Below are 52,252 nucleotides of genomic sequence, written 5' to 3' on the forward strand. Positions count from 1 at the left end.
CATTTCCCAAATAAGCAATAGAAACGGTTTCTTTTTTGGCTTTCGCCAAAGCGACTCTGGCAACCAGCTCATCTGTTGAGGTCACGACTTCATTTATCCATCCTTGTTCATGGCGAATTTTAGTAATCTTCGGATTTACTTCAGCACAGACCGTAATACAGCCTGCAATATTTCCTGCTTTTGGCTGTGCACCCGACATACCGCCAAGACCGGAAGTTACAAATAAACTGCCTTCCGGATTTAGTTTTATTTTTCTAAAACCATTCAAAACCGTGATTGTAGTTCCGTGTACAATTCCCTGTGGGCCAATGTACATATAACTTCCTGCTGTCATTTGCCCGTATTGCGAAACGCCCAGAGCGTTCATTTTTTCCCAATCATCAGGTTTTGAATAATTCGGGATTACCATTCCGTTGGTAACCACAACTCTCGGCGCTTCTTTATGTGAAGGGAATAATCCCATCGGATGCCCTGAGTACATGGTCAAAGTTTGCTCATCTGTCATTTCAGACAAATACTGCATCGTCAGTAAATATTGTGCCCAATTCTGAAAAACAGCTCCGTTTCCGCCATACGTAATCAATTCATGCGGATGCTGAGCCACAGCATAATCCAAATTGTTCTGAATCATATGCATAATCGCTTTTGCCTGCAAAGATTTTCCCGGATATTCGTCAATTGGTCTCGCATGCATTCTGTAATCAGGACGAAGACGATACATGTAAATACGTCCGTAGGTTTCTAATTCTTCTGAAAATTCAGGAATTAATTCGGCGTGATGTTTTGGATCAAAATAACGTAAAGCATTTTTCAGCGCCAGTTTTTTTTCTTCTGCTGAAAGAATTTCTTTTCGTTTCGGAGCATGATTAATTGCTGGGTCGTACGTTGCCTTTGGAGGTAAGATATTTGGAATTCCTTGTTGTATTTGTTCCTTGAAAGTCATTTTTTTGATTTTTGGATGTTAGATTTTTAGACTTCTTAGATTTTCTGAAGTTAAAATCAAACAGCTGTTTTAATTAGGTTAGTGCAATTTTAAATTTGTCGTAAAGAATTATCTAATTCTTAAATTGACACATTTTCTAATTAAAAAAACTAGGGATAACGGATATCCGACCTGTGATAGGATTTGTGGATTGTAATCCTAAATTTTCTTGAGTGAATATCCATTTTAGATTATTAGACTTCTTAGATTGTTAGATTTCGAAAAATGGAACAATCTCTTTTTATTTGACTCAGGGATTGCTGGTTTTTAGACAATAAAAAGATCTAAGATCTAAGAAGTCTAATAATCTAACAATCTATTTCCTTATTTCTCCCGTTCGTTTATCAAAACCATACGGACAATGACGACAGCCGCTTTTGCAGCAGTAACCACGTTTTAAGTGATGTTTTTCAGTAAAGCATTTGTAACCTTCGGGAGTATAATAAAAATCTTCGCCTTCTATTAATTTATTTTCATTACTTTGCTCTTTCATAAATCTGTTTTTCGTCAAATTTGGATTTTATTAAAATCAAAAACATCGATTAATTATGATTTTAATGAAATCAAACAATTCTACAAGTACAAATTTATAAATTTTACAGCCAATGTTTGTGATTGTTGTTAAATATTTAATTCCGAAAGGATATAGCGGAATGGCTGTATTTCCTTTTATTTTGGTAAAATATGATTTCAATAAAACAAACGGAGTTTTTCTAAATCACGAAAAAATACATTTGCGACAGCAGCTTGAAATGTTAGTTGTTCCATTTTTTATTTGGTATATTTTGGAATATCTAATTCGGTTGATTCAGTATAAAAACAAAGATTTAGCCTACCGAAACATCAGTTTTGAAAGAGAAGCGTACAGTAATGAAATCGATTTAAGTTATCTGAAAAGAAGATCTTTTTTTAAGTTTCTGCATTACATCAAATTAAAATGAATCCAGTTTTCAATCAACCTGTAAATATTCAGTTTAAAAACGATATTTCTTTGACAATAAAGCGTGAAGACCTGATTCATCCTTTTGTTTCCGGGAATAAATTCAGAAAGCTGAAATACAATTTGCCTCAGGCGAAAGCGGAAAACAAACAAACGTTGTTAACTTTTGGAGGTGCTTTTTCCAATCATATTGCTGCTGTAGCATTTGCAGGAAAAGAGCAGGGTTTTAAAACAATCGGAATCATTCGCGGTGAGGAACTTTTGGGTAAAATTGAAGAAAATCCAACGCTTAAATTCGCTCAGGAAAACGGAATGCAATTTGAATTTGTTTCGAGGGAAGAGTATCGTTTAAAAAACGAAGAATCATACATTAAAAATTTAAAAGAGAAATTCGGCGATTTTTATTTAGTTCCCGAAGGCGGTACAAACGAAATGGCGGTAAAAGGCTGTGAGGAGATTTTGACAGATGGAGATGCTGTTTTTAATTACGTTTGCTGCGCTGTCGGAACAGGCGGTACAATTTCCGGATTAATTAATAGTGCCTTAGCAAATCAGAAAATTTTGGGATTTCCGGCGTTAAAAGGTGACTTTTTACAAGATGAAATTCGTATTTTTGCAAAAAAAGATAACTGGAATTTAATTTCTGACTATCATTTTGGAGGTTATGGCAAGATAAATTTAGAATTAATTGAATTTATTAATGCTTTTTTTGAAGAAAATAAAGTGCCCTTAGATCCAATTTATACAGGAAAGATGGTTTTTGGCGTTATAGATTTAATCCATAAAAATTATTTTCCTGCAGATTCAAAAATTTTACTCATTCACACCGGCGGATTACAGGGAATTAAGGGAATGAATTTAAGATTGAAGCAGAAAAAATTACCAATACTCAAAATTGATGTTTAAAAAAATAATTGCACTTTTCGTAATCTCAGTATTGGCAAGCTGTTCTTCCAGCAAACCCACTATCGCAACAACTAAAAAGCAGGCGGCGGTTCAGAAACCCAGAACAGCTTCGGCTAAAAAAGGAGTTACTTCCAGACCAACTGCAAAATACCCTTCTAGAAATAATACAACCGAAGTAATTCAATCTACTTCAAAAACCGTTGTTACCAGCGATTTAATCAATAATTATGTGTTGCAGTACAAAGATATTGCCATGGGAAATATGAAAGCGTACGGAATTCCTGCGAGTATTATTCTGGCGCAGGGAATTTTAGAATCCGGGGCAGGAAGAGGCGATTTGGCTGTAACGGCGAATAACCATTTCGGAATTAAATGTCATAAAGACTGGCTTGGTGAAAGTGTTCGTCACGATGATGATTCGGCTCAGGAATGTTTTAGAAAATACAAGGAGTCAGCAGAATCCTATCGTGATCATGCTTTATTTTTGGTTGGAAAAAACCGATATGCAGTCTTATTTACCTATGAAAAAGACGATTATAAAGCCTGGTCAAAAGGGTTAAGGGCTTGTGGCTATGCAACAGATCCAAATTATCCGGATAAATTGATCAGTTATATTGAGCGTTACAATCTGCATCAGTACGATTGTCAGGTTACTGGAAAAAATTATACAGCAATTAATAATTCGGCACCAATAAGAAGTTCTTCAGGTACAGTTTCAAATTCAAACGATCCTAATTTATACGAAGTTCAAAAAGGAGATACTTTGTATTCGATTTCAAAAAAATTCAACATCCTGGTTGATGATTTAAAACAAAAAAATAATCTTTCAGATAATACGCTTTCAGTTGGACAAAGATTGAAAGTGAAATAATAATTATTAGTTGTTAATTGTAAATTATTAATGAATAAGAAAATTTCAATCTGTACTCTTATTTTAGCATTAACTTTAAGTGCTAGACTCTTCTGTGGAGTTTATATTCATGATGAATTTGCAGAGAGTCATTTCTTCATAAAACACAAACCGACTTGGAAATGGGAATTTTATTCTCCTCAGGGAATGTCAGACTTAAAATTTGAAGACCTTTCAAAAGAAAAACAAATCGAACAAAATATTTTAATGAATATATAAAAGATAAAGAGCTTAGTTTGTGATTTAAAATCTAATAATCTAAGAAGTCTAAAGATCTAATAATCTAAAAAAAAAATGATTTATAAAAGAAGTAGTCAGCTTTTTGCTGAAGCAGAAAAAGTAATTCCGGGAGGCGTAAATTCACCGGTAAGAGCATTTAAAGCAGTTGGAGGAACTCCGATTTTTGTAAAAAGTGCCAAAGGTGCTTATTTGTATGATGAAGATGGAAATAAATTAATAGATTATATCAATTCCTGGGGGCCAATGGTTTTAGGTCATGCCTATCAACCGGTTGTAGATGCGGTAATCGAAAAAGCAAAGCTAGGAACTTCATTTGGAATGCCGACAGAACTGGAAACCGAAATTGCAGCTTTGGCTGTTTCGATGGTTCCGAATATCGATAAAATTCGTTTTGTGAATTCTGGAACAGAAGCTTGTATGAGCGCTATTCGTCTGGCTCGCGGGTTTACAAAAAGAGATAAAATTGTAAAATTCGCAGGATGTTATCACGGACATTCTGATTCTTTTTTGATTCAGGCGGGAAGTGGAGCTGTAACTTTTGGTTCTCCAAACAGCCCTGGAGTTACAGAAGGAACTGCAAAAGATACGTTATTGGCAAAATACAATGATTTAGAGAATGTAAAAACGTTAATTGAAGCTAATAAAGGCGAAATTGCAGTAATTATCATCGAAGCAGTTGCCGGAAACATGGGTTGTATTCCACCTCAAAAAGGTTTCCTGGAAGGGTTAAGAGAATTATGTACAGCAAATGGAATCTTATTGATTTTTGATGAGGTAATGACAGGTTTCCGTTTAGCTCGCGGAGGAGTTCAGGAATTGTATAATATCAATGCTGATATTGTGACTTTCGGAAAAGTAATCGGTGGTGGATTACCGGTTGGTGCTTTTGCTGCCCGTGAAGAAATTATGAATCATTTAGCCCCCCTTGGTCCGGTGTATCAGGCTGGAACATTATCCGGAAATCCTTTGGCAATGGCTGCAGGATTAGCAATGTTACAAGCTTTAAATAATGATGCTGAAATATTTACACGTTTAGAAGAAAAGACGGCTTATTTAGAAGCAGGAATCAATAGGGTTTTAAAAGCGAATAATGTTGTTTTTACTATCAATAGAGTAGGTTCTATGATTTCGGTACATTTTGACGCAAATCCGGTAACCGATTTTCAAACGGCTGCAAAAGGAGATAACGAAACCTTCAGAAAATTCTTCCACGGTTTATTACAGGAAGGGGTTTATATTGCTCCTTCGGCATACGAAACATGGTTTATTACGGATGCTTTAACTTATGAAGATTTAGATTTTACGATTAATGCGATTGATAAGGTTTCGAAAACATTTTAGTAATTTATTATAAAATATAAAAAAAGCTTCAGGTTGATTCCTGAAGCTTTTTGAATTATTTTTTATCCTTTTTGTGTTCTTTCATTTTGTCTTTGTGCTCTTTTTGAATTGCAGTCCATTTTTTATACTGATCTGCATTTAGAATTGATTTCATTTTAGCATCATAAGCTTTATGATCTTCTTCCATCTGTTTTTTCATGGCAGTTTTTTCGGCATCAGTTGGTTGTTTGTCGCCTCTGCTTTTTTTCAGCATTGCCATTTTTGTACTTTTGTCAGATAAAAGTTCGCTGATTTGTTTTTGCTGATTAACACTTAAGTTTAAATCAGTTGATAGTTTTAGCAAATGTGCCGCATCGCGCTCCTGCTGACTTTTAAAATCACCTCTATGATGATCTTTTCCTTTGTGACCTTTATGGTCTTTTTTCAGAGCTGTCCATTTTGCATATTGATCAGCATTTAGTATTGCTTTTACTTTTGCATCTGTAGCTTCTTTTTCGGCTTTCATTTCTTTTTTAAAAGCTTGTCTTTCTTCAGTAGTAGGTTTTGTTTTCTTGTCTTTTTTTGCATCTTTAAATTTTTCTGCTTTAGCTCTTTTTTCTGCTAAAAGCTGTTTGAACTGTTCTTGTTGTTTTTTATCCAAACTTAATTCAGAAGTTAATTTTTGTAAATGCTTCTCACTACGTTGCTCCGGAGTTAACTTTTCTTTTTGGTCATGTGCCGTTTTCTGATTGGTTTCTTGTGCAAAACTTACTATTCCTACGAACAATAAAGCTGCGATAAATAATTTTTTCATAAGTCATTTTTTTTAGGTTTATAGGAATTAGACATTATCTTGTTTGTTAAGTTTAAGGCACTCAGCAGGTTTATCTTTTATTTAACAGAAACTACTAAGGAAAGTATAAATGGTTACGAAATGAAAAAGAGACCCGAAAGTCCCTTTTTTATAATAAATTTAATCGTTATTTCCTCTGTATTCTCTCATTCTGTCTCTCGCCTTATCTTTATTTTCTTCCTGATTTTTTTTCCATTTGGTGTATTGGTCGGCAGTTAATATCCCTTTCATTTTAGCATCATTTGCATCTGCTTCAGCTGTCATTTCTTTTCTCAGGGTTTCTCTCTGTTCAGGGGTTAGTTTTATACCTTTCTCTCTTTGCTCTTTTCTGGCTTCTCTTAGTTTTTCAGTTTTAGCACTTCTTTCTGCAATCAGTTGTTTTACCTGTTCTTGCTGTTTTGCGTCTAAAGTCAGATCTGTAGTTAATTTTTTCAGTTGTCTTTCATTTCGCTGTTCAGGTGTTAATCGCTCTCTTTGCTCACGGGCTGGTCTTTGATCCATATCACCACCATCTCCATCTTGTGCGAAACTTGTTATTCCAACGAATAGTAAAGCCGCAATAAGTAATTTTTTCATGATTTGTTTTTTATTGGTTTATGGATATAAGACAAAGAATAAAATAAAAGGTTTAATTATTTAACACAATTTTATTTTTTTATTTATTTGTAAGCTGCTCATGTTGCCTTTTTGTGGGTGTATTGGTTTTTTTGTGAATAATATAATAATTTCTACAGATGCCTGATTTTCTTCAAATATGATTTTAAATGCTTTAATAAAATAATTGTAATTGTCGTTTAATCCCTCAGTATTTATTTTAAAAGAAGAAAAATTCCATTTCGTTAGATTTTTTTTATCTAAAATGAATCTGAATTTTATAAGGATCAAATAAAAAATGATAAAGATCATACTTTGCTGTAAAAGAACTGTTTATCTTTATGATGAGATTAAATTTTTAAAATTTATGAGCAATTTATCACAATCACACCGAATATTATTTTTAAACACACTTGCTTTTGCAGTTTGTTTTGCCTGTTGGACTTTAAACGGGGTATTGGTTACTTTTTTAACTGATCAGAAAATATTCGACTGGAATGTAGTTCAGATAGGCTGGCTCTTAGGAATACCTGTACTTACTGGTTCACTTATGCGATTGCCAATGGGAATATTAACTGATAAATTTGGAGGTAGGATAGTATATTCCGCATTGCTTATTTTGGCTTCGATTCCTTTATTTTTATTGCCATTTGCGACTAATTTCTGGATGTTTGCCTTGTTGAGTTTCTTATTCGGAATGGTGGGGACCAGTTTTGCTGTCGGAGTAGCTTATACTTCGCTTTGGTATCCAAAAGAATGGCAGGGACGTGCCCTTGGTATCTTCGGAATGGGGACTGCAGGGGCTTCTATTACACCATTTATAGCACCTAGTCTATTGAAAAACTTTTCAGAATCTGATCCTGTAAATGGCTGGAAATATCTGCCAGTAATTTATGGCTCAGCTTTATTGATTATGGGAGTTGTCTTTATTCTTTTTTCAAAAGCAAAAAAAATAGATGCAAAACCAAAATCGGTAGCAGAACTTTTACAGCCGCTTAAAGAAGTGCGTGTGTGGCGTTTTGGAACCTATTATTTTTTACTGTTTGGTTCTTTTGTTTCCTTCTCTCAATGGTTGCTGCCTAATTTTATGAATGTGTATCATACGAGTTTAATTTTGGGAGGTTTGTTTACCACTTGTTTTAGTTTGCCTGCAGGTGTTATTCGTGCCTTTGGCGGATTTTTATCGGATAAATTTGGTGCCCGAAAAGTAATGTATTGGGTACTCAGCTCTTCAGTAGCATTAAGTTTCCTGCTATTGTTTCCTAAAATGGATATCACAACGTCAGGAAGTGGTTTATTGGCTGGGAATGCTGGAACAGTAACAGAAGTGTCTCCATCAAAAGTGGTTATCGGAAAAAAAGAATATCCGATAATTCAAAAAGATCTTAAGGCAAAGCACAGTAATTATTTGCCGTCTAAAACAAGCTGGCAGGAAATCGTGGTTGCCGAAAATCAAAAAGTACAGAAAAAAGAACTGATTGCCGACGGAATTACCCAAATTCATTTTGAGGCAAATATGTGGATCTATTTGATTTTGGTCATTCTGATAGGTTCCTGTTGGGGAATTGGCTCAGCTGCAGTTTACAAACATATTCCGGAATATTTCCCTACTCAGGTAGGTGTAATCGGAGGAATGGTAGGAATGATTGGCGGTTTAGGAGGTTTTATAGGTCCAATCGTTTTTGGATACCTGCTTTCATTTACCGGCTTCTGGACGAGTTCATGGCTTTTTATTTTTGCATTATCGATCATTTGCCTGATTTGGATGCATAATGTAATTGTAAAAATGACCAGAGAGAAATTACCTGAATTTGCAAAAGACATAGACCGAAAAGAATAAACTACGTATTTTATTATAAGTAGAAATTGAGCAATTTCGTTGCTTCTTGATTTTAAACATTCTAAATTAGAGACATTATAACATTTTTAAGCATTATTGTGTTTGAAAAATATACTTATGTATTTTTACTTAGTTTCTCTTTGTTTAATTTTACCCCCTAAGAAAATGGCTCTTTTAAATCTAAAAAAATAGAGGATATAATATAAGTGCGTATTTAATACGATCAGGATGAAAAACAGAACTTTTAATACTAAAGCATTACTCATTGCCACAATACTTTCAATATTTATGATCGTATTGGTTTTCTATGGGTCAAGAAAATTGCAGAATTTTGATGCAGCACTAATTACCTATCTCTTCGGGACTGTGTTTGCTTTTTTTGGGATTGTGTATCGCTATACCGTTTGGCTGCAGCGGCCTCCAACATGGATTTATTTTAAAAGAGGAATTACCTTCTTATTTACAGGAAAAGTATTCTCTCATTTTTGGTTTGCATCGAAAGAAACTATAGAAAATATTGCTTTTCAGAAGTTTATTTATCCAAGAGGAAAATACCGCTGGATGGCGCATTTTATGATTGCAATAGGATGTACTTCGGCTTTTTTAATCACAATTCCGCTTACGTTTGGCTGGATTCATTTTACGATGGCTCCAAATAGTATTTCTGTTTATGAGGCGCATTTTTTTGGTTTCAAAGTGATGGATTTTGAACTGGGTTCTATCATGGCATTCCTGACATTTCATGCACTGAACTGGTCTTCTTATCTGGTAATTTTTGGATCCTTATATTATTTAAGAAGACGATTAACCAATCCCGGATTAATCGCTACCCAGACTTTTGAAGGTGATTTGCTGCCGCTTATTTTATTGATTGCTATTTCGGTTACAGGATTAGGGCTGACTTATTCCTATCAGTTTATGAAAGGTTTTGCTTTTGACTTTTTGGCGGTACTCCATGCTGTTACGGTAATTATGTTTTTGATCTGGATTCCGTTCGGGAAGTTTTTTCACATTATTCAGCGGCCGGCACAAATTGGTGCACATATCTACAATAAGGAAGGAAGAAAGAAAGGAATGGCAGTTTGTCCGCACACAGGAGAAGAGTTCGCTACAAAACTGCACATTGACGATCTTAAAATAGTGACCAAAGAATTAGGTTTTGATTTTTCGATGGAAGACGGAAGTTCACACCTTGATTTAAGTCCCGAAGGAAAAAGATCCCGATTGGCCCAGGCACACTTGAGAGCAAGACAGGCTGGCGGAAATTTATTTGGATAATTTTTAAAAGAAAAATATAAAACATGGCAAAGTTACCTGTTTCAGAAGAAAATATAGTTGCACTGTTTGGGCCGCATAAAAATTATAGTCCAAAGGAAGGTTATGAAGGAAGAGACGAACCCGATGAACTGGTTAAAACCCATTGCTGCTTTTGCGGAATGCAGTGTGGAATCCAATTATCTGTAAAAGATAATAAAGTAGTAGGATTTGAACCATGGATGGAATTTCCTTTCAACGAGGGCAGACTTTGTCCAAAAGGAGTTCAGCGATATTTACAAAACAATCATCCCGACAGACTTTTGAGTCCGTTAAAAAGAGTAGAAGGTCAGGGATTTGTACCCACTTCCTGGGATGATGCGATGGAGAAAACGGTTTCAGAAATAAAACGCATTCAGGAAACCTATGGCAACGATGCTTTCTCGATGCTTTCGGGAGTTTCATTAACCAATGAAAAAAGTTATCTGGTGGGGAAATTTGCCAGAGTCGCTTTAAAAACAAAAAATCTGGATTATAACGGCCGTTTGTGTATGGTAAGTGCAGGAGCCGGAAATAAAAAAGCATTTGGACTGGACAGAGGTTCTAATAATTATTCTGATCTTGAATATGCTGAGGTAATTATTGTGGCGGGAGCCAATATCAGCGAAACATTTCCAACCTTAACCCATTGGATCTGGAAAGCAAGGGACAGAGGTGCAAAACTGATTGTAATTGATCCAAGAATAATTCCGCTGGCAAGAACGGCAGACATTCATTTGGATGTACGTCCGGGAACTGATTCGGCGTTGTATGGTGCCATGTTAAAATATTTGGCAGACCACGATATGCTGGATCATGATTTTATAGATAATCATACTTCGGGTTTTCAGGAAACTTTAGACGCTGTAAAAGATAACACACTGGAATGGGCGGAAGAAGTTACCGGAATCAAAAAAGAAAAAATACAACAAGCCGCTGAATTATGGGGTAAAGCCAATACAAGTTTTCTATTACATGCAAGAGGAATCGAACATCATTCAAAAGGAGTAGATAATGTTTTGGGCTGTATCAATTTGGTTTTGGCAACTGGAAGAATTGGAAAACCATATTGTGGTTATGCAACGATTACGGGACAAGGAAACGGACAAGGAGGAAGAGAGCACGGTCATAAGTGCGATCAATTACCTGGAAACAGGGACATCGAAAATCCGGAACACCGTAAATATATTTCAGAAGTTTGGGGAATTAATGAGAAAGATTTACCCGGAAAAGGTTTATCCGCTTATGAAATTATCGAAGCCATTCACAGAGGAGAAATAAAAGGTTTATTATCCATTTGTTTTAATCCATTGGTTTCGTTGCCAAACAGTAATTACGTCCGTGAAGCTTTAGAAAAATTAGAATTTTATGTTTGTATTGATTTCTTTTTAAACGAAACAGCCCGTCATGCCGATATTGTTTTAGCAGGTTCTTTGCAGGAAGAAGAAGAAGGCACAACGACTTCTGCTGAAGGAAGGGTTATTCGTATTCGTCAGGCAGTTACGCCTCCGGGTGATGCCAGAACAGACACTTCTATTATTTTGGAAATAGCCAAACGTTTGGGAGTGAAAGACAAATTTACGTATGAAAACAGTGAAGCGATTTTTAATGAATTGCGTGTTGCATCAAAAGGAGGAACAGCCGACTACTACGGAATAACCTATAAAAGAGTGGAAGATGAAATGGGTGTTTTTTGGCCTTGTCCAACAATAGGACATCCGGGAACACCGCGTTTGTGGGAAGACAGAAAGTTTAAAACACCCGATGGGAAAGCACATTTTAATCCCGCCCCATATAAGCTTCCGGGTGAAGTTACTGATGAGCATTATCCGGTAATTTTAACAACGGGTCGTGTGGTTTCTCAATATTTGAGTGGAACACAAACCCGTAGAATCGGAAAGTTAGTAGATCAGTTTCCGGAGCCTTTGTTAGAAATTCATCCTAATATGGCTAAACTATACGGTATTAAGCAAAGGGAATTAGTACGGGTTTCAACCAGAAGGGGAGAAGGTATTTTTCCGGCTAATATTGTAGAGACTATAAGGGAAGATACCGTATTTATTCCATACCATTGGTCAGGAAAAAAATCAGCAAATCAATTGACCCCTGGAACTTTGGATCCAATTTCAAAAATACCGGAATTTAAAGTTTGTGCCTGTCATTTGGAACCGCTTAATGAAATAGCGCCTCCAGCAAGTGAATCAAAAGCATATGCCAGTATTTAATCTATAAAAAACGAATTAAATGAATTATACCAGTTTTAATACAAACGAAGAATTTTTTGTAGACATGCAACGCTGTATTGGCTGTAAAGCTTGTGAATTGGCCTGTGCTGAATGCGAGACTAATGGTCAGGAATCAATGATACACGTTAATTATGTAGATCGTGCTGCTACCGTACAAACAACGGTTCAGGTGTGTATGCATTGCGAAGACCCTGTTTGTGCAAATGTCTGTCCGGCAGATGCAATATCCCAGGACGAATTCGGAATCGTGCATACAGCCAATACCGAAAGATGTATCGGGTGTTCGAATTGTGTGATGGCCTGTCCTTTTGGTGTGCCTAAAAAAGAAGAAAATTACGATCTGATGATGAAGTGTACCATGTGTTACGACAGAACCAGCGTAGGCAAAAAACCAATGTGTGCTACCGTTTGCCCAAGTGGAGCTTTGTTTTATGGTACAAGAGATGAAATTCAGGAAATGCGTCCTAACAGTACTCCTGTAAACAGTTTCATCTTTGGGAAAGAAACAGTGAATACTAAGGTGAACATTATGATGCCTAAAGGAAGTACTGAACTAATAATTTATTAAAGAATACACCCATGTCTAAAGAGGATAATTTAAATAAGAACTGGAAAAAAGATTTTCCTATTGAAAAACAGCTGGCAACAAGTGTAAGCCGACGAGATTTCGCAAAATTTCTTACTTTAGTTTCCGGAGGATTAATGGTAGGCAGTGGTTTAGTTGCTGCCAAAGCTTATATTTATCCAAAAGAAGAACTTGATGGAGAACATTTTGTATGTAAAAAACACGAAGTCCCGGTAGGAGGAACCCGTGCTTTTGTAATCGAAGGAAGTACAATTCCGTATATATTAATTCATTTGGAAAATGGTGAATTTATGGCTTATGAGCAAAAATGTACCCATCTTTCCTGCTCTGTTTTTTACAAACCTGGAACCGGAATAATTCATTGCCCATGCCATGAAGGTTCTTTTGATGCCAAAACTGGTGACGTTTTAGCAGGACCTCCGCCAAGAGCTTTGCCGAAATTGGATGTTTTTTTTAAAGATGATGCTGTTTATGTTAAGGCAGCAAAGGAAGATAAACTAGTATAAAACATTAAAATAAATCAGTATGAGTAATTTTAGAAGAAGTCAGAATCAATCCAATCCTAATAAACTGAATGCTATTCTTTCATCATTAATTTGTATCTTAATCCTCAATGTCAGTATTCAGATTTGGCTGTTATATGCGTCGCTGAACAATGCTTTAGATAACAATAAAGAAATTCTTATTCCTGCATTTGTTGCTTCTTTAATATTGTTTTTGATAGGCTTTAGCTGGCTTTATTATTTGCCTAAAGGAAATTTTAAAAAATGATCCCTAATAAATCAAAATTTTAAAACAATTAATGATGAGCTTAAATTCTATTTACAACCAAAAAAAGATTGCTTTTTTTTCTACCCAGCCGTATGATAAAACTTTCTTCAATAAATACAACGATGAATTTAGCTATCAATTGGATTATTTTGAAACCCAGCTGAATCCGCAAACGGTAATTCTGATCGAGAATGCAACAATTGTCTGTGTTTTTGTAAATGACATTGTCAATGAAGAAGTCATCAGACAACTGGCAGAAAAAAACGTAAAAATTATTGCGTTGCGTTGTGCAGGGTTTAACAACGTCGATTTAGAAGCGGCTAAAAAATACAATCTAAAAGTTTGCCGTGTTCCTGCTTATTCGCCTCAGGCAGTTGCCGAACATGCTATGGCCATGATTTTAACCTTAAATAGAAAAACACACAAAGCCTACAATCGCGTTCGAGAACAAAATTTCGCCTTAAACGGTTTACTAGGTTTTGACTTATTCGGAAAAACAATCGGAATCATCGGAACCGGAAATATCGGGAAAGCTTTTGCTAAAATTGCTTTAGGTTTTGGCTGTAAAGTATTGGCGTATGATATTGTAGAAAATGATGAAATGATCAAAGACGGAGTCTCTTTTGTAACCTTAGAAAAGATTTTCAAAACGAGTGATATCATTTCGCTGCATTGTCCGCTGAACGATCAAACAAAGCATGTGATCAATAAAGATTCCATTGCTTTGATGAAAGAACATGTCATGATTATCAACACCAGCCGAGGAGGACTAATTGAAACGGCTTGTGTAATTGAAGGTTTGAAACAAGGAAAGATTGGCTATCTAGGGATCGATGTTTACGAACAGGAAGAAAAACTGTTTTTCAAAGATTTATCAGAAGATATTATTCAAGACGATGCGATCCAGCGTTTAATGAGTTTTCCAAATGTTTTGGTTACAGCACATCAGGCATTTTTTACCAATGAAGCTTTAACACAGATCGCTTTGGTCACTTTCAATAATATAAAATCATTGTTGACAGATAATGATATTAAAAATAAAGGGGCGTTATTAGTTTAAAATTTAAATACATTTTCAGACCCGACAAGTTTTAAAAGCCTGTCGGGTTTATTTTTGTCGAATATTTTTTGTAATTTAAGTCATAATATGAATTTAAAAAGCAGAATTATGAAACGTATAATTTTAATTCTAATCGGAATTTCAACATTATATTCCTGTCAAAACAAAGACCATAAAAAAAATATCATTAAAACGATTGTTCAGGATACCTTATCAAAAACAATTGGCGGTACAGCAGATGTAAGTGATGCTCCTCCCAAAGATGATAAAGCAGTCGAATTGATTCGGAAGCAATTGCATGTTTTATTAAAAAAAGATCTTCCGACACTAACAAAAGAAGAACGCTATTTCTACTACGAAGCTTTCGATTTAAATAACGATCAGAAAAACGAATATTTTGTAGGCTTCTCAAATTCCTATTTCTGCGGAAGCGGAGGTTGTTCAGGATATATTTTAAATAATGACGGAAGCCTAATTAATAGATTCTCAGTTACTGATTTTCCAATTTATGTCACTATAACACCAACTGAAAAGTTTTATGATTTAATCATGGAAAGCAGCGGAAAGCTTCATCATATAAAATTCAGCAATGGAAAATATCCTTCAAATCCTTCAGTTCAGCACGAACATAAAGGAAAGGTTCCGAAAGAGAGCTCTAAGATTTTAGATATTCAGGGGAAGAAATTGGAGAGGTATTCGTTTTAATATTAATAATATACCCGACAAGTTTTAAAAAAATAGGTCGGGTTATTTATTTCTGTAATATTTTAGAAATTGTTTTTGGATTTCTGCGATTATCCCAAAATGCTATTACAATTAATTCACGTGAAGTTGTTTTATAAAAAATATTATAGTGTCCTAATGTTGAAACCCGGATATCAGGAAAACTTGTTGTAATGTATATTTCAGGATTATTCACTAAAAATTGGACTCTTTCGGAAATTTCAGCAAGTAGTTTTTTCGAATAAGTTGCAGATTTATTTCTTTCCTTCCAATAAAGTAATATTTTTCTTCGTTGAACAACAGCGGTTTTAGTCCAAACTATTTTGACAGCCATTCCAAATCTTCTTTGTCTAAATCCTCATGAGAAATAACTCTGCCATATTTGATATCTTCTTCACTTTCCTTTAGCATATCCAATTCATATTGTTCGAATTTATAAACTTCCGAAGTATCTGCATTTTTCAGAATGCTTCTAATTTTTTCAAGTAAACTTACGTCCTCAATATTTTTGAGTTTGTCAAATATTTCTAGTTTAATTTCTAAAGTGTTCATGAGTGTAATTTTAAATAATTTAAACTTACGTAAAGTTAATAAAAAACCCGACAGATTTTTAAAATCTGTCGGGTTTGAAATATTATAAAATCCAATTTTGGAATATTCTTATTTTGAATTTACCCCACCAATTCCACAAACTTAAACTCACCTTCCACAGCAACTTTAGTCAAACCGTGTTTAGATAAATTTTTCATAGATGCATCCCATTTTTTACCGCTTAAATTTGCCGTAATCTTTAATTGCTGAAGATCCATTTTATTATCATTTCCTTTCAATAAATCAACGATAAATTTCTCTTCATCAGAAAGTTCAACTGTCTGTTTTTTCTCCGGACGCATTTGGGGGAACAATAAAACTTCCTGAATAGAAGCATTGTTTGTCAAATACATAATCAAACGGTCCATTCCAATTCCCATTCCTGATGTTGGAGGCATACCGTATTCAAGCGCTCTTAAGAAATCCTCGTCGATAATTCCGTTTGCCTCATCATCACCTTTTTCAGAAAGACGCATTTGGTCTTCAAAACGCTCACGCTGATCAATTGGGTCATTCAATTCAGAATACGCATTTGCGATTTCTTTACCACAAACCATTAATTCAAAACGCTCAGTCAAATCTGGATTATCGCGGTGCTCTTTACAAAGCGGTGACATTTCCTTTGGATAATCAGTAATAAAAGTGGGCTGAATATAATTTCCTTCGCATTTAGCTCCAAAAATCTCATCAATCAATTTTCCTTTACCCATGGTGTTGTCAACCTCGATTCCCATTCCGCGTGCAGCTTCAAACAATTCCTGTTCTGTTTTTCCAGAGATATCAAAACCGGTAAAATGTTTGATAGAATCCGTCATCGTAACGCGTGCATAAGGCGCTTTAAAGTTGATGGTGTGCTCGCCAAAAGTAACTTCGCTGGTTCCATTCACAGCAACGGCACAATGCTCTAATAAACCTTCAGCAAATTCCATCATCCAGTTGTAGTCTTTATAAGCTACATATATTTCCATTGCGGTAAATTCAGGATTATGCGTTCTGTCCATTCCTTCGTTACGGAAGTTTTTAGAGAACTCATAAACACCTTCAAATCCACCAACAATTAATCTTTTTAAATACAATTCATTCGCAATACGCATGTAAAGCGGAATATCAAGCGAATTATGATGTGTAATAAAAGGTCTTGCCGAAGCACCACCCGCGATAGGTTGTAAAACAGGAGTCTCCACTTCAAGATAACCCGCATCGTTAAAATAACCACGCATAGCAGTAAACAACTTGGTGCGTTTCAGAAAAGTCTCTTTAACATGCTGGTTTACCGTTAAATCTACATAACGCATTCTGTAACGCAATTCGGCGTCGTTAAAAGCATCGTGTACATTTCCTTCCTCGTCCACTTTTGGTAAAGGCAACGGACGCAATGTTTTACTCAAAAAAGTAAAACCAGTTGCACGAATACATTTTGCACCAACCTGAGTCGTAAACAATTCACCTTCAATACCAATAAAATCTCCTAAATCGGTTAATTTTTTAAAAACCTGATTGTACAAAGTTTTATCGTCACCTTCACACAAAACATCACGATTCACGTACAATTGAATACGCCCCTCGCTATCCTGTAATTCAGCAAAACAAGCTTTACCCTGATCACGAACACTCATCAAACGTCCGGCAACGATTACCTTCTTACCTTCTTCAAACGACTCCTTTATTTGCTTTGAAGTATGATTTACAGGAAAAAGATTAGCAGGATAAGGATTGATTCCTAAGTTGCGTAAGTTTTGAAGTTTCTCTCTTCGGATGATTTCTTGTTCAGATAAGGCCATTATATACTGTTTTTTAAGTGTGCAAAGATAGTTTTTAAGTCTTAAAGTTGCAAAATCATAAAGTCTAAAGTTTTAGAATACAATAATGTTTTTTTTCAGGAGCAGAAAAATCAGGTTTTTCAAGACGTTCTGTCCCGCTATTCGCTCCAATCTTTTACTTTTTAAAGAACAAAAGCAAAAGGATTTCCGCTGTTATCGGGGCTAGATGAGAAATCTTGTTTTATAAGAACTATTATTTTTACTGTGACAATAAAAAACGATAATAAAATCTTAGCACCTTTAGAGCTTAGAATTTCAAAATCTTCAAAAATAAAATAGACTTCGTATCTTTGATAAAAATTACGTTTACATGAAATTATATAAGCTACTGAGTTTTTCTTTTTTACTTGCAACCTTAACAAGCTGCACTTTCACAGAAAACATCACAATCAACGATAACGGAACCGGCAAATTTTCTGTAGATCTTGATGGCTCTTCCATGATGGCAATGGCCGGAGACCAGCTGGGCCAGCAAATGGGAGCCGATGCAAAAAAAGATATGGATTCTACTTTTACATTCAAACAATTATTTGAAGAGAAGAAAGACAGTATCGCCAAACTTTCTCCGGAAATGCAGAAAGAACTTAAAAAAATAGAAAATTTTGTTGTTCATACCAAAATGAGTTCTGAAAAGAAAGAGTTTTTAATGACACTTTCAACAGATTTTAAAAAGGTCAACGAAATGCAGGATATTTTGCAAACTATCAGCACGCTTCAAAAGTTAGAAGGAGGTACAGGCATGAACCCTCTTGGCAGTAATTTTGGAGATAACAAAAGCAAATTAAACTACACTTACGACGGAAAGAAATTTACCCGTAAGGCAATAATAGACAAACAAAAAATTACTGAAAAAGCTAATGATTCGGCTGCGGATATGTCAAAAATGATTTTTGCATCGTCTAATTATGTTGTGAAATATCATTTCCCTAAAAAAATAAAAAAAGTTTCAAATCCGAATGCTTTATTCAGTGAGGACAGAAAAACAATCACAATTCAGTACCCTTTCACGGATTATATGGAGAATCCCGACAAACTTAACTTTGATGTTGAGTTTGAAAAATAAACAAAATGAATAAAAAAATCCAACTTCAGGATCTGGGAAAAAGAGACTACAAATCGACCTGGGAATATCAGGAAGAAATTTTCAAAGATATAGTCGATTTAAAAATCAAAAACAGAAGAGAGGAACTTGATCTGCCAACTCCAAATTATTTATTGTTTGTTGAGCATCCGCATGTGTATACTTTAGGAAAAAGCGGCGATCTCGAAAACTTGTTATTAAACGAAAAACAGCTCGAAGCAAAAGGAGCGACTTTTTATAAAATCAATCGTGGCGGAGATATTACCTATCACGGTCCCGGACAAATTGTGGGTTATCCGATTCTGGATTTAGAAAACTTCTTTACCGATATTCATAAGTATTTACGTTTTCTTGAAGAATCCATTATTCTGACTTTAAAAGAATATGGATTAGAATGTGGCCGAAGCGATGGTGAAACCGGTGTCTGGCTTGGGGTTGGAACTCCGTTTGCCCGTAAAATCTGTGCAATGGGCGTACGTGCTTCACGCTGGGTAACGATGCACGGATTTGCCTTAAACGTAAATGTTAATTTAGGTTATTTTGATAATATTATTCCGTGTGGCATCCGCGGGAAAGCTGTTACTTCTCTAAATGTAGAATTGGGAGTTGAAAAAGTGGATGAAGAAGAAGTAAAATCCAAAATTATAAAACACTTAACTCAGTTGTTTGAGGCTGAATTTGTGTAAACTTTTCAAAAGTATTTCTGTATGGAAAATGAAAAGAAAAAATCATTTTTAAATCATTTAAACCTTCCGGAAAAGGAACTGCAGGAATTATTAAATATTTCAGAGTATAAAAAAATTCATAAAGGAAATTATTTTATCAATGAAGGTCAGGTTCCGCGTAAAATGGCTTTCCTTATTAAAGGATTATTTCGATATGTTTACACTCACGAAAACGGAAACGAATTCACAAAAAATATTATAGCCGAAAAGAATTTTATCAGTTCTTACTCGGCTATGATTTATAATACACCTTCTTATTTTTCTGTTGAAGCGCTGGAAGATGCCGAAATACTTGAAATCGATTATGCGGATTGGTTAGACATAAAAGAAAAGAATCCGTTTTGGAATGCATTTTTAGTCCAGGTTCTCGAAAAAGCGTTTTACATTAAAGAAAAACGCGAAAGGGAATTACTCCTTTTGGACGCAGAAAAACGATACGAAATCTTTTCAGCCGAATTTCCAAACATTGAAAATCGTGTTTCACAACAAATCATAGCTTCTTATTTAGGAATTCAGCCCGAATCACTCAGCAGGCTCAAAAGAAAACGCAAGACTTAACATAGGTCAATGTAAGCCTTCAGGCGGTAAACTATTTTTGATTCATAATTATAAAAAACGAATTATGGAAATCTTAAATAGTACTGTTATCATTACCGGCGGAAGTTCAGGTATTGGATTCGAAATGTGCAGACAGCTTATTGAAAAAGGCAATAAAGTAATTACCTGTTCTCGTTCTCTGGAGAAACTTTCTGTCGCACAAAAACAATTACCCGATTTAATTATTTACCAGTGCGATATCGCTCAGAAACCTGAATGTGAAACTTTTGTTGAATGGATTATTCAAAATCATCCACACGTCAATGTTTTAATTAACAATGCTGCTATTGTATCCCAAACTAATTTTGTTGAAGACCCTTTTATTCTGAAAAAAATAAAGGAAGAAATGGCTACAAATCTTCTTGCACCGATTCGGCTGATAAAACTTTTTTACCCGGTTTTAATTAAAAACAGTAATTCTAAAATTATAAATATTACAACAGGACTGGTTTATGTTCCAAGAACAATTTACACCTTTTATAATGCTTCAAAAGCAGCATTGCATTCTTTTACGCAGGTTTTGCGTGAGCAGTTAAAAAACGAGAACATTAAAGTTATAGAAGTATTATTTCCGGCTGTTAATACGCCATGGCACCATGGAAATCCCCCCAAGATTGCCATTTCGCCCGAAAAAGCAGTTACAGAAATGTTAAAAGGAATTACCCGAAACAAAACTGAAATAAGGGTTTCGAAAGTGAAGTTCCTCTATTTTATTTACAGATTAGCTCCCAAATTTGCTTTCAAAAAAATAAATAATGTAAGCTGAGATAGTATTTGTTTTTGTTGGATGTGAAGATAGAAATCGAACTGATGAAAAATCATCATCAAAAACAATTCTAAAATAGATGGCGAAAATTATAAAAGTATTGTAATTCTTTTCTGTATTTGTGCTAAATTTGAGTGAATACTTAATGTACAAGCTTTATTAATCTAATCTGTCTGACTTATGAGAAAAATTTACTTCATCTGTATTCTTTTTATATGTAATGGCCTTCTGGCTCAAAAGAAGGATAAATTATACCCGGTTACGGTTTATGAAAAAGCCTGGCAGGAGAAAAATAGCGATGCAAGATTAAAACTGATCAAAACAATCTGGCTTGACGACAGTACTTTTGAAGATCCTTCTGCTTCAATAAAAGGTATTGCTGCATTTAATAATGTGATCAATGAATTTTATAAAAAATTTCCGGATGCGAAATTAACTTCGGGAGCAAAAGTTGTAAAAGACAATTACGTAACCTGGGAATGGAAAATTCAGGATTCTAAAAATAAGCTCATAATGGGCGGTCGTGATTTCGCCAGATTAAATGGAAAAGGTCAGGTAAGTAAGATTATTGGTTTTTGGGATAAAGATGCAACTTTGTCTGAAGCTGATGTTTTGAAAAATCTGGAAGTTGAGAATTTTAAAATTGTAGCTCAATATTACGAATGCCTTTTTAAAACCAGAGATTTTAATACCATGGCGACTTTGATTGAAGACGGCGCAATTTACAATCAGGCTGAAGGACTTCCATACGGCGGAACATATAAAGGTTTTAATGAATGGACTAAAATGTTTGCAAAATCAACTGAATTTTTCGAATTGGAAATAGAAAAGGAGCCTGTATATTTTAGTGATGCTTCTAAAAATGAAGTTGTTATTTATTTTACCATAAAATGCAAAGCAAAAAAATCAGGTAAAACACTTTCAATGCCAATCTCTGAACATTTTGATTTAAAAGATGGAAAAATTACGGATATCAGACCATTTTATTTTGATACCAAACAATTTGCTGAATTTTTAAAAAGCAAAAAATAATGAAAATAGTTTTTAAATTTTAGCGAATAATTAGAATTCATAGGCTAAAAATCTTCATCATTAAATTTAACTAAATACTCATTGTCAGGTACTTTTGTATTGATGTAAATTGCATATTTTTGTTTAATAAGAATTTTTGGAACAATTTTTTTTAATAGTTTCAGTTATATGTTTTTAAATACTAAAAACAAGTTTCTAAAGTCTTAAGCGATGCAAAGCGTAATTACAGATTTATCCCGATTAATTGATTGTAACGAAAACGAAAGTATAGCTTTTAAAAATATACTAAGGTTAAAAACAATTAAAAAAAACGAACACCTTTTGGTAGAAGGTGATTTTTGTAATTTCGGTTTTTTCATTGCTGAAGGCTGTATTCGTTATTATTATTTGGTTGACGGGGTAGAGTCTACCGGTAATTTTTTCTTCGAAAATGACTGGTATGCTGACTTTGAAAGTTTTTTATATGGAAAGCCATCCCTGCAAAATATAGAGGCTCTTGAAGATTGTGAACTCTATTTGGTTTATAAAAGTGATTTTGAAAAGCTGGTTTCAGAATATCCCGTGTTTAATTCCTTCCTGCGTATTATGATGGAAAGGACTATCAAAGGTTTAACAGGAAGAAATATGGCAATGTCGCTTCTTTCTCATGAAGAGCGATATCTGCGTTTTGTAAAATATTGCCCAAAAGTAGTCGAAAGGGTCTCTCTTAAACACATAGCCAGCTATTTAGGGATTCAGCCGGAAAGTCTAAGCCGTATAAGAACCCGGATAACACTAAATAGTAAATCTTAACTCAAGTCAATTTTTAAGAAATTTCAGCTTTTTACTTTTGCTTGCTATAACTGTAATGCAAAATAAAAATGAAAAGTATATTTCTGATTTTTTTAAGTTTTTTTACTCTGGGTTTCTACGCCCAGACTGGAGTTGTCAAAGGCAAAATAATTGACAAACAATCTGAAAAACCAATTTCGGGAGCTGTTATTATGCTTGTCGGAAATGATGAAAAGCAAACAACATCTGACGAAGAAGGTAATTTTAAACTATCGGAAATTCCTTTAGGAAGACAAAGTATTTCTATAAGTTTAACAGGATATGAAAGCACGTCGGTTTCTGATCTCGATATTACTACGGGAAAAGATAACCTGTTGACTGTCCAACTAACCGAACAGTTCAATAGCTTAGATGAAGTTGTAATTACCTCCGCATCCAATAAAGCGAAAGCGATTAATAAAATGGCTATCGTTTCTACAAAACAGTTTAGCCCCGAGGAAGTTACGAGATTTTCCGGAGGAAGAAGTGATGTGGCACGACTGGTTTCAAATTTCGCCGGTGTTTCAACAGGTGATGACAGCCGTAATGATATTGTTGTACGAGGAAACTCTCCTTCCGGAATGTTGTGGAGAATTGAAGGAATGCCCGTACCAAATCCGAATCACTTTGCGACTTTGGGAACTACAGGTGGACCTGTTTCTGCTTTAAACCCGAATCTTTTGGCTAATTCTGATTTTATGACATCTGCTTTTCCTGCAGAATACGGAAACGCAATTGCCGGTGTTTTTGATTTGGGCTTTAGAAAAGGAAATCCGGATGAGTATGAATACATGATCAGTGCAGGTGCTTATCCGGGATTAGAATTTATGGCAGAAGGTCCGCTAGGCAAAAAAGGCGGTTCGTTTGTTGCATCCGCAAGATATGGTTTTGTAGGTGTTACAGGATTAGCAGGAACAGATGCGCAGCCAAATTACAGTGATATTAGTTTTAATGTTGATTTTGGCAAAAGTAAACTAGGCAATTTTTCTATTTTTGGAATTTACGGAACTTCAGATATTGATTTTTTAGGAAAAGACATAGACAAAGAAGACCCTTTTGCCGCTCAGGACGAAGATGGATATGTAACGTCCCTGTTTGGCTCAATAGGTTTGAAACACAATTTGTCTATTGGGAGTAATTCTTCGCTAAAGACAATTATTGGATATTCTAATTCGGGGAACACTTACAAAAATGACCGTTATTACGATTTTGGCACACCTGCTGAAAATAAACTGAGGTTTTCAGATATTGACAATACTGAAAACAGAATGACATTCTCTACTTTGTTCAATTCCAAACTGAGCAAAAAAACGACCATCAGGGCAGGATTGCTTTTAGAAAATTATTCTCTTAAAGCAGATATGCAGACAAGAGACAGACAAGACGATGCTGATGGCGACGATTATGCCGATTTAGTACAGATAGTAGATATTGACGGAAATTACAACATTGTGCAGCCGTTTGCTCAGGGTCAGTTTCGATTGACAGAAAAGCTAACTTTTAATGCAGGTATCCACGGACAGTACTTTTCAATAAACGAACAGTTTGTTTTTGAACCCAGAACAGCTCTTTCCTATGCCTTTAATCCATCGAATAGCATTAATTTTGGATATGGTCTGCATCATCAGAGTGTGCCGGCTCCTATTTTGTTCCTGAATGAATTTGTAAACGGAAACCCTGTACAGGCTAACAGAAACCTGGATTTAGTGCAGAGTCAGCACTATGTTTTGGGATATGATGTACGATTTTCTAAAAAATGGAGGGGGAAAGTAGAAGTTTATTATCAGGATATCAGTAAAGCCGGGGTGGAATCCTTCCCAGGCAGTTATTCAACCTTGACAGAAGGGGCAGATTTTGGTTATTCGATAGATAAAACATCATTGGTAAGCAAAGGGAAAGGACATAATCAGGGAATTGAATTTACGGTCGAGAAGTTCTTCAGCGAAGGGTATTACACTTTATTTACAACGTCGCTTTTTGAAAGTAAATATAAAGGGAGTGATGGTATAGAACGAAATTCACCTTTTAATAACGGTTACGTGGTGAATCTTTTGGGAGGAAAAGAATTTAAAATCGGAAAAGCCAGGAAAAATGTGTTTTCAATAGATACCAAGTTTACCACAGCCGGAGGTCGTTATTATACACCGGTAGATTTACAGGCTTCAAATGATGCGGGTTACGAAATCAGGGATGATACCAACGCCTTTAGCAAACAATACGACTCGTATTTAAGGCTGGATGTAAAATTTGGAATCAAATTCAACAGTAAAAAGAAAAAGAGATTCCATCAGTTTTATATCGATTTACAAAATGTGACCAATCACACCAATATTTTTACGAAGGAATACAACAGACTTACCAATAGTATAAATCAAAAAGATCAAATTGGTTTTTCACCGGATTTTGGATACAAATTTCAGTTTTAGTTAATAGATTTTAGTAAATGAGGCTTGTCAATTTCGACAGGCTTTTTTTATTGCTCAAAAAAATCCAGTTCTAATTGTTCCGGCAGGAGCCTGAAACTCATTCGGTGGTATTTTGTAGTGCCGTATTTTCTAATAGCTTCGCGGTGTTCTTTGGTTGGATAACCTTTGTTCTTTTTCCAGTTGTACATCGGAAATTCTTCGTGAATTTTGTTCATGAATTCATCACGATATGTTTTTGCCAAAACAGAAGCCGCAGCAATACTTAGAAATTTACTGTCTCCTTTTATGATACTTTGATTCGGAATCGATTTTAGTAATTCAATTTCAGTAGCAGAGAATTGTCTTCCAAAAGTGTTTTTTAAACCTAATTTTGCATTTAAGGAACGATTGCCGTCAACAATAATGAATTCTGGCACCTTGTTTAATTTCAGGATACATTCCTGCATACCTTTCATAGAAGCATTCAGGATATTTATTTCGTCAATTTCATCCGGATGTAAATGGGTAACGGCAAAACAAACGGCATTTTCTTCAATAATAGGTTTTAGGGATTCTCTTATTTTCTCAGATAATTGTTTACTGTCATTCAAAAAAGAATGTTCAAATTCAGCAGGTAAAATTACTGCTGCTGCGGTTACAGGGCCGGCAAGACAGCCTCGGCCGGCTTCATCAGTTCCGGTTTCGAAAATATGTCCTGAAAAATTTTTCTGAAGCATTTCTTTTGACTTTTAAAACACAAATATTATAAAATTTTCTGTAAAAATATACGTTCTCATTCTATTTGCTAAAGCAGTCGCATAAATTGATGTGATTTTTTATTTATACATATTTATAATTTACCTTTGCTTTAGCAATTTTATCGAAATCATTACACATACATACGCTATCAAATGAGAATACTTTTTTTTCTATATCTATTAGTTCTGCCTTCTTTATTGTTTTCTCAGGAAGTAACTCCTAAAAAGAATTTAGATATGAATTCGCAATATTCAAGTATTACGGATACTGTAAAAAAGAAAAAAGTGCTTGTAGCCAAAATTGAACAATATCAAATCGTTACTTTAGAACACGATACAACTATTGTAGATACTTCGCTGACGCTAAAAAGTGCTTATAAACAAAATTATCTAAGAAGGGATAATTTTGGACTTTTGCCTTTTTCTAACATCGGACAGCCCTACAATACACTACAGTACAGTCTTACTGATTTTTCTCCTTATCCGGATATTGGTTTTCAGGGAAAGCATATTAATTTTATGGATGCCAGCGAGATTCACTATTACCATGTAGCAACACCATTGACCGAATTATTTTTTAATACTTCTATTGGAAAAGGACAAAATGTTGATTCGTTTATTACGCTGAATACATCAAAAAACCTTAATTTTTTTGCGGCTTACAGAGGGCTGAGATCAGAAGGGAAATACATCAACCAGTTAACCAGTATTGGGAATTTTAGAATTGGGGCAAGTTATAATACCACTGAAAAGCGTTATGTGTTATATGCCCATTATGCATATCAGGATGTTTTAAATGAAGAAAACGGCGGAATTACAACTTCTGAGGATTTTGAAAGTGGAGATCCAAACTTCACCAATCGTCAGCGACTGGAAGTTTATCTGACAGATGCCGAATCTTTCTTAAAAGGGAAAAGACTATTTTTTGATCACGCTTTCAGGATAAATCCTAAACAGGGAAATAATAATTTATACATAACACATCAGTTTAATTTTGAAAATAAATTTTTCGAATACAAACAGCCGACAGTTTTATCAATCGTAGGCAGCACATCTGTACAGCGATTTGGGGAGTCTTATGTCACCAGTAACATTAAGGACCAGACTCGTTTTGAAAAATTGTATAATAGAGTAGGAGTCGCATATGAGAATTCATTACTAGGGAAATTTAATTTTTTTATTGATGATTACAGGTCAAATTATAAATACGAAAGAATTATTGTGATTGATGAAGACAATACCATCCCGGACAATTTATTCAGGGAGATTAATAGTTTTGGAGCACAATATGAATACCAGAAAAATAAATGGAATGGAAGATTTTTATTTTCAAGATCCATTACAAAAACAGCAATTTCTGATTTGGATGCGAAGCTGAGGTATAATTTAAACGAAAAAATTCAATTTGATTTCCGTTACAGAAACATCAGTAAACTGCCTAATAACAACTATATTCTTTATCAAAGCAGTTATATACAGTACAATTGGTCAAATGAAAATGATTTCAAAAATGAAAAAATCAATTTGCTTAGTGCCAAGATATATACTCCATGGCTAAATGCCGAGGCAACTTATACAGTTTTGAATGATCATTTATATTTTAAAGACGACGCTACATCACAACAAATTGAAGATCGTGAGCAAATTGTGAGACCGTTTCAATATGGAAATGCAATTAATTATTTAGAAGTAAAAGCAAACAGGGAATTTAAATTTGGAAAATTTGCTTTAGACAATACATTTTTGTACCAAAAAGTAGATCAGTCTGAAGCAATTTTGAATGTACCTGACTTTGTAACCAGAAACACATTTTATTATTCGACCTATTTATTTAAAAAAGCACTTTATATTCAAACCGGAATCATCTTTAATTACTTTACAAAGTATTATGGAAATGATTACAATCCTGTAGTAGGAGAATTTTTTGTTCAGGACACTAAGAAAATTGGAGGCTATCCAACTTTTGATTTTTTCCTGAATGGAAGAATCCGTCAGACCAGAATTTATTTAAAAGCAGAACATTTTAATGCTGCTTTTGGCGAAAGCAATTATTATTCAGCTCCAAATAATCCATATCGTGATTTCACCATCCGGTTTGGTTTGGTTTGGAATTTCTTTCAATAGAACGAAATTTGTTTTATCTTAAAGCAAAAATTAAAAGTATATAAAATGGATTTTTCAAAGAATATTTTAGAAACCATTGGCAACACACCATTAGTAAAACTAAATAAAATAGTTGCTGAAATTGATGCTTTGGTATTGGCAAAAGTTGAAACTTTTAATCCGGGCAATTCCGTTAAAGACAGAATGGCCGTGAAAATGGTTGAAGATGCTGAGGCTGATGGTCGTTTAAAACCAGGCGGAACTATAATTGAAGGAACTTCGGGAAATACCGGGATGGGATTGGCGCTAGTCGCTATTATAAAAGGATATAAGCTGATTTGTGTAATATCAGATAAACAATCTAAAGAAAAAATGGATATTTTGCGTGCTGTTGGTGCCAAAGTAGTAGTCTGTCCTACCAATGTGGAGCCTACAGATCCAAGATCTTATTACTCGGTTTCTAAACGTCTGGCTGAAGAAACACCAAATTCATGGTATGTAAACCAATACGATAATTTATCCAATACCCTTGCGCATTACGAGCAGACAGGGCCTGAAATCTGGAAACAGACAGAGGGTAAAATTACTCATTTTGTAGTGGGAGTAGGAACCGGCGGAACTATTTCGGGTGTTGGAAAATATTTAAAAGAGAAAAATCCGAATATTAAAATCTGGGGGATTGATACGTATGGTTCGGTTTTTAAAAAATACCACGAAACCGGAATTTTTGATGAAAACGAAATCTATTCATACATCACTGAGGGAATAGGTGAAGATATTCTACCTAAAAATGTTGACTTTTCACTAATCGACGGATTTACAAAAGTAACCGATAAGGATGCGGCAGTTTATACAAGGAAAATTGCGATGGAAGAAGCCATTTTTGTTGGGAATTCTGCAGGAGCTTGTATAAAAGGATTGTTGCAGCTAAAAGAACATTTCAAACCGGATGATGTTGTGGTGGTATTATTTCATGATTCGGGAAGTCGTTATGTAGGTAAAATGTTCAATGACGACTGGATGCGTGAACGTGGTTTTCTGGATGAAAATGTTACAAAAGCAGAAGATGTTATAAAAGACCATATTGACAAGGAATTAATCGTAGTCCGTACCGAAGAATTGGTTTCGCATGCTATTGAGCGTATGCGTAAATACAAAATTTCACAAATTCCGGTAGTGGATATTAACGGATTTGTAGGTTCTGTAGATGAAACTGATTTGTTCAGAAGTTATGTAGTTGATAAAAATGTTGCAGAAAAACCAATCAAAGAAGTAATGGGAAAACCTTTTCCGATCGTAAAATTAGGCACTTCAATTGAAGAAGTTTCCAAACTGTTTACAAAGGAAAACGATGCCGTTTTAGTAGATTTAGGAAATGGAAATCATCACATTATCACTAAATATGATATTATTGGTGCTATAAAATAAACGTACCTTTTATAAATTATAAAAGGCATACATTGTATAAAAATGTATGCCTTTTTGCTTATTTGTTCTTTTCATCATAATAATCTGAATCGGTATGGTGCAGATTATTTTTATTTGAAATCCGATTTGGACTATCATCTATAAATTCTTCAACAGTCTGTATATTTTTATTTTTTTCAGAATTTTTTTTTGAATAAAGATTTTCTATTGTGTCTTTTTCAGGACAATTTTCGTTATCCGGATCATAATTTTTTTCGACCATGACTTTGATTTTTAAATTATTTTTTTGGCTGAACTTTTTTAATAACGTTTAAGTTTGCTGTTTTACTGAGTAAACATTTAGTGTAGGAAAACTTTGTGGCGATAGTATTGCCGCGATAAAATTAAACAAACAATTAAAATTAACTTTTATAAAATTGAAACCTGTAGTTGTATAATTATCAGTACTAGAAATGCTCTAAAAATTTTCGGCTATTTTGTTTGGGTTACTTAAGGTTTCTTTTAGGAAGTAAGATTAAAATAATTCAAGTTGACTATTTGGGTTCGAAGGCTTGCTTTTAGGAGGTTTGGCATTTCCAAAAACAGTTCTTCCTCCATATTGGTGTGACTCATCCCGTTCTTTTTGAAGGAGTACGTCAAAATTTGAATTAGGTGTAAAATTCTCCTCAGCCTTTCTGGAGATTTCGGATAATTTTCGAATAGCTTCTATTTTATCACTATTACCTATTTTAGCGCGATTAATAGCTCTTTGTAAGGTGTCAATTGTTTCGTCATAGATCTTTACAGGAACTGGAAAAGGGTGTCCGTCTTTTCCTCCGTGAGCAAATGAAAATCGGGCAGGGTCTTCAAATCGGGTAGGAGTACCATAAATTACTTCACTCACTAATGCAAGTGATTGTAGTGCTCTGGGTCCCATTCCTTTTAAAAGCAGCAACTCTTCAAAATCTTCCGGTTTGTTCTCATGCGTTGCCCATAGCATTGCCCCCAGTCTTTTTATATTTACATCTTCCATTCTCACATCATGATGGGCAGGCATGGAGAGATGTTGCATTTCTTTTATGATTTTTGTTGGGGATTCTTTAGATAATTCTAAAATTCCTTCTCTGGATTTTGCAGCATTTTGTGCTGTAAGATTTAAAATAGAGCCTTGGTTCTCACCATATATAAAGGTATGGGGTTCATTTATAAAAGATTTTAAATCTTGTGAATGCCAATGATATCTTCTTGCTGTTTTAGAGTGAGGATTCATTCCTTGCTGAATAACGGCCCATTGTCCTTTGTTGTCGACAATAAAATTGTGCTGGTATAATTGAAACCCGTCCTGGATTGCTGTATTATCAACTTTAGCGGTTAGTCTGCTGCAATTTGCGAGATTATGACCATCTAGCCCGGTTTTTTCGCCTACAAATAATAGTTCATTTGGAGTCAGCATAGAATGTTTGCCTTTGCCACCGCAGATATAAATCCCTAATTCTTTTGAATGTGGATTTACGGATTTTTTTAAGGCACCCAGAACAGAAGTCGTAATTCCGGATGAATGCCAATCCATTCCCATAACGGCACCAAAACTCTGAAACCAAAAAGGATTACTCAGCTTACTTATCACTTCAGAGGTAGAAAATTCCATAGCGATAGTTTCAACAATTGCAAAACCAAGTTTAGACATACGTTCAGCAAGCCATAAAGGGACATGCCCATAATGCAATGGAAGATCTGCTGTTCCGGAACGTTTCATGTGAAGGGATTTTGTATTTACAAAAATACAAAAAAATGTTTTTGATATCAGACAGAAGAAACCTTCTGGTCATAAAGGATTCTTGCAAATTTTAAGAATCCAGAGTATAAATCTTTCGGAATTAATTATTCCTTTTTGTTAAAACCTTTTCTTGTCATTTCACCCCAGCCTTTTGTTCCCATGATTTTTTCTTTGTAACCAACTAACGCAGCATATACAGTAAGTGGGTGAAAATACAATGGTTCTATGAAAGCAGCAAGCAGAAGCTTGAAAAAATCAGCCTGTTTCGGATATTTATGATAAGTATACTCTTCACTAAATAATGCTATAACCGAAAAGAAAACTGCAAATGTATAAACAAAAAGTACCAGTAAAAAGAAGAAATGCCAGTTAATAAAACCAAAAAATATAAACAGAAGTGTTATAAACAGGCCTGTAAACTCTATTGCAGGAGCAAGAAATTCAAAAAATGTCCAGTAGGGTATACTAAGCATCCCTAATAATTTGTATTTAGGGTTCAGGAACATTTTTTTATGAAGCGTGAGTGTTTCAATTGTCCCTCTCATCCAGCGGCTACGCTGTTTTTTGAATATTTTGAAATCTTCAGGTGCTTCTGTCCAGCAAAGTGGGTCGGGTATATAGCTAACAGAGTAAGGCAATTTATTTTCAACCATATAACGGCGCATCCTTACTACAAGTTCCATGTCTTCGCCAACTGTTTTTGTACTATAGCCACCAGCTAATAAAGCTATTTCTTTATCAAATGCACCAAATGCCCCGCTGATAAGCAATAGACCGTCCAGTCTGCCCCAGGCCATTCTTCCTAAAAGAAAAGCTCTCAGATATTCCAAAACCTGTATTCTTGGTAAAATGGCATCAGGAATATTTATTTCAATCAGACGACCATTCCTGATTACACATTGGTTTGCTATTCTTACTACACCACCTGTAGCAATAATTCGCTTGCCATAAGTTTCTAAAAATGGTTTTGCTAATTTTAATAATGAATCTTTATCAAGGATACAATCAACATCAATACACACTACGTAAGGATTTTGTGCAATATTAAGTCCTACGTTTAGAGCATCAGCTTTTCCTCCATTTTCTTTGTCAACAACAATCAGTTTTTTAAATGCAGCATTTATGGAAGTATATATTCCTCTAATCTTTTTGGTTTCGATTTTTAAATCTATATTAAATTCTGTAAGGACAAGACCGTAGGTGTTAATCAGTATTTCCATCGAATTGTCTTTGCTGCCGTCATTCACCACAATTACTTCATAATTATTGTAGTTTAAAGAAAGTAATGATTTTACATTTTCTTCAATAGTAAAACCTTCATTGTAAGCAGGGGCGATTAACGAAAGTTTGGGTGCAAATTCGCTGGTAAGCAGGGCTTCATAGTCTACAAAACTATTTTTTTTAAGATAACTCCTTAGCGCTTTTGTAGAAAGGTAGGCTAATACAAGATAGGATGACATGATTAGGATAGCATATCCAAGAATAAGGAGTATGTAAGCATCTATAAACCATGTTGTTTCACTATTAAAAATCATTTGCTTATAAGATTTACGGTTAGTGCCTGCACTACACTTTGCGCTTCATACTGTATAAGTATGTTTGGGGCTTTTTCTGCCAATTCTTCAACATGAGAAAGTTTTTGCGTAAACTTAAGTTCTTTAATAAGTTTTAGTCCAAGTGACACAACTGTTGTGTTTTTTGATTCAAGCAGGTATTCAACACCCTGAGTATCGCCAATATCGTGTTTTTTGAAAGCGTTTATAATATTTAGCTGGGTCCAGTTATCAATAGGATAAGGATGTTCTGTAAGGTGAATGATCCCTGTTGTTCCTCCAAGTTTGATACAGGCGTTTATGGCTGTGATTTTTAAGGTTTTATTTTTGGACTTAGAAATAGTTACAATAGTATCAAAAGAATCAGTAATATTCATTTCTGCCAATTCTGTAATTCCTTTACACTTTACTTCCCATTTACGATTTTTAAGTTTTTTAAAAGAGCTGTTTATTAATTCGGACTCTTTGTAAAACTCTTCAAGTTTGATGGCATAAATACCATCGTAATTTTTATGAAGATTGATAACCGATTCTGTCAGTACTTCTCTAAAGTAAGGGTTCTTTAAAAATACTGCATAATTTTGATCATCTTTTACAGAAGAAAAAGGAGCATCCATAAAAACTACAGCATACATTAATTCTACAATGATCAGATCATATTCTTCTCTGAGTTTTTCCTGTTTTATTTTTTTGTTTCGGCTTGCAGTAATTAATAAATACAGTACGGCTGATATCCCTACAAATAAGCAGATTGAACCAATTAGAAAAGGCTCTACCCAGTGGCTGTTTTTATAAAGTTCCCAGATTTTTGCCATATTAACTTTATTACGAGCGTATATTAAGTAATTTATTAATTCTTATCAAAAGCACTGCAGGGCTAATAGGTTTGGCAATGAATTCATTTGCGCCTATGTCAAACGAATCTAATTCTGTCTGTTCTACGCCCGAAGAAGTAAATATAATGATCGGAATATCAGAACTAATATTTTGTCTTACATATTGTGTAATTTCCATTCCACTTATGCCCGGCATATTGATATCGGTAAGGATTAAGTCATATGTATTTTCTTTAATAGCCTCCAGTGCCTCCTGACCATCAGAGAACTGGTCAACAGTAAATCCTTTAGATGTTAAAAAAAAAGATAATGATTTGCGTAGGATTTCATTGTCTTCAGATAAAACTATTTTCATTGTTTTAAATATTTGTCTTGAACCAAACTTATTTTATAAAATCGGGAGATATTGTAAAGCTATAGTATATTTCTCTTTTATCATAGTTCCTTTAAGATTTTAACTACTTCTATAACACCACAATGTAAAATGTTTTTCCTGTCTACACTTTCAGTGCTAAATTGTCCAATACTGGCTTCTTCTTCAATAACAGACAAGCAGTGAGAAAGGTCTTCCAACATGAAAATATCGAAACTGGATTTCATATTATGGGCTAATTTTTTCACACTATCAAGGTCATTCCTGTTAAATGCCTCTTCAAGCTGAGCTACTTCATTTGGAATTTTTTCTATAAATAAATGGATCATTTCCTGAATAAAGTTGGCATCACCACAAGACATTTCATCTAAAAAGGACAAATCAATCTTTCTTTTTACAGGAAGCTTAATGTCTTTATTCAGAACAGATTTTATGGCTTCTAAAAGCATGGCCTGCTTAAAAGGTTTTGGTACATAAGCATCCATCCCTACATTGTAGCAGCGTTCCTGTTCTCCGATCAGAGAATGAGCTGTTATAGCTATTATAGGAATGGCTAATTTCATTTCATTTCGGATATATTCTGTGGTCTGATAACCATCTTTTACAGGCATCTGAAGGTCCATTAATACTAAATCATATTCGTTTTTTGACAACAGGTCTATTCCTTCCTGACCATTCTCGGCAATGTCTAATTCAAAACCAAAATTATGAATCACATTTTTTGCAAGTTTCTGGTTTAAAGCATTGTCTTCACAAAGAAGTATTTTTAGTTTACCCAGATCTTCGCCTAATAATGTTTCATCTTCTGCCTCAATATCATTCGCTTTTTTATAATCAAGTACAAAGAAAAATTCTGAACCGTATCCCTGTCTGCTTTTTACATGAATTTCAGAATTTTGAAGTTCTATTAACTGTTTTACAATGTTGAGCCCAAGTCCGGTTCCGCCAAATCTTCTTGTCGTACTTTCTTCTGCTTGTGTAAAACGTTCAAATATAGTTTTGAGTTTTTTCTCCGGAATGCCTATTCCGGTATCTTTAACGGAGAATTTAATTGAATAATGATCTTCAGTTTCTGCAACATTTTTTACGGAGACTGTAACTTCACCTTCTTCGGTAAATTTAAGAGAGTTACCGATAAGGTTAACAAGTATCTGGTTTAATCTTCCCTGATCTCCAATTATTGTTTCAGGTAAGTCGGCATCAAGAAAGAGATTGAATTCAACTGCCGAAGGTACTTTGACCTTTAGTAGATTATACACATGTTTGAGTGTCTTTCTCAAATTGAATGGCTGTGCATCAATAGTTAAATTTCCGGATTCGATTTTAGAAAGATCCAGAATATCATTAATAATAATTAGCAGATTGTCTCCTGCAAGTTGTACACTATCAATATAATCCCTTTGTCGATCATCTAATTTTGTTTGGGTTAGAAGGTCTGTAAAACCAATAATAGCATTTAACGGAGTCCTGATTTCATGACTCATGTTTGCTAAAAAACTATCTTTTGCCAGAACAGCACGTTCTGCAATTTTTCTCTGAGTTTTGAGCTCTATGTTTTTTGTTGATAATTCCAATTGATTGATTACATGCTTGGCAACAATGGATAACGCATTTTTCTGGTTTTCGTTAAGTTCCTTGGTAACATGATCAATTGCGCACAGCGTACCTATGTTATAACCGTCAGGTGTTGTGAGGGGAATACCGGCATAAAAGCGTACTTTAAATCCTCCTGTTACATTAGCATCTTCTTTAAATCGATCGTTTAAAAGAGTATCCTGGATTTCAATCATTTTTGATTCCATGATAGTATATTGACAAAAACTAATTTCTCTCGGTACTTCTGATACACCTATTCCAATTTCCGATTTAAACCATTGTCTGTTTTCGTCTATGAATGAAATATGTGCGATTGGTACACCACAGATATAGGAAACAAGTTTTGTAGCATCATCAAAAGCATTATCCGGAAGCGTATCAAGAATATTATAACGTCTTAATGCAGTTAAACGTTCTGCTTCATTGTGTGGTATTGGAAGTTCTATATTTTTCATTATCTTCAGGTAGACTGCAAAAATATGAATAATTGGGTTAGAACTTCACAATAAAATTAGAAAATGAAGTTTCGAAATCCTGTAGGAACTAATCCTCAAAATTGAAACCCAATGAAAAGTTTCGTAGAAGATACCTCCAATTTTTCAGAAAAATAAAAATGTGCATTGCCATGTAAAAATTGTAGATAAATAGTATCTGTACATTGATTGCAAAGGAAAAGCCTGAGAACGAAATTCTCAGGCTTTTCAATTTTTCCTGGAAGAAAAGTCAGAATGCAGAATGTTTTTAAAATTATTGCTCAAGTCCCAGTTGGTTTTCCAGTTCTGATTTTATTACATCCTTATATTTGGCAACTCCGATTCCTATTATCGGAATAGCTAATTTTCCAATTACAGAAGCAGCTTGTTTTTTACCTATTTTGTCAAGGTACGATGATAATAACAAGGAACCAATTGCTCCAACAAGTATATAACTGCCCGGTACATCTGCGATTTTACTTTCAATAAATTCCCTGATCTCCTCAAGATTTTCCTGATTAATTAAGTTTTCCATAATTGTATTTATTAAGTGATCTTATTAAAATTTGATAATTTTAAAATTACAGAGTTATTCATATTTCATTTTATATAATTGGGATAACTGCTTACATAATTAAACGTAATTATTCCGGTATTAACCCTTTTGGAAAATCACATGAAATTAAAAAATCATGTATCAAAAAATAGAATGGCGACTTGTAAACTGCTTTAATGATGTTCATTTAAAGATATTTTCAACGGGTTTGGATAATATTGTCTTTTTGATTAGTTGATAAATAAAATCACACAACCGATTGTTTTATTTCAAATGTTTTTATATTTGTATTAAATACACTTATTGAATATAACTATTATAAACTAACCAAATGAAACAACCACACCTCTATTTTTTGATTTCAGTATTATTTCTTTTTTCTTTTAAAGGTATTCCCGTTAAGGATACAATTGTAAAAAAACAGACTCAAAAACCTCCTGTGTTTTCTAATGTTGTGTATCAGGGAGAGGATCAGATTTATAAAAGAAATCCTTTAAAAGCAGATGAGTTTTATTCACCGCTTTTGCAGGGATGTTATCCGGATCCGGCAATAACCAGAAAGGGAGATGATTATTATATGGTATGTTCCTCATTTGCCATGTTTCCTGGAGTTCCTATTTTTCATTCTAAAGATTTGGTCAATTGGACAGACTTAGGAGGTGTATTAAATAATGTTGCAGAATTTAATCCGCATGATACTGGAATTAGTGAAGGGGTTTACGCACCGGGAATCACCTACAATCCCCATAATGACACTTTTTATATGATTGTAACAGCTTTTACAGGGAATATGGGTAATATTATTGTAAAAACAAAAGACCCGAAGAAAGGTTGGGGAAGTCCGATTAAATTAGACTTTAACGGGATCGATCCGTGTATTTTCTTTGATGATAACGGAAAAGGATATGTTGTACACAATGATGCCCCGGATAAGGGAAAGGAATTGTACAACGGGCATCGTGTAATCAAAGTTTGGGAATACGACACTGAAAAAGATCAGGTAATTGGAGGAACAGATAAAATTATAGTGGATGGAGGAGTTGATCTTTCTAAAAAACCAATATGGATAGAAGCGCCGCATTTGTATAAAAAAGGCGGACAATATTATTTAATGTGTGCCGAAGGCGGTACCGGAGACAATCACAGCGAAGTTATTTTTATCAGTGACAGCCCAAAAGGACCGTTTAAACCGTCATCAAATAACCCAATTCTTACTCAAAGATATTTTCCATCAAACAGACCTGATAAAGTAGATTGGACAGGACACGCCGATATCATACAAGGGCCTGAAAATAAATATTACAGCGTGTTTTTAGGAATTCGTCCAAATGAAAAAGGCAGGGTAAATACAGGACGCGAAACATTTATGCTGCCGGTAGACTGGTCCGGTACCTTTCCTGTTTTTGAAAACGGTTTAGTTCCGATGCAGCCCAAATTAAAAATGCCAAATGGTGTAGAAAACAAAACAGGAAAAGAAGGATTTTTTCCAAACGGTAATTTTACGTTTACCGAGAATTTTACTTCAGCCAAATTAGATTACCGATGGATAGGACTCAGAGGACCCCGTGAGAATTTTATTTCGGTTACTAAAAAGGGGTTACAAATTAATCCGTTTCCCGTAAATATTAAAGAGAAAAAACCTACTTCGACACTATTTTACAGACAGCAGCATAATGCTTTTTCTTTTTCAACGACTTTAGATTACAAGCCGGCATCTGAGAAAGACCTCGCAGGAATAGTATGTTTACAAAATGAGCGGTTTAATTATGTTTTCGGAATAACAAAAAAAGAAAAAGATACTTATGTAGTATTGGAAAGAACAGAAAATGGCAAATCAGAAATTATCGCAAGTACAAAAATTGAAATCACGAAACCATTACGTCTGAAGGTAAAAGCAACAGGAGATAATTACCAGTTTAGTTATGCTGTTAATGGTGTTGATTTTGAAAATCTGGGCACTGAGGTTTCAGGAGATATTCTCTCAACAAATGTAGCCGGAGGTTTTACCGGAGCGCTGGTAGGATTGTATGCTACGGCAGCCAATAATGCACAGCCCAAATAAACCTTTCTTTAATAATTTTGATAAACACACAATGAAATCAATAATTAGATTTTTCGCATTTGCAGTTCTTTTTTCAATAGGACAAAGAGTATATTCTCAGGATCCGAATTTTCATGTCTATTTGAGTTTTGGACAGTCTAATATGGAAGGAGCTGCTCCAATAGAACCTCAGGACAAAATCAATGTAGATCCTCGTTTTCAGGTTTTGGAAGCAGTAAATTGCCCGGATCTGGGTCGCGAAATGGGTAAATGGTATACTGCAATACCGCCTTTATGCAGATGTAAAACCGGATTTACCCTGACAGACAATTTTGGAAGAATAATGGTTGCCAGGCTTCCTGAAAATATAAAAGTAGGCGTTGTCAATGTTGCTATAGGAGGTTGTAAAATCGAACTTTTTGATAAAGAAAAAGCAGCAAGTTACATAACTACAGCACCGGACTGGATGTTAGGAATGATAAAAGAATATGATGGCAGTCCGTATGAAAGACTGGTAAATATGGCCAGAATTGCACAGAAAACAGGAGTCATAAAAGGTATTTTATTGCATCAGGGAGAATCGAATACAGGTGATGCACTTTGGCCTGAAAAAGTCAAAATAGTATATGATAATTTAATAAAAGACCTCAATTTAGATCCTGAAAAAGTGCCTTTGCTTTCTGGCGAAACGGTGAATGAAGATCAAAACGGAAAATGCGCCAGCATGAATAAAATTATTGCAACACTACCTCAGACGATCCCGATATCTTATGTTATTTCATCAAAAGGCTGTGCTGTTGCTGCAGATTTTTTACATTTTAATACAGAAGGATATAAAGAGTTAGGAAAACGTTATGCCGAAAAAATGCTTTCATTATTAGGATATAAAGCAAACAATAGCAATGAACCATTCATAGTTCAGGCGCCTTTAGGATTTGATCAGTTAAATCCGAATATACCTGCCGGAAAAGTTGAAACGATAGGTTACGAATCAAAAACAGTTGGGGCAACCAGAAAAGGAACCGTTTATACTCCGCCCGGATTCAATAAAAAGAAAAAATATCCGGTTTTATATCTTTTGCATGGCATTGGCGGAGATGAAAAAGAATGGCTTAATGGAGGGAGTCCGCAGATTATATTAGACAATCTTTATGCAGAAGGAAAACTAGAGCCAATGATTGTAGTCATGCCAAACGGAAGAGCAATGAAAGATGACAGTGCTTCAGGAAATATCATGGCTCCGGAAAAAGTACAGGCATTTGCCAATTTTGAAAAAGATTTACTGAATGATTTAATTCCGTTTATAGAAAAAAAATACCCTGTTCTTAAAGATAGGGAACATCGTGCCATTGCCGGTTTATCTATGGGAGGAGGGCAGTCTTTAAATTTCGGATTAGGAAACTTAAACAAATTTGCATGGGTGGGTGGATTTTCATCGGCACCAAATACTAAAATGCCTGCAGAGTTACTACCGAATCCCGAAGAAGCAAAAAAGAAATTAAAACTCCTTTGGATTTCCTGTGGAGATAACGATTGGCTAATAGAAAACAGTAAAAGAACCCACGATTATTTATTAAAAAATGAGGTGCCTCATATTTATTACATTGAGCCCGGCGTTCATGATTTTAAAGTATGGAAAAATAGCTTATATCTGTTTTCGCAGTTTTTATTCAGACCTGTAGATCAGGCCGGTTTTGCAAAATATACCGTTTTAGAATAGTAATCAAACTGATATATTGTATGCGAAATACCTTAGGTACTGCCCAATACCGAGTGTTTTTAAAGTCAAATTAGCGGAAGCATAAAAAAATGTAAATAGACACAGGCAGAAAATGAAATATATAGAATAAAGATCAGGAATTTTGAATTTTTCTTACAAATTTGATAAAAATAATGATTATAAAAAATAAAATCCTCTTGTTTAGGTAATAAAATAAAAAATAAATGTAAATTGTACACTTTTAATATTAGAATCATTTTATATTAATTTCTCAAAATGAAAAATAAAGTTTTGTATTGCCTGTTCGCTTTGTTAATGGGTTCAGTTGCTGTCGCCCAAATGCAATTATTTAGCCCGAATGAAATAAGGCTGAAAGAAGGACCTTTCAAAAACGCTCAGGATGTCGATCTTAAGTACATTTTAGACCTAAACCCTGATAAACTTTTAGCTCCTTATTTGTTAGATGCAGGTTTTTCACCAAAATCAGATCGGTATGGCAATTGGGAAAATATCGGGCTTGACGGACATATTGGCGGGCACTATCTTTCTGCATTATCGATGATGTATGCTGCTACAGGAAATATAGAGCTTAAAAACAGATTAGATTACATGCTCTCTGAATTGGCACGTTGCCAGGATAAAAACGGTAACGGCTATGTAGGAGGAATTCCGCAGGGAAAAGTTTTTTGGGACCGGATTCATAAAGGAGATATCGACGGAAGCAGTTTCGGATTAAATAATACCTGGGTTCCTATTTATAATATTCATAAACTTTTTGCCGGCTTAAATGATGCTTATCAGTATACCGGCAGTGAAAAAGCAAAAGACATTTTAATAAAATTAGGTGACTGGTTTATAGAATTACTCCGTCCGCTTTCTGATGAGCAGATTGAAAAAATCTTAAAAACAGAGCATGGCGGTATCAACGAATCGTTTGCTGATTTGTATAGCATTACAAAAAATAAAAAATACCTCGAAACAGCCGAAAAATTATCACACAAAGCTTTCCTGGATCCTTTATTAAAAAAAGAAGATAAACTTACAGGCTTGCATGCCAATACCCAGATACCTAAAGTTATTGGTTTTGAGAAAATTGCGGTTCTTTCAGGAAATAAGCAATGGTCTGATGCTGTACAGTTTTTTTGGAATAATGTAACACAAAATCGCAGTGTGGCTTTTGGTGGAAACAGTGTTGCAGAACATTTCAATCCAATAGATGATTTTAGCGGAATGCTAAAGTCAAATCAGGGTCCTGAAACCTGCAATTCCTACAACATGGAGCGCCTTACAAAAGCTTTGTTTCTGGACAAAGACGATGTGAGTTATCTTGATTTTTATGAGCGTACACTTTATAATCACATCCTGTCAAGCCAGCACCCCGAAAAAGGAGGTTTTGTCTATTTTACGCCCATTCGGCCTAATCATTATCGCGTGTACTCTCAGCCGGATACAAGCATGTGGTGTTGTGTAGGATCAGGGCTTGAAAACCATACAAAATATGGCGAATTAATTTACAGCCATACTGAGAATGATATTTTTGTGAATCTTTTTATTCCTTCTGTTTTAAACTGGAAAGAAAAAGGAATAGAGTTAGAACAAACAACCAAATTTCCTTATGAGAACAATTCAGAATTAGTACTCAAACTTAAAAAAACCAAATCCTTCGCTTTGAATATCCGCTATCCAAAATGGGCTGAAAATTTTGAAATTATCGTCAATGGAAAAGAACAGAAAATAGAAGCTAAACTTTCTGCGTATGTTACTCTTTCACGAAAATGGAAATCAGGCGACAAAGTAACGATTAGATTTAAAACAGCTACCCATTTAGAAAGTTTACCTGATGGTTCAAATTGGAGCGCTTTTGTCAACGGACCAATTGTGCTGGCGGCAAAAACATCAACAGAAGACTTAAAGGGCTTATTTGCCGATGACAGCCGTATGGGACATGTGGCAAACGGAAAGTACATTCCGCTGGACAAGGCATATGCATTGGTGGGAGAGAAAGCAGGTTATGTTGCAAAACTTAAAGAAGAAGGAAACCTGAGATTCAGCTTAGATTCATTACAATTAGAACCTTTCTTTGAAGTACACGATGCCCGTTATCAAATATATTTTCAAACGTATTCTAAAGAAGAGTATAAAGAAAATCAGGCATTGTTAAAACAGCAGGAGATTGAGGCAATGGCAGTAGAAGCAAAAACTATCGATAAAATAAATTGCGGGGAACAACAGCCGGAAGTAGATCATTTGTATAAAGGTGAAAAAAGCAATTCAGGTTATGATGATGGAAAGTTTTGGCGAAATACGCGTTCTTATATTTCGTATCAAATGCTAAACAAAAATAAGGAGGGACAATTTTTAGACATAAGCACTTTAGACGATTTCAAAACAGAAAATATTATCATTTTTATTAACGAAAAACCTGCCGTGATTGCTGCTGTAGAAAAAAAGGCAATAAAAATAAAAGTGAATAATCTGGAGGTGGTAAATATTAAAATCCTCTCAAAAGATGGAAGAGAAAGTCCAAAATTTTATCAGTTAAGAATTGTCAGGAATTAAATAGTATAGAGAAAAATTCAAATGGAAATTAACTTCCAAATAAAAATAAGATGAAAATAAGAAAAGATTTTTTTTATACCATTTTGCTCATTACTGTAGGTTTAGTAACAAGTCAGGCTCAAAAAGCTAAAGCCAAAAATCCAACACTTTATGCAGATGTACCCGATTTATCTATGATTAGGGTTAACGATACCTATTACATGAGCAGTACGACAATGCACATGAATCCGGGAGTACCCATTATGAAATCGACAGACTTAGTGAATTGGAAACTTGTTAGTTATGCTTATGAAACACTTGAGGATACTGATGACAGACTAAATTTAGATAATGGCAAAAATGATTACGGAAGAGGCTCATGGGCGAGCAGTCTGCGCTATCATAATGGGACTTATTATGTCAGTACCTTTTCCGGAACAACAGGTAAAACCTATATTTTTTCGACAAAAGATATTGAAAAGGGACCGTGGAAGAGAATTGTTTTAAATAATTCATACCATGATCATTCCCTTTTATTTGATGATGACGGCAAAATTTATCTGGTTTGGGGCGGAGGAAAACTCGAAATAATAGAATTACAAAATGACCTTTCGGCAGTTAAAGAAGAAACCAGAAGAGTTTTAATCGAAAATGCCCATTTACCGGCAGGAAATAATATCATGCTGCCGTCAGAAGGATCTCAGCTTTTTAAAATTAAAGGAAAGTATTATTTGTTTAATATTTGCTGGCCAAAAGGCGGTATGAGAACCGTTATTATCCACAGAGCCGACAACATTTCCGGCCCTTGGGAAGGAAAAATAGGGCTGCAGGATTTGGGCGTTGCACAAGGCGGACTTATCGATACTCCTGACGGCAGATGGTTTTCTTATTTATTTAGGGATGCCGGCGGTGTGGGCCGTATCCCGTATCTGGTTCCTGTAAAATGGGAAGATGGATGGCCGGTGTTGGGCGAAAACGGAAAAGTTCCTGAAAATTTGAATCTGCCTGCGAATAAAAGTCTTATTCCGGGTATTGTAAATTCAGATGATTTTACACGTAAAAGCGGAAAAAATGAATTACCATTAGTGTGGCAGTGGAATCATAATCCCGATAATTCACTTTGGTCTTTAAAAGAAAGAAAAGGTTATTTAAGATTAAAAACGGCAAGAACTGACAACAGTTTTCTTCAGGCAAAAAATACAATAACACAAAGGACTTTTGGTCCTCAATGTTCTGCGAGTACATTAGTAGAAGTAGCTAAAATGAAAGAAGGCGATTTAGCAGGACTTTCATTATTACAGAAAGATTTCGGTCTCGTTGCTGTAAAAGTTGAAAATGGTACCAAAAGGATTGTCATGATAAATGCTGAAAAATCAAATTCAAACGAAATTGAAAGTGTTCCTTTAAATCAGGATAAAGTATATTTTAAAGCAGAATGTGACTTTAAGGATAAAGCAGACACAGGAAGATTTTATTACAGTTTAGATGGAAAAAAATGGATTAGTATCGGAAAACCAATTAACCTGCCGTATACAATTCCTCATTTTATCGGCTACCGGTTTGGTTTGTTTAATTACGCAACCAAAAATACAGGAGGTTATGCCGATTTTGATTATTTCCAGATTGATGATAAAATTTCCAAAATAAAATAGTGACCTGAATTTTATAATGGAACACCTACTTTAAAAATACTAACTAACGGCGAATAAATCGCAACTCAATTAACCACCAACGATTATGAATTTAAAATCTCTTATGTGTCTTTGTTTAATAAGTTTTGTTAAGCTAACGGCACAATCAATTATAAAAAGCCCGGATGAGAAACTTAAAGTTTCTGTTTCTGTAGAAAACGGCATTCCTGTTTACAGCGTTACCTGCAATGAAAAAACTTTTCTGGAAAAATCCCCTCTTGGTCTCAAAACAAATGTGGGTGATTTTACTTCTGGATTAAGTTTGGAAGCCAGTGTAAATCAAAACAAAATTGAGGAAACGTATCAATTACCAAACATTAAGCAAAGCAATGTAACGTATACCGCTAACGAAGCCATTTTTTCATTTACAAAAGAAGGTAAAGCAGCTATCGATGTGATATTTCGCGTAAGCAATAACAATTTGGCTTTTAAATATAAAGTACACACCCAAAACAAGGCACTTGCCTGTGTGGTTCAGCAAGAAGCTTCCGGTTTTTTATTACCGGAAGGAACAACCACTTTTCTTTGTCCGCAAAGTTTACCAATGACAGGATATGCCAGAACTGCACCCAGCTACGAAACTTCATATGCATTAGATGATGCAACAGGCAAAAACGGTCTCGGCAATGGATATTCATTTCCATGTCTTTTTAAAGTAAAGAACAACGGATGGGTTCTAATTTCTGAAACAGGAGTAGACAGTGGTTATTGTGCAGGCAAATTAACGGGTCATGAAAAAGGACTATATACAATTGGATTTCCGGCAGAAGGCGAAAATAACGGAAATGGCACAGCTGCACCCGGAATACCACTTATAGGCGAAACTCCATGGCGTACCATTACTATTGGCGAAACATTGGCGCCAATTGTAGAGACTACGATTCCCTTTGATTTGGTAAAGCCAAAATATGAAGCTGCCAAGGAATATCAATATACAAAAGGTACCTGGAGCTGGATCATGAAAATGGACAGCAATACCACTTTTCCTGTACAAAAACAATACATCGACTTCAGTGTAGCAATGGGATATGAAACCATTCTAATTGATGCACTTTGGGATACACAAATAGGGCGTGATAAAATAGCAGAATTAGCAAAATACGGAGCAGATAAAGGAGTAGGATTGTATTTGTGGTACAATTCAAATGGGTATTGGAACGATGCTCCTCAGAGTCCAAGGGGGTTAATGGATAATACCACAGCCCGCCGTAATGAAATGGCATGGATGAAAAGCATAGGGATAAAAGGAATCAAAGTAGATTTTTTTGGTGGGGACAAACAGGTAACCATGAAATTATACGAAGATATTTTAACAGATGCCAATGATTTCGGAATAATGGTTATTTTTCACGGTTGTACTTTACCTCGCGGCTGGGAACGAATGTATCCAAATTATGCCTCTAGCGAAGCAGTTCTGGCAAGTGAAAATTTACATTTTGGGCAGGAAAGCTGTAATAATGAGGCCGTAAATGCCACGCTGCATACTTTTATCAGAAACACAGTCGGAAGTATGGATTTTGGAGGAAGTGCTTTAAATCAATTCTACAATAGCGAAAATACGCCAAAAAAAGGATCAAAAAGAATGACTTCGGATGTTTTTGCTTTGGCAACAGCCGTATTGTTTCAGAGTGGGGTACAGCATTTTGCTTTAGCACCAAACAATCTGAATGATGCTCCCGACTGGGCTGTAAACTTTATGAAAGAAGTGCCTACAACCTGGGATGAGGTTCGTTTTTTAGCTGGATATCCGGGCAAATATGTGCTTTTGGCCCGTCGAAAAGGAACCAAATGGTATATCGCAGGAGTGAATGGGGAGAATAAAACACTTAAAGCAAAAGTAAAATTAGAAATGTTTGCTTCAGGTACAATACTAAGAAGCTATAGCGATGATGAACAGCTAAAAGGAAAAGTAAGTACCTTAAGAATTAAAAAAGACCGTCAAGTAGAAATTAATATACCCCACAATGGGGCAATACTACTAATAAATTAAGCAAGTATTTTTTTTATGGATTATCCAAAAGAAGATAATTCTAATATTATTTTGGAAGAGTCGGTTCAAATTTGGGCCGGCTCTTTTTGTAAGTATGCCTTGAAGGTTTTAAATCCTGTTTGAAAGTATTAGTAATTATTAAACATCAGTTCAAGTGTTTTTTTGCAGAGAAGCGAAATAGAAAATGTATTGAGAATCGTTTTAATAATAATTTTTTTGTTCTCAATACAATTTCTATCGAAAATTACCCGAACTGACGAATAATCTTCATCAAAAGCTAATTATGCCTAAATGTTATATAGTTTCAAATTATTACACCACGCTATAGCACGGATCCTTTGGTGTGGGGCATCTGAAAATTACGGAATCAGTAAAATAACCTGAAGTTAAAATCCATTGTAGCTAATTTCTAAGACTTGATAATAAAAAGGGATAGGAAAAAGATTAATATTTCTGTATATTTATCTGTTTAACGGATTATAAAATTGGTTTTAATGAAAAATGGAACAGGTCATTTTAAATTGAAATTAGGTATACAGTTACTCTTAATTAATCGATATGTCTTTATAATACTTTTGGTATTATTATACTCATGTGCAGATAAGGTCTATACAAAAGAAGATTATACTTTTTATAACAAGGCTTTTAAAGAGGATGCTTCCTCTTCTTTAAGAACAGATGGGGTTTATATTCTCAAATCCATCTGGACAAATGAAAACGGTGGGCAGTTAAAACAGCCAAAAGACCATCGTTTTTATAAATTCTACGCAACAGGACAATGTAATCTAACGTTGGATCCTTCCTTAAAAATAAAAACCGAAAAAGAATATATTCAGGTGATAAACAACGATTTCATCACACAAAAGAAGACCCTTTTTTCAGGGCTGCTACAAACGCTCTCAAAACAAAATAATAATTCAAAGCAGGGTAGTGCCGCGCCGCCAGTTCGAATATAAGTACGGCTATATTAAAAACGACAGCTTAATAATCGTTAAGGCAGCGCAGGGAAAAGCAACATTTGATGAATCAAATTTTACCGGATATTATAATGAATATTATGTTTTTAGGCCTTTACCAATAAAAGACGATAAGAAACCGGAATGGTAGAATATAAACAATATAAAAACTAAAAAGTTAATAATCTCAAAATGAAAAAAAGGATTAAGTCATACAGCTGTTTTTTAAGCTTTGCGATAAAAACGACAGGCATTTTACTGCTTCTGGTTTTTACGGCAAATTGCTCAAAAAAGGAACCGGAATTTACGGTAAAAGGACCGCCGTCTATTACAAAAGATATTAAAGTGAACATTGAAATGATTAAAGATCACAGAATCACAATAGTTACTGCTTATTATAAGGGCAAAAGTTATGAAATTGATAACCAGGATGTCTTGCGTTACAAAATATACTTGTCTTATCAGGACAAGTATTTTAATAGTATTGAAACAGACAACCTGCATTATAAATTGAAAGGAAAGCCAATAAATGAAATAACAATTGTAAAGAAAGGTAATACAGTAATAGCAACATATATAGGTAATAAAGAGATTAGTAATGGTGCAGGTATTGTTTTAATTCCTGAAAATATTTTTTTTGGGCAGGCAGTAGAAAAGCAAAAATTTATTACTTTTTATAAAAAATAACCCGTAGTGAACCGGATAATTTTCAATTCAAATTTTAAACAAAATTCATGAAAAAGATATATATTATGTATAGCATACTGGTAGTTGTACTGATCAGTTGCAAAGAAACAACTCCTAATACGCCTGAAGCTCTTCAGACAAATGAAAACAGTGCCACAGCTGCACCTTCTGAAAAACTGGTAAAAGCAGATATAACAGCTTGTCGGGAAAGAGAATCTGTTGTATGGGAAGGCGAAAATTTTGTGTCCTATACAGAAGACAGGATGAGAGGTAAAGGGGTCATATCTTTTACAATGGACATAAACGACAGGTTAGATATTTTAAATGACGACGATAGCAATTTTGGCGAAATTGTGCTCAATGAAGACCTTACTTTTTTTACACTGACAATGCCCAAAAAAGTCATAGCCAGAAAAGTGATTATGACTTATGATTTTGCGGCTTTTGATTTTGATTCCGAAAATGTAGATACAAATCAGGATTATTTTATTATATATGTAAATAAAGAAAAAAGAAAAGTAAAAAAAGAGGGGCTTAAATATGCTTTCTCAACTTGGGAGCAGTATATTAAAAAACAGTCCGTCAGGCTTAAAGATTGTAATCTGATTGCTGATCAACAAGGCAATGTTAACCAAAAAAGTAAAGACCAGGTTTTTACAGTAACAGAAGTTAAGGGAGATGAAATAAAAATCACATCATCAAAAGATTGCCTTGAGGAAGATAAATCTTTCCATGCTGTAAATGGAATACTAAAATGGAAATCAGCTAATGTATTGCTGATAGATTTTGCTGTTTGTAATTAAGTATTGAAAATAAGCTACACTAGAAAAATACTAAGAGTTGTACTATGGCTAATATTCTTGTAGAATATTTTAATGATGTTATTTCGTTATGTATACTTCCGGATGGTTAACTCTGACTGAAACTTTCAGTTTAAAAAAAAAAGAAATCTTCAACAAAGTTGAGGGTTTAAATTGCTGCGGAGAATTTAAATATGCAACCTAACAATAGTGCCAATGTCTTTCATTGGCACTATTTGTGATTATGCGTATTCCTGAAATAATCCGCGTTGATATATTAATGATTTTACTTGGCATATTCTACATTATATATCTTAATAAATTTCAAAATAATAAAACGCTATAAATCCCTTTTTAATTTACAAGAATCTATTCTTTTTGTAAATGGAGAACTAGTATTTTATAAATAGAAATATTGCAAAATCAGGTGTGCTAAATCCAGATGTAAATTTATAAAAATTGAATGCTTGTGTAAATTGACTGATTTAATATTCATTTATATGAAATTGAATTTACAGGCTTCTGTCTATTACCAATTACCCTTGTAAACATTGGTGATTAACATTTATTTGTAAATAAAAAGTTACGTGTTATTTTTTAAAAATGTATTTCGACGTTTATTCAAGTAGATTACCGATTAAGATATTTATTAATTCAGCGTTTATTTAGTTTTGTCCATCTCAAACTACTGATTATTAAACAAAAACTATTATCGGTCTTATTCTATATTCATGATACCTACTATAATTAAGCTTCTATTGCTTTCACGAAATATTTTTTTCGCGAGTACTTTATTTTCCCTTCAAAAAGCTATTCTTTTCTAAATATTTATTTTGGATTTTAGTTCACTTTCCAAATCTAAACGCCTATGTATAATTTTACTTTTTTTAATGTACCTTTTATCGTTTTCAAAAAAATTGCATCTTCTTTATGCAATTATAAAATAGGAGATAGTAATTCGATAAAAAAAATAGAATCAGTTTTAATTTCAAAAACAACACTAACAGCTATACTATTCTGTTTTGTTGTTTCGGCAAATGCTCAATACGGTCCTTCAGATGATTTTGATGGAGATGGTATAGTCAATTCTCAGGATTTGGATGATGACAATGATGGAATTCTGGATACTGATGAGTGTAATAATTTAATCTTATCAGGGAGTTTTGAAAATCTTACAGGACTAAACAATGGAAATAACATAGGTGTAAATATAGCTCCGTGGGTACTGGGAGGTACAAGTAATGCAAATGTAGTTAAAGTTGATGGCCCAGGCCCTTATGTATATGGAAATGGTTTTGGACCAGAAAGTAGTGCAGATCCAGGGTTGGCTAATCTTAATACTCCGCAACATTATTTAGATATAGCTAATGGTTCTAATGATTTTTATCAAACATTTACAATAACAGGATCAGGAACTACTTTATTAACTTATAGTGGATTTTTCTCTTCAAGAAATGTTGCTACCGGTAATCCTGCCCCTGCAACAGGTATAGGATCTATAAGAATTTTAAATGGTACTGGAACAGGAGGAACTGTCAGAGCTACGACTGGTAATATTTCAGTTACAAATAATACTAGCTGGACCTTTATTGAAGGTACGGTAAGCTTGCCGGCTGGTACTTATTCATATGTGGTATCAATGGATAATGGTATTAATTTTGATAATGCCAGTTTGATAGGACAGTGTGATACTGATGGTGATGGAATTGCAAATAAATTTGATTTAGATTCCGATAACGACGGCTGTTCTGATGCTAATGAGTATTATCATTTGGCTTCTGCAGATGGTAATGATGGAGGTGTTTATGGTGCAGGAGTTCCAACTGTTAACAGTTCAGGGCTTGTAACCGGACCAGTTGCGGCTTCTTATACAGGAAGTTATACAAATGTAACAGTTGGTGGTGGTGTTTCAAGTGTTTTAAATTCTGCAACACCTGCAGATCAATCTGTACTTGCAGGTGGAAATACAACATTTACAACCACTGTAACAACTCCAGGTTCAGGAACAACACAACATCAATGGCAAGTTAGTACAAATAATGGCACTACTTGGGCTAACATTACCAATGGTGGTGTTTATTCAGGAGCAACAACCGGCACTTTGACTATTACAGCGGCAACTGCAGCAATGAATAGCTATAAATATAGAGATTTAGTTAAACAGAGTAATTTGGCTTGTGGACCGACATCCAGAGTTGCTAATTTATGTGTTTTAACAACGCCAACTTTAACGTCCCCGACTCCAATTTGTTCAGGAAGTGATGCTGTTTTCACAATTACAGGTACAGCAGGAAATGTAGTAACCTACACTGGAGCAGTTTCAGGTACAGCAACAATCGGTTCAGGCGGTACTGTAACCGTAACGACATTAGGAGTTTCACCTAATACGACATTAAATTTAACTAATGTAAGTAATGGAACATGCAGTCTCGCAATAACTGTGACAAGGACTGTGGTTGTAAACACCAGTTCTGGTACACCAAACAATACTACTTCAACAACTGCTATTTGTGAGAATACCACCAAAGCCTTGTCGGCTACACCTGCAGGCGGAACCTGGTCGGTATTTTCAGGAGGCGGAAGCATTTCAGGGACAACTTATACACCGGCAAACGTGACAGTCGATACCTCAGTAACGATTCGCTATACAGTTCCTGCCAACGGATCATGTGCGGCTAGAAGTTCAGATGTTACCTTTACAGTGAACCCTTTTGCAGGAACAGCCAGCAATACCACTTCAACAACTGTTATTTGTGAGAATACCACCAAAGCCTTGTCGGCTACACCGGCAGGCGGAACCTGGTCGGTAGTTTCGGGAGGCGGCAGCATTTCAGGTACGACTTATACCCCGGCAGACGTTGCATCTAATACCTCAGTAACGGTTCGTTATACAGTTGCAGCCAACGGTTCATGCGCGGCTACAACTTCAGATGTTACTTTTACTGTGAATCCTTTTGCAGGAACAGCCAGCAATACCACTTCAACAACTGCTATTTGTGAGAATACCACCAAAGCCTTGTCGGCTACACCGGCAGGCGGAACCTGGTCGGTATTTTCGGGAGGCGGAAGCATTTCCGGCACAACTTATACCCCGGCAGACGTGGCATCTAATACCTCAGTAACGGTTCGTTATACAGTTGCAGCCAACGGTTCATGCGCGGCTACAACTTCAGATGTTACTTTTACTGTGAATCCTTTTGCAGGAACAGCGAGCAATACCACTTCAACAACTGCTATTTGTGAGAATACCACCAAAGCCTTGTCGGCTACACCGGCAGGCGGAACCTGGTCGGTAGTTTCGGGAGG

At 34.9% G+C, this 52,252-nt stretch carries 45 protein-coding genes and 1 pseudogene (1 of these 46 only partly in view); 31 read left to right on the top strand and 15 right to left on the bottom strand.

What is annotated here, in order from left to right; all coding sequences use genetic code 11:
• A protein-coding gene (locus DMB68_RS21570) for a urocanate hydratase (protein WP_110348693.1) crosses the window boundary here: on the bottom strand, positions 1 to 943 show its 5' end (the start). It extends 1,034 nt beyond the left edge of the window; 943 of the gene's 1,977 nt are visible here — the first part of the coding sequence; its start codon is at positions 941 to 943; its stop codon lies beyond the left edge, outside the window.
• Positions 944 to 1,298: 355 nt separating this feature from the next.
• On the bottom strand, positions 1,299 to 1,475 hold the full coding sequence (locus tag DMB68_RS23440) for a DUF5522 domain-containing protein (protein WP_165830187.1): 177 nt from the start codon (positions 1,473 to 1,475) through the stop codon (positions 1,299 to 1,301).
• A gap of 112 nt (positions 1,476 to 1,587) precedes the next feature.
• On the opposite strand from DMB68_RS23440, the gene DMB68_RS21575 reads away from it, so the two are divergent.
• The 5 genes from DMB68_RS21575 to hemL all read left to right on the top strand — a co-directional run bounded on the left by DMB68_RS21575 (position 1,588) and on the right by hemL (position 5,319).
• Positions 1,588 to 1,923: an FHA domain-containing protein gene (locus DMB68_RS21575; protein ID WP_110348694.1), complete on the top strand. Its 336-nt coding sequence runs from the start codon at positions 1,588 to 1,590 to the stop codon at positions 1,921 to 1,923.
• Positions 1,920 to 2,828, top strand: a complete 909-nt coding sequence (locus DMB68_RS21580; protein ID WP_110348695.1) for a 1-aminocyclopropane-1-carboxylate deaminase/D-cysteine desulfhydrase — start codon at positions 1,920 to 1,922, stop codon at positions 2,826 to 2,828. Before DMB68_RS21575 ends, DMB68_RS21580 begins: the two co-directional genes overlap by 4 nt.
• Positions 2,821 to 3,699, top strand: coding sequence for a glucosaminidase domain-containing protein (locus DMB68_RS21585; protein ID WP_110348696.1), 879 nt, complete (start codon positions 2,821 to 2,823; stop codon positions 3,697 to 3,699). Before DMB68_RS21580 ends, DMB68_RS21585 begins: the two co-directional genes overlap by 8 nt.
• Positions 3,700 to 3,729: 30 nt before the next feature.
• Positions 3,730 to 3,957, top strand: a complete 228-nt coding sequence (locus DMB68_RS21590) for a hypothetical protein (protein WP_110348697.1) — start codon at positions 3,730 to 3,732, stop codon at positions 3,955 to 3,957.
• 75 nt (positions 3,958 to 4,032) lie between these two features.
• Positions 4,033 to 5,319 (top strand): glutamate-1-semialdehyde 2,1-aminomutase, encoded by a 1,287-nt coding sequence (gene hemL, locus DMB68_RS21595; protein WP_110348698.1) that lies wholly within the window; start codon positions 4,033 to 4,035, stop codon positions 5,317 to 5,319.
• Between the two features lie 55 nt (positions 5,320 to 5,374).
• Here the strand turns inward: hemL and DMB68_RS23700 are convergent, their stop codons facing one another.
• Together DMB68_RS23700 and DMB68_RS21605 are read right to left on the bottom strand one after the other, a co-directional pair.
• The gene (locus tag DMB68_RS23700; RefSeq protein ID WP_231131715.1) at positions 5,375 to 6,112 is read right to left on the bottom strand and encodes a hypothetical protein; all 738 of its coding nucleotides are present in this window, start codon (positions 6,110 to 6,112) and stop codon (positions 5,375 to 5,377) included.
• Positions 6,113 to 6,271: 159 nt separating this feature from the next.
• Positions 6,272 to 6,727: a hypothetical protein gene (locus tag DMB68_RS21605; protein WP_110348699.1), complete on the bottom strand. Its 456-nt coding sequence runs from the start codon at positions 6,725 to 6,727 to the stop codon at positions 6,272 to 6,274.
• A 385-nt stretch (positions 6,728 to 7,112) separates the two neighbouring features.
• On the opposite strand from DMB68_RS21605, the gene DMB68_RS21615 reads away from it, so the two are divergent.
• From DMB68_RS21615 to DMB68_RS21650, 8 genes are all read left to right on the top strand, one after another.
• Entirely contained in the window at positions 7,113 to 8,585 is a 1,473-nt protein-coding gene (locus DMB68_RS21615; protein ID WP_110348742.1) for an MFS transporter, read from the top strand.
• Positions 8,586 to 8,813: 228 nt separating this feature from the next.
• A complete protein-coding gene (locus DMB68_RS21620) occupies positions 8,814 to 9,863 on the top strand; it encodes an MFS transporter (RefSeq protein ID WP_110348701.1) in 1,050 nt (349 codons plus the stop codon).
• A 23-nt stretch (positions 9,864 to 9,886) separates the two neighbouring features.
• Positions 9,887 to 12,103 (top strand): molybdopterin oxidoreductase family protein, encoded by a 2,217-nt coding sequence (locus DMB68_RS21625; RefSeq protein WP_110348702.1) that lies wholly within the window; start codon positions 9,887 to 9,889, stop codon positions 12,101 to 12,103.
• Positions 12,104 to 12,122: 19 nt separating this feature from the next.
• Positions 12,123 to 12,692, top strand: coding sequence for a 4Fe-4S dicluster domain-containing protein (locus DMB68_RS21630; RefSeq protein WP_110348703.1), 570 nt, complete (start codon positions 12,123 to 12,125; stop codon positions 12,690 to 12,692).
• A gap of 11 nt (positions 12,693 to 12,703) precedes the next feature.
• A complete protein-coding gene (locus DMB68_RS21635) occupies positions 12,704 to 13,216 on the top strand; it encodes a QcrA and Rieske domain-containing protein (RefSeq protein ID WP_110348704.1) in 513 nt (170 codons plus the stop codon).
• Positions 13,217 to 13,235: 19 nt separating this feature from the next.
• Positions 13,236 to 13,481: a DUF6755 family protein gene (locus tag DMB68_RS21640; protein ID WP_110348705.1), complete on the top strand. Its 246-nt coding sequence runs from the start codon at positions 13,236 to 13,238 to the stop codon at positions 13,479 to 13,481.
• Positions 13,482 to 13,515: 34 nt separating this feature from the next.
• On the top strand, positions 13,516 to 14,541 hold the full coding sequence (locus DMB68_RS21645; RefSeq protein ID WP_110348706.1) for a 2-hydroxyacid dehydrogenase: 1,026 nt from the start codon (positions 13,516 to 13,518) through the stop codon (positions 14,539 to 14,541).
• 108 nt (positions 14,542 to 14,649) lie between these two features.
• Entirely contained in the window at positions 14,650 to 15,246 is a 597-nt protein-coding gene (locus DMB68_RS21650) for a hypothetical protein (protein ID WP_110348743.1), read from the top strand.
• 46 nt (positions 15,247 to 15,292) lie between these two features.
• Here DMB68_RS21650 and DMB68_RS21655 read toward each other — a convergent pair whose 3' ends face one another.
• From DMB68_RS21655 to lysS, 3 genes are all read right to left on the bottom strand, one after another.
• Positions 15,293 to 15,598 (bottom strand): type II toxin-antitoxin system RelE/ParE family toxin, encoded by a 306-nt coding sequence (locus DMB68_RS21655; protein WP_110348707.1) that lies wholly within the window; start codon positions 15,596 to 15,598, stop codon positions 15,293 to 15,295.
• The gene (locus tag DMB68_RS21660) at positions 15,583 to 15,816 is read right to left on the bottom strand and encodes a hypothetical protein (RefSeq protein WP_110348708.1); all 234 of its coding nucleotides are present in this window, start codon (positions 15,814 to 15,816) and stop codon (positions 15,583 to 15,585) included. The genes DMB68_RS21655 and DMB68_RS21660 overlap by 16 nt, the downstream gene beginning before the upstream one ends.
• 119 nt (positions 15,817 to 15,935) lie before the next feature.
• Entirely contained in the window at positions 15,936 to 17,636 is a 1,701-nt protein-coding gene (gene lysS, locus DMB68_RS21665; protein WP_110348709.1) for a lysine--tRNA ligase, read from the bottom strand.
• A 349-nt stretch (positions 17,637 to 17,985) separates the two neighbouring features.
• Here lysS and DMB68_RS21670 point away from each other — a divergent pair, with 349 nt between their 5' ends.
• From DMB68_RS21670 to DMB68_RS21700, 7 genes are all read left to right on the top strand, one after another.
• Complete coding sequence (locus tag DMB68_RS21670) at positions 17,986 to 18,738, top strand: hypothetical protein (protein WP_110348710.1); 753 nt, start codon at positions 17,986 to 17,988, stop codon at positions 18,736 to 18,738.
• A gap of 5 nt (positions 18,739 to 18,743) precedes the next feature.
• Positions 18,744 to 19,442: a lipoyl(octanoyl) transferase LipB gene (lipB, locus tag DMB68_RS21675; RefSeq protein ID WP_110348711.1), complete on the top strand. Its 699-nt coding sequence runs from the start codon at positions 18,744 to 18,746 to the stop codon at positions 19,440 to 19,442.
• A 21-nt stretch (positions 19,443 to 19,463) separates the two neighbouring features.
• A complete protein-coding gene (locus tag DMB68_RS21680; RefSeq protein ID WP_110348712.1) occupies positions 19,464 to 20,039 on the top strand; it encodes a Crp/Fnr family transcriptional regulator in 576 nt (191 codons plus the stop codon).
• A gap of 64 nt (positions 20,040 to 20,103) precedes the next feature.
• Positions 20,104 to 20,844 (top strand): SDR family oxidoreductase, encoded by a 741-nt coding sequence (locus tag DMB68_RS21685; protein WP_110348713.1) that lies wholly within the window; start codon positions 20,104 to 20,106, stop codon positions 20,842 to 20,844.
• Positions 20,845 to 21,024: 180 nt separating this feature from the next.
• Positions 21,025 to 21,876, top strand: a complete 852-nt coding sequence (locus DMB68_RS21690; RefSeq protein ID WP_110348714.1) for a nuclear transport factor 2 family protein — start codon at positions 21,025 to 21,027, stop codon at positions 21,874 to 21,876.
• A 210-nt stretch (positions 21,877 to 22,086) separates the two neighbouring features.
• On the top strand, positions 22,087 to 22,668 hold the full coding sequence (locus DMB68_RS21695; RefSeq protein WP_110348715.1) for a Crp/Fnr family transcriptional regulator: 582 nt from the start codon (positions 22,087 to 22,089) through the stop codon (positions 22,666 to 22,668).
• 68 nt (positions 22,669 to 22,736) lie between these two features.
• Positions 22,737 to 25,112 (top strand): TonB-dependent receptor, encoded by a 2,376-nt coding sequence (locus DMB68_RS21700; protein WP_110348716.1) that lies wholly within the window; start codon positions 22,737 to 22,739, stop codon positions 25,110 to 25,112.
• 47 nt (positions 25,113 to 25,159) lie between these two features.
• Here DMB68_RS21700 and DMB68_RS21705 read toward each other — a convergent pair whose 3' ends face one another.
• On the bottom strand, positions 25,160 to 25,828 hold the full coding sequence (locus DMB68_RS21705) for a ribonuclease HII (protein ID WP_110348717.1): 669 nt from the start codon (positions 25,826 to 25,828) through the stop codon (positions 25,160 to 25,162).
• Between the two features lie 174 nt (positions 25,829 to 26,002).
• Here DMB68_RS21705 and DMB68_RS21710 point away from each other — a divergent pair, with 174 nt between their 5' ends.
• The gene (locus DMB68_RS21710) at positions 26,003 to 27,973 is read left to right on the top strand and encodes a putative porin (protein ID WP_110348718.1); all 1,971 of its coding nucleotides are present in this window, start codon (positions 26,003 to 26,005) and stop codon (positions 27,971 to 27,973) included.
• 45 nt (positions 27,974 to 28,018) lie between these two features.
• A complete protein-coding gene (locus DMB68_RS21715) occupies positions 28,019 to 29,380 on the top strand; it encodes a pyridoxal-phosphate dependent enzyme (protein ID WP_110348719.1) in 1,362 nt (453 codons plus the stop codon).
• A gap of 58 nt (positions 29,381 to 29,438) precedes the next feature.
• Here DMB68_RS21715 and DMB68_RS21720 read toward each other — a convergent pair whose 3' ends face one another.
• From DMB68_RS21720 to DMB68_RS21750, 7 genes are all read right to left on the bottom strand, one after another.
• On the bottom strand, positions 29,439 to 29,642 hold the full coding sequence (locus DMB68_RS21720) for a hypothetical protein (RefSeq protein ID WP_110348720.1): 204 nt from the start codon (positions 29,640 to 29,642) through the stop codon (positions 29,439 to 29,441).
• A 252-nt stretch (positions 29,643 to 29,894) separates the two neighbouring features.
• Entirely contained in the window at positions 29,895 to 31,115 is a 1,221-nt protein-coding gene (locus DMB68_RS21725; RefSeq protein ID WP_110348721.1) for a DUF763 domain-containing protein, read from the bottom strand.
• A 125-nt stretch (positions 31,116 to 31,240) separates the two neighbouring features.
• Positions 31,241 to 32,671: a glycosyltransferase family 2 protein gene (locus DMB68_RS21730; protein WP_110348722.1), complete on the bottom strand. Its 1,431-nt coding sequence runs from the start codon at positions 32,669 to 32,671 to the stop codon at positions 31,241 to 31,243.
• Positions 32,668 to 33,504 carry a hypothetical protein gene (locus DMB68_RS21735; RefSeq protein ID WP_110348723.1) on the bottom strand — a complete coding sequence of 279 codons (837 nt, stop codon included), beginning with the start codon at positions 33,502 to 33,504 and terminating at the stop codon, positions 32,668 to 32,670. Before DMB68_RS21735 ends, DMB68_RS21730 begins: the two co-directional genes overlap by 4 nt.
• Positions 33,505 to 33,514: 10 nt before the next feature.
• The gene (locus tag DMB68_RS21740) at positions 33,515 to 33,880 is read right to left on the bottom strand and encodes a response regulator transcription factor (protein ID WP_110348724.1); all 366 of its coding nucleotides are present in this window, start codon (positions 33,878 to 33,880) and stop codon (positions 33,515 to 33,517) included.
• Between the two features lie 80 nt (positions 33,881 to 33,960).
• Positions 33,961 to 35,949 (bottom strand): GAF domain-containing hybrid sensor histidine kinase/response regulator, encoded by a 1,989-nt coding sequence (locus tag DMB68_RS21745; protein ID WP_110348725.1) that lies wholly within the window; start codon positions 35,947 to 35,949, stop codon positions 33,961 to 33,963.
• A gap of 292 nt (positions 35,950 to 36,241) precedes the next feature.
• Positions 36,242 to 36,502 (bottom strand): hypothetical protein, encoded by a 261-nt coding sequence (locus DMB68_RS21750; protein ID WP_110348726.1) that lies wholly within the window; start codon positions 36,500 to 36,502, stop codon positions 36,242 to 36,244.
• A 352-nt stretch (positions 36,503 to 36,854) separates the two neighbouring features.
• Between DMB68_RS21750 and DMB68_RS21755 the strand changes: the two genes are divergently transcribed.
• The 9 genes and pseudogenes from DMB68_RS21755 to DMB68_RS23445 form a co-directional block, all read left to right on the top strand.
• Entirely contained in the window at positions 36,855 to 38,585 is a 1,731-nt protein-coding gene (locus tag DMB68_RS21755) for a glycoside hydrolase family 43 protein (protein ID WP_110348727.1), read from the top strand.
• A 31-nt stretch (positions 38,586 to 38,616) separates the two neighbouring features.
• On the top strand, positions 38,617 to 40,284 hold the full coding sequence (locus DMB68_RS21760) for a sialate O-acetylesterase (protein ID WP_231131717.1): 1,668 nt from the start codon (positions 38,617 to 38,619) through the stop codon (positions 40,282 to 40,284).
• 276 nt (positions 40,285 to 40,560) lie between these two features.
• On the top strand, positions 40,561 to 42,843 hold the full coding sequence (locus DMB68_RS21765; RefSeq protein WP_110348728.1) for a glycoside hydrolase family 127 protein: 2,283 nt from the start codon (positions 40,561 to 40,563) through the stop codon (positions 42,841 to 42,843).
• Between the two features lie 50 nt (positions 42,844 to 42,893).
• Complete coding sequence (locus DMB68_RS21770) at positions 42,894 to 44,474, top strand: glycoside hydrolase family 43 protein (protein WP_110348729.1); 1,581 nt, start codon at positions 42,894 to 42,896, stop codon at positions 44,472 to 44,474.
• A gap of 85 nt (positions 44,475 to 44,559) precedes the next feature.
• Positions 44,560 to 46,503, top strand: coding sequence for a glycoside hydrolase family 97 protein (locus DMB68_RS21775; protein WP_110348730.1), 1,944 nt, complete (start codon positions 44,560 to 44,562; stop codon positions 46,501 to 46,503).
• Positions 46,504 to 46,997: 494 nt separating this feature from the next.
• A complete protein-coding gene (locus DMB68_RS21780) occupies positions 46,998 to 47,459 on the top strand; it encodes a hypothetical protein (RefSeq protein ID WP_110348731.1) in 462 nt (153 codons plus the stop codon).
• Positions 47,460 to 47,651: 192 nt separating this feature from the next.
• Positions 47,652 to 48,146: a hypothetical protein gene (locus DMB68_RS21785; protein WP_110348732.1), complete on the top strand. Its 495-nt coding sequence runs from the start codon at positions 47,652 to 47,654 to the stop codon at positions 48,144 to 48,146.
• A gap of 47 nt (positions 48,147 to 48,193) precedes the next feature.
• Positions 48,194 to 48,949 (top strand): hypothetical protein, encoded by a 756-nt coding sequence (locus DMB68_RS21790; RefSeq protein ID WP_124019460.1) that lies wholly within the window; start codon positions 48,194 to 48,196, stop codon positions 48,947 to 48,949.
• A gap of 865 nt (positions 48,950 to 49,814) precedes the next feature.
• Positions 49,815 to 52,252: pseudogene (locus tag DMB68_RS23445) on the top strand (hypothetical protein); the annotation flags it as partial.

The organism is Flavobacterium hydrophilum (genome assembly GCF_003202405.1).
GTDB classification, from domain to species: domain Bacteria; phylum Bacteroidota; class Bacteroidia; order Flavobacteriales; family Flavobacteriaceae; genus Flavobacterium; species Flavobacterium hydrophilum.

What these genes read in the sequence shown, in the direction of transcription:
- DMB68_RS23440 (WP_165830187.1), bottom strand. Translation starts at nt 1,475, where the DNA reads ATGAAAGAGCAAAGTAATGAAAATAAATTAATAGAAGGCGAAGATTTT.
- DMB68_RS21575 (WP_110348694.1), top strand. Translation starts at nt 1,588, where the DNA reads ATGTTTGTGATTGTTGTTAAATATTTAATTCCGAAAGGATATAGCGGA.
- DMB68_RS21580 (WP_110348695.1), top strand. Translation starts at nt 1,920, where the DNA reads ATGAATCCAGTTTTCAATCAACCTGTAAATATTCAGTTTAAAAACGAT.
- DMB68_RS21585 (WP_110348696.1), top strand. Translation starts at nt 2,821, where the DNA reads ATGTTTAAAAAAATAATTGCACTTTTCGTAATCTCAGTATTGGCAAGC.
- DMB68_RS21590 (WP_110348697.1), top strand. Translation starts at nt 3,730, where the DNA reads ATGAATAAGAAAATTTCAATCTGTACTCTTATTTTAGCATTAACTTTA.
- hemL (WP_110348698.1), top strand. Translation starts at nt 4,033, where the DNA reads ATGATTTATAAAAGAAGTAGTCAGCTTTTTGCTGAAGCAGAAAAAGTA.
- DMB68_RS23700 (WP_231131715.1), bottom strand. Translation starts at nt 6,112, where the DNA reads ATGAAAAAATTATTTATCGCAGCTTTATTGTTCGTAGGAATAGTAAGT.
- DMB68_RS21605 (WP_110348699.1), bottom strand. Translation starts at nt 6,727, where the DNA reads ATGAAAAAATTACTTATTGCGGCTTTACTATTCGTTGGAATAACAAGT.
- DMB68_RS21615 (WP_110348742.1), top strand. Translation starts at nt 7,113, where the DNA reads ATGAGCAATTTATCACAATCACACCGAATATTATTTTTAAACACACTT.
- DMB68_RS21620 (WP_110348701.1), top strand. Translation starts at nt 8,814, where the DNA reads ATGAAAAACAGAACTTTTAATACTAAAGCATTACTCATTGCCACAATA.
- DMB68_RS21625 (WP_110348702.1), top strand. Translation starts at nt 9,887, where the DNA reads ATGGCAAAGTTACCTGTTTCAGAAGAAAATATAGTTGCACTGTTTGGG.
- DMB68_RS21630 (WP_110348703.1), top strand. Translation starts at nt 12,123, where the DNA reads ATGAATTATACCAGTTTTAATACAAACGAAGAATTTTTTGTAGACATG.
- DMB68_RS21635 (WP_110348704.1), top strand. Translation starts at nt 12,704, where the DNA reads ATGTCTAAAGAGGATAATTTAAATAAGAACTGGAAAAAAGATTTTCCT.
- DMB68_RS21640 (WP_110348705.1), top strand. Translation starts at nt 13,236, where the DNA reads ATGAGTAATTTTAGAAGAAGTCAGAATCAATCCAATCCTAATAAACTG.
- DMB68_RS21645 (WP_110348706.1), top strand. Translation starts at nt 13,516, where the DNA reads ATGAGCTTAAATTCTATTTACAACCAAAAAAAGATTGCTTTTTTTTCT.
- DMB68_RS21650 (WP_110348743.1), top strand. Translation starts at nt 14,650, where the DNA reads ATGAAACGTATAATTTTAATTCTAATCGGAATTTCAACATTATATTCC.
- DMB68_RS21655 (WP_110348707.1), bottom strand. Translation starts at nt 15,598, where the DNA reads ATGGCTGTCAAAATAGTTTGGACTAAAACCGCTGTTGTTCAACGAAGA.
- DMB68_RS21660 (WP_110348708.1), bottom strand. Translation starts at nt 15,816, where the DNA reads ATGAACACTTTAGAAATTAAACTAGAAATATTTGACAAACTCAAAAAT.
- lysS (WP_110348709.1), bottom strand. Translation starts at nt 17,636, where the DNA reads ATGGCCTTATCTGAACAAGAAATCATCCGAAGAGAGAAACTTCAAAAC.
- DMB68_RS21670 (WP_110348710.1), top strand. Translation starts at nt 17,986, where the DNA reads ATGAAATTATATAAGCTACTGAGTTTTTCTTTTTTACTTGCAACCTTA.
- lipB (WP_110348711.1), top strand. Translation starts at nt 18,744, where the DNA reads ATGAATAAAAAAATCCAACTTCAGGATCTGGGAAAAAGAGACTACAAA.
- DMB68_RS21680 (WP_110348712.1), top strand. Translation starts at nt 19,464, where the DNA reads ATGGAAAATGAAAAGAAAAAATCATTTTTAAATCATTTAAACCTTCCG.
- DMB68_RS21685 (WP_110348713.1), top strand. Translation starts at nt 20,104, where the DNA reads ATGGAAATCTTAAATAGTACTGTTATCATTACCGGCGGAAGTTCAGGT.
- DMB68_RS21690 (WP_110348714.1), top strand. Translation starts at nt 21,025, where the DNA reads ATGAGAAAAATTTACTTCATCTGTATTCTTTTTATATGTAATGGCCTT.
- DMB68_RS21695 (WP_110348715.1), top strand. Translation starts at nt 22,087, where the DNA reads ATGCAAAGCGTAATTACAGATTTATCCCGATTAATTGATTGTAACGAA.
- DMB68_RS21700 (WP_110348716.1), top strand. Translation starts at nt 22,737, where the DNA reads ATGAAAAGTATATTTCTGATTTTTTTAAGTTTTTTTACTCTGGGTTTC.
- DMB68_RS21705 (WP_110348717.1), bottom strand. Translation starts at nt 25,828, where the DNA reads ATGCTTCAGAAAAATTTTTCAGGACATATTTTCGAAACCGGAACTGAT.
- DMB68_RS21710 (WP_110348718.1), top strand. Translation starts at nt 26,003, where the DNA reads ATGAGAATACTTTTTTTTCTATATCTATTAGTTCTGCCTTCTTTATTG.
- DMB68_RS21715 (WP_110348719.1), top strand. Translation starts at nt 28,019, where the DNA reads ATGGATTTTTCAAAGAATATTTTAGAAACCATTGGCAACACACCATTA.
- DMB68_RS21720 (WP_110348720.1), bottom strand. Translation starts at nt 29,642, where the DNA reads ATGGTCGAAAAAAATTATGATCCGGATAACGAAAATTGTCCTGAAAAA.
- DMB68_RS21725 (WP_110348721.1), bottom strand. Translation starts at nt 31,115, where the DNA reads ATGAAACGTTCCGGAACAGCAGATCTTCCATTGCATTATGGGCATGTC.
- DMB68_RS21730 (WP_110348722.1), bottom strand. Translation starts at nt 32,671, where the DNA reads ATGATTTTTAATAGTGAAACAACATGGTTTATAGATGCTTACATACTC.
- DMB68_RS21735 (WP_110348723.1), bottom strand. Translation starts at nt 33,504, where the DNA reads ATGGCAAAAATCTGGGAACTTTATAAAAACAGCCACTGGGTAGAGCCT.
- DMB68_RS21740 (WP_110348724.1), bottom strand. Translation starts at nt 33,880, where the DNA reads ATGAAAATAGTTTTATCTGAAGACAATGAAATCCTACGCAAATCATTA.
- DMB68_RS21745 (WP_110348725.1), bottom strand. Translation starts at nt 35,949, where the DNA reads ATGAAAAATATAGAACTTCCAATACCACACAATGAAGCAGAACGTTTA.
- DMB68_RS21750 (WP_110348726.1), bottom strand. Translation starts at nt 36,502, where the DNA reads ATGGAAAACTTAATTAATCAGGAAAATCTTGAGGAGATCAGGGAATTT.
- DMB68_RS21755 (WP_110348727.1), top strand. Translation starts at nt 36,855, where the DNA reads ATGAAACAACCACACCTCTATTTTTTGATTTCAGTATTATTTCTTTTT.
- DMB68_RS21760 (WP_231131717.1), top strand. Translation starts at nt 38,617, where the DNA reads ATGAAATCAATAATTAGATTTTTCGCATTTGCAGTTCTTTTTTCAATA.
- DMB68_RS21765 (WP_110348728.1), top strand. Translation starts at nt 40,561, where the DNA reads ATGAAAAATAAAGTTTTGTATTGCCTGTTCGCTTTGTTAATGGGTTCA.
- DMB68_RS21770 (WP_110348729.1), top strand. Translation starts at nt 42,894, where the DNA reads ATGAAAATAAGAAAAGATTTTTTTTATACCATTTTGCTCATTACTGTA.
- DMB68_RS21775 (WP_110348730.1), top strand. Translation starts at nt 44,560, where the DNA reads ATGAATTTAAAATCTCTTATGTGTCTTTGTTTAATAAGTTTTGTTAAG.
- DMB68_RS21780 (WP_110348731.1), top strand. Translation starts at nt 46,998, where the DNA reads ATGAAAAATGGAACAGGTCATTTTAAATTGAAATTAGGTATACAGTTA.
- DMB68_RS21785 (WP_110348732.1), top strand. Translation starts at nt 47,652, where the DNA reads ATGAAAAAAAGGATTAAGTCATACAGCTGTTTTTTAAGCTTTGCGATA.
- DMB68_RS21790 (WP_124019460.1), top strand. Translation starts at nt 48,194, where the DNA reads ATGAAAAAGATATATATTATGTATAGCATACTGGTAGTTGTACTGATC.